Annotated in this window: 58 protein-coding genes, 1 tRNA gene and 1 pseudogene (1 of these 60 only partly in view); 34 read left to right on the top strand and 26 right to left on the bottom strand. The window is 59.0% G+C overall.

What is annotated here, in order from left to right; translation table 11 throughout:
* The coding region (locus FHK95_RS15550) for a hypothetical protein (RefSeq protein ID WP_206668590.1) at positions 1-264 on the top strand (264 nt) is incomplete at its 5' end.
* Between the two features lie 4 nt (positions 265-268).
* On the opposite strand, the gene FHK95_RS15545 is transcribed toward FHK95_RS15550, so the two are convergent.
* On the bottom strand, positions 269-1735 hold the full coding sequence (locus FHK95_RS15545; protein ID WP_150305544.1) for a spinster family MFS transporter: 1467 nt from the start codon (positions 1733-1735) through the stop codon (positions 269-271).
* 490 nt (positions 1736-2225) lie between these two features.
* On the opposite strand from FHK95_RS15545, the gene FHK95_RS15540 reads away from it, so the two are divergent.
* On the top strand, positions 2226-3011 hold the full coding sequence (locus FHK95_RS15540; protein WP_150305543.1) for an SDR family oxidoreductase: 786 nt from the start codon (positions 2226-2228) through the stop codon (positions 3009-3011).
* A gap of 36 nt (positions 3012-3047) precedes the next feature.
* On the opposite strand, the gene FHK95_RS15535 is transcribed toward FHK95_RS15540, so the two are convergent.
* From FHK95_RS15535 to FHK95_RS15525, 3 genes are all read right to left on the bottom strand, one after another.
* Complete coding sequence (locus tag FHK95_RS15535) at positions 3048-3236, bottom strand: hypothetical protein (RefSeq protein WP_150305542.1); 189 nt, start codon at positions 3234-3236, stop codon at positions 3048-3050.
* A gap of 109 nt (positions 3237-3345) precedes the next feature.
* On the bottom strand, positions 3346-4095 hold the full coding sequence (locus tag FHK95_RS15530; RefSeq protein ID WP_150305541.1) for an MBL fold metallo-hydrolase: 750 nt from the start codon (positions 4093-4095) through the stop codon (positions 3346-3348).
* 7 nt (positions 4096-4102) lie between these two features.
* Positions 4103-4540: a DUF2892 domain-containing protein gene (locus FHK95_RS15525; protein WP_150305540.1), complete on the bottom strand. Its 438-nt coding sequence runs from the start codon at positions 4538-4540 to the stop codon at positions 4103-4105.
* A gap of 252 nt (positions 4541-4792) precedes the next feature.
* On the opposite strand from FHK95_RS15525, the gene FHK95_RS15520 reads away from it, so the two are divergent.
* Together FHK95_RS15520 and FHK95_RS15515 are read left to right on the top strand one after the other, a co-directional pair.
* On the top strand, positions 4793-5224 hold the full coding sequence (locus FHK95_RS15520) for a YeeE/YedE family protein (RefSeq protein ID WP_150305539.1): 432 nt from the start codon (positions 4793-4795) through the stop codon (positions 5222-5224).
* Positions 5225-5232: 8 nt separating this feature from the next.
* Positions 5233-5655, top strand: a complete 423-nt coding sequence (locus tag FHK95_RS15515) for a YeeE/YedE family protein (protein ID WP_150305538.1) — start codon at positions 5233-5235, stop codon at positions 5653-5655.
* Positions 5656-5673: 18 nt separating this feature from the next.
* Here the strand turns inward: FHK95_RS15515 and FHK95_RS15510 are convergent, their stop codons facing one another.
* Positions 5674-7005: an ATP-binding protein gene (locus FHK95_RS15510; RefSeq protein ID WP_150305537.1), complete on the bottom strand. Its 1332-nt coding sequence runs from the start codon at positions 7003-7005 to the stop codon at positions 5674-5676.
* Entirely contained in the window at positions 7002-7697 is a 696-nt protein-coding gene (locus FHK95_RS15505) for a response regulator transcription factor (protein ID WP_150305536.1), read from the bottom strand. Before FHK95_RS15505 ends, FHK95_RS15510 begins: the two co-directional genes overlap by 4 nt.
* A gap of 160 nt (positions 7698-7857) precedes the next feature.
* Here FHK95_RS15505 and dsbD point away from each other — a divergent pair, with 160 nt between their 5' ends.
* From dsbD to dsbG, 3 genes are read left to right on the top strand one after another with little or no spacing between them, the layout of a single operon-like run.
* Positions 7858-9606 carry a protein-disulfide reductase DsbD gene (gene dsbD / locus FHK95_RS15500; RefSeq protein ID WP_150305535.1) on the top strand — a complete coding sequence of 583 codons (1749 nt, stop codon included), beginning with the start codon at positions 7858-7860 and terminating at the stop codon, positions 9604-9606.
* Positions 9606-10421: a TlpA disulfide reductase family protein gene (locus FHK95_RS15495; RefSeq protein WP_150305534.1), complete on the top strand. Its 816-nt coding sequence runs from the start codon at positions 9606-9608 to the stop codon at positions 10419-10421. Before dsbD ends, FHK95_RS15495 begins: the two co-directional genes overlap by 1 nt.
* A 14-nt stretch (positions 10422-10435) precedes the next feature.
* Positions 10436-11197 carry a thiol:disulfide interchange protein DsbG gene (gene dsbG, locus FHK95_RS15490; RefSeq protein ID WP_408003631.1) on the top strand — a complete coding sequence of 254 codons (762 nt, stop codon included), beginning with the start codon at positions 10436-10438 and terminating at the stop codon, positions 11195-11197.
* 31 nt (positions 11198-11228) lie between these two features.
* Here dsbG and FHK95_RS15485 read toward each other — a convergent pair whose 3' ends face one another.
* Together FHK95_RS15485 and FHK95_RS15480 are read right to left on the bottom strand one after the other, a co-directional pair.
* A complete protein-coding gene (locus tag FHK95_RS15485) occupies positions 11229-11891 on the bottom strand; it encodes a cytochrome c oxidase assembly protein (protein WP_150305532.1) in 663 nt (220 codons plus the stop codon).
* The gene (locus FHK95_RS15480; RefSeq protein ID WP_150305531.1) at positions 11888-12502 is read right to left on the bottom strand and encodes an SCO family protein; all 615 of its coding nucleotides are present in this window, start codon (positions 12500-12502) and stop codon (positions 11888-11890) included. Before FHK95_RS15480 ends, FHK95_RS15485 begins: the two co-directional genes overlap by 4 nt.
* A gap of 212 nt (positions 12503-12714) precedes the next feature.
* Between FHK95_RS15480 and FHK95_RS15475 the strand changes: the two genes are divergently transcribed.
* Complete coding sequence (locus FHK95_RS15475) at positions 12715-13701, top strand: phosphoribosyltransferase (protein ID WP_150305530.1); 987 nt, start codon at positions 12715-12717, stop codon at positions 13699-13701.
* A 92-nt stretch (positions 13702-13793) separates the two neighbouring features.
* Entirely contained in the window at positions 13794-14702 is a 909-nt protein-coding gene (gene ypfJ / locus FHK95_RS15470; RefSeq protein ID WP_150305529.1) for a KPN_02809 family neutral zinc metallopeptidase, read from the top strand.
* Between the two features lie 54 nt (positions 14703-14756).
* On the opposite strand, the gene FHK95_RS15465 is transcribed toward ypfJ, so the two are convergent.
* The gene (locus FHK95_RS15465; RefSeq protein ID WP_408003630.1) at positions 14757-15746 is read right to left on the bottom strand and encodes a lipid A deacylase LpxR family protein; all 990 of its coding nucleotides are present in this window, start codon (positions 15744-15746) and stop codon (positions 14757-14759) included.
* Positions 15747-15983: 237 nt separating this feature from the next.
* Here FHK95_RS15465 and FHK95_RS15460 point away from each other — a divergent pair, with 237 nt between their 5' ends.
* The gene (locus FHK95_RS15460) at positions 15984-16307 is read left to right on the top strand and encodes an antibiotic biosynthesis monooxygenase family protein (RefSeq protein ID WP_150305528.1); all 324 of its coding nucleotides are present in this window, start codon (positions 15984-15986) and stop codon (positions 16305-16307) included.
* A gap of 54 nt (positions 16308-16361) precedes the next feature.
* Positions 16362-17930, top strand: coding sequence for a class I adenylate-forming enzyme family protein (locus tag FHK95_RS15455; protein WP_150305527.1), 1569 nt, complete (start codon positions 16362-16364; stop codon positions 17928-17930).
* A gap of 25 nt (positions 17931-17955) precedes the next feature.
* Here the strand turns inward: FHK95_RS15455 and FHK95_RS15450 are convergent, their stop codons facing one another.
* The 3 genes from FHK95_RS15450 to FHK95_RS15440 all read right to left on the bottom strand — a co-directional run bounded on the left by FHK95_RS15450 (position 17956) and on the right by FHK95_RS15440 (position 22335).
* Complete coding sequence (locus FHK95_RS15450) at positions 17956-19938, bottom strand: TRAP transporter permease (RefSeq protein ID WP_150305526.1); 1983 nt, start codon at positions 19936-19938, stop codon at positions 17956-17958.
* Between the two features lie 83 nt (positions 19939-20021).
* Positions 20022-21179 carry a TAXI family TRAP transporter solute-binding subunit gene (locus FHK95_RS15445; RefSeq protein WP_150305525.1) on the bottom strand — a complete coding sequence of 386 codons (1158 nt, stop codon included), beginning with the start codon at positions 21177-21179 and terminating at the stop codon, positions 20022-20024.
* 208 nt (positions 21180-21387) lie between these two features.
* Positions 21388-22335: an endonuclease gene (locus tag FHK95_RS15440; RefSeq protein ID WP_150305524.1), complete on the bottom strand. Its 948-nt coding sequence runs from the start codon at positions 22333-22335 to the stop codon at positions 21388-21390.
* Between the two features lie 898 nt (positions 22336-23233).
* Here FHK95_RS15440 and FHK95_RS15435 point away from each other — a divergent pair.
* Entirely contained in the window at positions 23234-24457 is a 1224-nt protein-coding gene (locus FHK95_RS15435) for a 3-hydroxyacyl-CoA dehydrogenase (protein ID WP_150305523.1), read from the top strand.
* Positions 24458-24902: 445 nt separating this feature from the next.
* Here FHK95_RS15435 and FHK95_RS15430 read toward each other — a convergent pair whose 3' ends face one another.
* The 3 genes from FHK95_RS15430 to purM all read right to left on the bottom strand — a co-directional run bounded on the left by FHK95_RS15430 (position 24903) and on the right by purM (position 27477).
* Positions 24903-25664: a DUF3108 domain-containing protein gene (locus FHK95_RS15430; RefSeq protein ID WP_235906806.1), complete on the bottom strand. Its 762-nt coding sequence runs from the start codon at positions 25662-25664 to the stop codon at positions 24903-24905.
* Positions 25665-25764: 100 nt separating this feature from the next.
* Positions 25765-26409, bottom strand: a complete 645-nt coding sequence (gene purN, locus FHK95_RS15425; RefSeq protein WP_150305521.1) for a phosphoribosylglycinamide formyltransferase — start codon at positions 26407-26409, stop codon at positions 25765-25767.
* Between the two features lie 3 nt (positions 26410-26412).
* Positions 26413-27477, bottom strand: coding sequence for a phosphoribosylformylglycinamidine cyclo-ligase (gene purM, locus FHK95_RS15420; protein ID WP_150305520.1), 1065 nt, complete (start codon positions 27475-27477; stop codon positions 26413-26415).
* Positions 27478-27700: 223 nt separating this feature from the next.
* Between purM and FHK95_RS15415 the strand changes: the two genes are divergently transcribed.
* The 3 genes from FHK95_RS15415 to hda are packed head-to-tail and all read left to right on the top strand — an operon-like array spanning position 27701 to position 30750.
* Positions 27701-28909, top strand: coding sequence for a DUF2066 domain-containing protein (locus FHK95_RS15415; RefSeq protein WP_178114817.1), 1209 nt, complete (start codon positions 27701-27703; stop codon positions 28907-28909).
* Between the two features lie 30 nt (positions 28910-28939).
* The gene (locus FHK95_RS15410) at positions 28940-30037 is read left to right on the top strand and encodes an AI-2E family transporter (protein ID WP_150305518.1); all 1098 of its coding nucleotides are present in this window, start codon (positions 28940-28942) and stop codon (positions 30035-30037) included.
* Positions 30038-30054: 17 nt separating this feature from the next.
* Positions 30055-30750 (top strand): DnaA regulatory inactivator Hda, encoded by a 696-nt coding sequence (hda, locus tag FHK95_RS15405; protein WP_235906800.1) that lies wholly within the window; start codon positions 30055-30057, stop codon positions 30748-30750.
* Here hda and FHK95_RS15400 read toward each other — a convergent pair whose 3' ends face one another.
* Genes FHK95_RS15400 through arsC form a run of 3 tightly spaced genes read right to left on the bottom strand, consistent with a single transcriptional unit; the run spans position 30751 to position 32112 of the window.
* Positions 30751-31158 (bottom strand): DUF2069 domain-containing protein, encoded by a 408-nt coding sequence (locus tag FHK95_RS15400; protein ID WP_150305516.1) that lies wholly within the window; start codon positions 31156-31158, stop codon positions 30751-30753. It abuts the gene before it with no gap.
* Entirely contained in the window at positions 31145-31762 is a 618-nt protein-coding gene (gene wrbA / locus FHK95_RS15395; RefSeq protein WP_150305515.1) for an NAD(P)H:quinone oxidoreductase, read from the bottom strand. The genes FHK95_RS15400 and wrbA overlap by 14 nt, the downstream gene beginning before the upstream one ends.
* Positions 31759-32112 (bottom strand): arsenate reductase (glutaredoxin), encoded by a 354-nt coding sequence (gene arsC / locus FHK95_RS15390; RefSeq protein ID WP_150305514.1) that lies wholly within the window; start codon positions 32110-32112, stop codon positions 31759-31761. The genes wrbA and arsC overlap by 4 nt, the downstream gene beginning before the upstream one ends.
* 101 nt (positions 32113-32213) lie before the next feature.
* On the opposite strand from arsC, the gene FHK95_RS15385 reads away from it, so the two are divergent.
* From FHK95_RS15385 to FHK95_RS15375, 3 genes are read left to right on the top strand one after another with little or no spacing between them, the layout of a single operon-like run.
* Positions 32214-33485: a YihY family inner membrane protein gene (locus FHK95_RS15385; protein WP_150305513.1), complete on the top strand. Its 1272-nt coding sequence runs from the start codon at positions 32214-32216 to the stop codon at positions 33483-33485.
* On the top strand, positions 33482-33934 hold the full coding sequence (locus FHK95_RS15380) for a TlpA family protein disulfide reductase (protein ID WP_150305512.1): 453 nt from the start codon (positions 33482-33484) through the stop codon (positions 33932-33934). The genes FHK95_RS15385 and FHK95_RS15380 overlap by 4 nt, the downstream gene beginning before the upstream one ends.
* A gap of 3 nt (positions 33935-33937) precedes the next feature.
* On the top strand, positions 33938-34210 hold the full coding sequence (locus tag FHK95_RS15375; RefSeq protein ID WP_150305511.1) for an acylphosphatase: 273 nt from the start codon (positions 33938-33940) through the stop codon (positions 34208-34210).
* A 10-nt stretch (positions 34211-34220) separates the two neighbouring features.
* Here FHK95_RS15375 and FHK95_RS15370 read toward each other — a convergent pair whose 3' ends face one another.
* From FHK95_RS15370 to FHK95_RS15360, 3 genes are all read right to left on the bottom strand, one after another.
* Positions 34221-34799 carry a lytic transglycosylase domain-containing protein gene (locus FHK95_RS15370; RefSeq protein WP_150305510.1) on the bottom strand — a complete coding sequence of 193 codons (579 nt, stop codon included), beginning with the start codon at positions 34797-34799 and terminating at the stop codon, positions 34221-34223.
* Between the two features lie 8 nt (positions 34800-34807).
* On the bottom strand, positions 34808-36541 hold the full coding sequence (locus tag FHK95_RS15365) for a proline--tRNA ligase (protein WP_150305509.1): 1734 nt from the start codon (positions 36539-36541) through the stop codon (positions 34808-34810).
* Between the two features lie 157 nt (positions 36542-36698).
* Positions 36699-37988, bottom strand: a complete 1290-nt coding sequence (locus FHK95_RS15360; protein ID WP_178114816.1) for an OprD family porin — start codon at positions 37986-37988, stop codon at positions 36699-36701.
* Positions 37989-38258: 270 nt separating this feature from the next.
* Here FHK95_RS15360 and FHK95_RS15355 point away from each other — a divergent pair, with 270 nt between their 5' ends.
* Positions 38259-38684 (top strand): HIT domain-containing protein, encoded by a 426-nt coding sequence (locus tag FHK95_RS15355; protein ID WP_150305507.1) that lies wholly within the window; start codon positions 38259-38261, stop codon positions 38682-38684.
* A gap of 1 nt (position 38685) precedes the next feature.
* On the top strand, positions 38686-38901 hold the full coding sequence (locus FHK95_RS15350) for a SlyX family protein (RefSeq protein ID WP_150305506.1): 216 nt from the start codon (positions 38686-38688) through the stop codon (positions 38899-38901).
* Positions 38902-38926: 25 nt separating this feature from the next.
* Here the strand turns inward: FHK95_RS15350 and FHK95_RS20490 are convergent.
* Positions 38927-39136 (bottom strand): annotated as a pseudogene (locus tag FHK95_RS20490) (cold-shock protein); the annotation flags it as partial.
* Positions 39137-39741: 605 nt separating this feature from the next.
* Positions 39742-40212 (bottom strand): Dps family protein, encoded by a 471-nt coding sequence (locus FHK95_RS15340; RefSeq protein ID WP_150305505.1) that lies wholly within the window; start codon positions 40210-40212, stop codon positions 39742-39744.
* Between the two features lie 444 nt (positions 40213-40656).
* Here FHK95_RS15340 and aspS point away from each other — a divergent pair, with 444 nt between their 5' ends.
* From aspS to FHK95_RS15275, 13 genes are all read left to right on the top strand, one after another.
* Positions 40657-42435 carry an aspartate--tRNA ligase gene (gene aspS / locus FHK95_RS15335; protein ID WP_150305504.1) on the top strand — a complete coding sequence of 593 codons (1779 nt, stop codon included), beginning with the start codon at positions 40657-40659 and terminating at the stop codon, positions 42433-42435.
* Between the two features lie 79 nt (positions 42436-42514).
* Complete coding sequence (locus FHK95_RS15330) at positions 42515-43261, top strand: YebC/PmpR family DNA-binding transcriptional regulator (RefSeq protein ID WP_150305503.1); 747 nt, start codon at positions 42515-42517, stop codon at positions 43259-43261.
* Between the two features lie 136 nt (positions 43262-43397).
* Positions 43398-43925: a crossover junction endodeoxyribonuclease RuvC gene (gene ruvC, locus FHK95_RS15325; RefSeq protein ID WP_150305502.1), complete on the top strand. Its 528-nt coding sequence runs from the start codon at positions 43398-43400 to the stop codon at positions 43923-43925.
* Positions 43926-43940: 15 nt separating this feature from the next.
* Entirely contained in the window at positions 43941-44540 is a 600-nt protein-coding gene (gene ruvA / locus FHK95_RS15320) for a Holliday junction branch migration protein RuvA (protein WP_150305501.1), read from the top strand.
* A gap of 47 nt (positions 44541-44587) precedes the next feature.
* Complete coding sequence (gene ruvB, locus FHK95_RS15315; RefSeq protein ID WP_150305500.1) at positions 44588-45631, top strand: Holliday junction branch migration DNA helicase RuvB; 1044 nt, start codon at positions 44588-44590, stop codon at positions 45629-45631.
* 66 nt (positions 45632-45697) lie between these two features.
* The gene (gene ybgC / locus FHK95_RS15310; RefSeq protein WP_150305499.1) at positions 45698-46141 is read left to right on the top strand and encodes a tol-pal system-associated acyl-CoA thioesterase; all 444 of its coding nucleotides are present in this window, start codon (positions 45698-45700) and stop codon (positions 46139-46141) included.
* A gap of 26 nt (positions 46142-46167) precedes the next feature.
* Positions 46168-46839 (top strand): protein TolQ, encoded by a 672-nt coding sequence (tolQ, locus tag FHK95_RS15305; protein WP_150305551.1) that lies wholly within the window; start codon positions 46168-46170, stop codon positions 46837-46839.
* An 11-nt stretch (positions 46840-46850) separates the two neighbouring features.
* On the top strand, positions 46851-47297 hold the full coding sequence (gene tolR, locus FHK95_RS15300; protein ID WP_150305498.1) for a protein TolR: 447 nt from the start codon (positions 46851-46853) through the stop codon (positions 47295-47297).
* A complete protein-coding gene (gene tolA / locus FHK95_RS15295) occupies positions 47294-48385 on the top strand; it encodes a cell envelope integrity protein TolA (RefSeq protein ID WP_235906799.1) in 1092 nt (363 codons plus the stop codon). The genes tolR and tolA overlap by 4 nt, the downstream gene beginning before the upstream one ends.
* Before the next feature lie 29 nt (positions 48386-48414).
* Entirely contained in the window at positions 48415-49695 is a 1281-nt protein-coding gene (gene tolB, locus FHK95_RS15290; protein ID WP_150305497.1) for a Tol-Pal system beta propeller repeat protein TolB, read from the top strand.
* Positions 49696-49738: 43 nt separating this feature from the next.
* Positions 49739-50254: a peptidoglycan-associated lipoprotein Pal gene (gene pal / locus FHK95_RS15285; protein ID WP_150305549.1), complete on the top strand. Its 516-nt coding sequence runs from the start codon at positions 49739-49741 to the stop codon at positions 50252-50254.
* Positions 50255-50263: 9 nt separating this feature from the next.
* Positions 50264-51100, top strand: coding sequence for a tol-pal system protein YbgF (ybgF, locus tag FHK95_RS15280; protein WP_150305496.1), 837 nt, complete (start codon positions 50264-50266; stop codon positions 51098-51100).
* Between the two features lie 219 nt (positions 51101-51319).
* Positions 51320-51395: transfer RNA gene (locus tag FHK95_RS15275), tRNA-Lys, on the top strand.
* Between the two features lie 84 nt (positions 51396-51479).
* Here FHK95_RS15275 and FHK95_RS15270 read toward each other — a convergent pair.
* The 3 genes from FHK95_RS15270 to FHK95_RS15260 form a co-directional block, all read right to left on the bottom strand.
* The gene (locus FHK95_RS15270) at positions 51480-51941 is read right to left on the bottom strand and encodes a hemerythrin domain-containing protein (RefSeq protein WP_150305495.1); all 462 of its coding nucleotides are present in this window, start codon (positions 51939-51941) and stop codon (positions 51480-51482) included.
* Positions 51942-52024: 83 nt separating this feature from the next.
* Positions 52025-52756 (bottom strand): DUF892 family protein, encoded by a 732-nt coding sequence (locus FHK95_RS15265; RefSeq protein WP_150305494.1) that lies wholly within the window; start codon positions 52754-52756, stop codon positions 52025-52027.
* Between the two features lie 9 nt (positions 52757-52765).
* Entirely contained in the window at positions 52766-53935 is a 1170-nt protein-coding gene (locus FHK95_RS15260) for a hypothetical protein (protein WP_150305493.1), read from the bottom strand.
* Positions 53936-54204: 269 nt separating this feature from the next.
* On the opposite strand from FHK95_RS15260, the gene FHK95_RS15255 reads away from it, so the two are divergent.
* A protein-coding gene (locus tag FHK95_RS15255) for a ferritin-like domain-containing protein (RefSeq protein ID WP_150305492.1) crosses the window boundary here: on the top strand, positions 54205-54287 show its beginning. Its footprint extends 436 nt past the window's final position; the window shows 83 of its 519 coding nt (coding positions 1-83); it begins with the start codon at positions 54205-54207; the stop codon falls past the right edge of the window.

Below are 54287 nucleotides of genomic sequence, written 5' to 3'. Positions count from 1 at the left end.
TCCGGATTCATTAAGCCACTACAGCCGTTTGACATCAAGGGAGACGGGGAGGTGATCAACGCCGACCGGACCAAGACGTTGAAGGAGCTGCTGGCCAAGCACAACACCGGTGAAATCCGGTACTCAAACCGCCAGGACATACGCGACGAGGCTTTCAAGCACCTTGCCACCACCAAAAAGATCCGCACAAAATTGGGGACAGCTGATGACTTCAATTACTCTTCTAAGCGCAAAAAAAGAGGGCGCATTGCGCCCTCTGGTTAGCCACTTATGGAGTGACCGGTTTTATAACCTGTCTGTCCACCATATCCTTGCCCATCCGGCGCCAGGTCAACAGGAAGCACAGAGCGCTGGCGAAGTACAAGCAGGCCATGATGACCATGGAAGCTTGAAGACTCTGCGCGTAGACCTGCCCACAAACGTCCTGCAGGTTCTGGTCCAGCTGACCTAACACGGCGGGGTGACACTGATTTCGGGTCAGTTCGCCAGCGGCGACCCCGAGCTCGGCGATGCCGGACTTGAAGAAGATGTCGGAGACTGCGCCAATGAACAGTGGGCCGAAGCCGTAGCCCAGCAGGTTGACGAGAAGCAGCATCACTGCCGTGGCCATTGCGCGCACACGCATGCTCACCACGCCCTGGCCGATCGTGTACTGAGCAGCTAGATAGCCGTACTTCACAAAGCCGCCGATGATCAGGCCGATTGCAGCGTAGAGCAGATTGTCGGTGGTGAAGGCGAAGATATAAAAGGGGACCGACAGCGCCAGGCCTATCGCCGGTACCCAGGCGATGGCGCCCGGGTGCTTCTTGTACATCCTGGTTGCCAGCCAACCGGTGGCAAAGGTGCCAATGGCCGCGGACAGTGCTACCGGCGTGTTGATCCAGATCGCCGCCTGACCGGCGGTGATTTCGTAGGTGCGGACCAGAAAGAGCGACTGGAATGAGGAGATACCGTAACCGCAGAACGCGGCAATGGTGGCGCCGGCGGTCATCAGCCAGAAAGCAGGCTTGCCCATCAGCTCGTGGATAGCCTCGCTCAGGCTGGCTCGCTCCTTTTCCACAGCTTGCGGCGGATCGGTGTAGCCGCGCGGCGGCTCCTTGACCGTCAATTTGAAAACAAGGGCGACCAGCAAGCCCGGCAAACCGACGACGAAAAAGGCGGTGCGCCAGTCGAACATGTCGGTAACCCAGCCGCCGATGATGTTGGCGAACATGGTGCCGAGCGTAACGCCCATGGCGTAGAAGCCCAGGGCCTGGGACCGTTCACGCGGGATGAAATAGTCCGCGATCAGGGAGTTGGCTGGCGGCGTACAGCCGGCCTCGCCAATACCCACACCGACGCGGCACATCAGCAATATCCAGAACGCGCCGATGGTCATCGAGCCGATGGTAACTTCCGTTGCAAGGCCGCAGGCTGCGGTCATCAGCGACCACAGCGCCACGCAGATGGTCATTATCCATACGCGATTGGCGACATCGGCAAAGCGCGCTAGCGGGATGCCCACGGCGGTGTAGAGCAAGGCGAAACCGAAGCCAGTGAGAAGCCCGAACTGGGTGTCCGTAATCCCGAGGTCCGGCACCAGGTCGGGACCGACGACGGCTAGCAGGGCGCGGTCGACAAAATTCAAGATGTAGATCAGTGTCAGCGCGAAGAGCACATAATTGCGGTACGCCTTGGAGCCGTAGCCAACTAAGTGGCCTTGCGTCCCCCCATCTTTGGCAGTGATAGCACTCATGGACAACCCCTTCTAAGTATTTGTTATAGATAGATGCGGGCTGTAATCGCCCGCTGATATTACCCACTCCTGGCGGTATCTGCCTGGTCTTGAGAACAGTTGAAAGCCCTATCCGACTAGACGAACCTCGCCACTATATCGACATAGTGGGGTACGGTGGCGCGCAGAATTGTTGAGTTTTGTCGCTGATAATAATCAGCCGCGAGCAAATGCCAGGACTCAGGCTTATGCGAGTCACCTCGACGCCTGACACAACGGCGCAGCAGCGGAGCGGCTTGTCGCGCGAGCCAAACAGCACGATTTCAGCCATTCCCAGCTCGCCCTTGCAGTAATCGCACATTTTTCGGAAAGCTCAACGAGCAATAGCTTTGTTGAACCGCACCGTTCGTTGGGCCATCAATCACCCGGTGGATGGGGTATTCAGTCGCAGTGTGTTGCAGCATCATTGAGCCAATCGCACCCTCATAACGCATTCAACAAGGAGCCGATCATGGATCTAGGTATCAAAGGCCGCTGGGCGATCGTTTGCGCTGCCAGCCAAGGGCTGGGCAAAGGCTGCGCTGAGGCCCTGGCGGGCGAAGGTGTCAATCTGGTGATCAATGCCCGTACTGTCGCGACTCTGGAGCAAACGGCTGCCGAGTTGCGTGGACGGTTCCCGGAAATCGAGGTGGTCACGGTCGCCGGCGATGTTGCGGAGCCTGCGACACGTCAGGCTTTGCTTACCGCCTGTCCGCAAGTCGACATCCTGGTCAACAATGCAGGCGGGCCGCCGCCGGGGGACTTCCGTGATTGGGACCGGGACGACTGGCTCAAGGCGCTGGATGCCAACATGCTGACGCCCATCGAGCTGATCAAGGCCGTGGTGGATAAGATGGCAGAACGCGGTTTTGGCCGGGTGGTGAACATCACCTCGGGCGCGGTGAAGGCGCCGATAGATATTCTGGGCCTGTCCAATGGTGCGCGTAGCGGGCTGACCGGCTTCATCGCCGGCATTGCACGCCAGCAGCGTCTGGCCGGGCGCAACGTGACGTTGAACAACTTGCTGCCCGGCGCGTTCGACACGGCGCGCCTGCACAAAACCCTGCAGGCTGCGAGCAAGGTCAGTGGCGACCTGCAGGCGACGACTGAGGCACGTCGCAAGGCGATACCGGCGGCGCGGTTTGGTTCTCCCGAGGAGTTTGGGGCGTATTGTGCTTTTCTCTGCAGTGCCCATGGTGGCTACATCACCGGGCAGAATCTGTTGATCGATGGCGGGGCCTACCCGGGGACTTTCTGAGGCACCGCGTCATCCATTTTGCCGGACGCCGTGGTACTAACGATGCCGCGAATGACTCGACTGCCCTCGCTCCGGTTGCCGGCGCGGTTGGTGTGAACTGCCCAGATGGCGCTGGTCAATCAGCAGGATCGATGGATGCTCTCGGCGGAGCTGTTCCAGCGCCCGGCCGGAGTGTTTGCCGACCCATAGGCCGGGCAACACCTCGCGGGCGGGTTCGAGTGTCACGTTCTGGTCAGGTAGATAAAAGCAGCGCATGCCTCTCGGACCCGATGCAGGGCGCTGTGTTCGGTATACAAACGCCCGTTCGTCGGTTTGTGATGATCCCCGCGACCGCTCAACCCTGCGGGCTGTGTTCCATTTGTTCGCAGTACTGGCGCAGGTTCTGGTCGAGGTTGGCGGGGCATACGCCGCACTGTCTGTTACCGGGCACGGCGTGGTCGATAAACTTGGGATAAGGCAGATTCAGTTCGGCCATGATGGTCTTGAACTCCTCTCGCGGGATGGCCTCACCCAGGCGTGGGTTACGCTTTTTCTCCTGCGCGATCGTGGAGACGCGACGGTCGTGATAATCGTGGGCGGGGTAGACCAGCGTGTCGTCCGGCAGGGCGAAGAGTTTTTCCCGGACGCTGTGGAATAGATCATCGGCATTGCCATTCTGAAAATCGGTGCGGCCGCAGCCGTCGATCAACAGTGCGTCGCCGGTGAACAGCCGGTCGCCAAGCAGATAGGCAAAGTGCCCGTCGGTGTGGCCGGGGGTGTGAATGGGGTCCAGGCGCAGGTTGCCGACAGTGAAGGGTACGCCTTCCTCAATACCCAGATCAGTGCATGCGAGGTTGTCGATGGCCGGCGACGCTATGCGGCTGCCGGCCTTCTTTTTCAGCTCCAGTGCGGCGGTGATGTGGTCCGCATGAATATGCGTGTCCAGCGTATACGCCAGCTTCAGGCCCAGCCGGGCAATCTCGGCAAGGTCACGATCCATGGTCGGAACAACCGGATCGATGAGTACGGCCTGTCCGGTTTCTTCACAGCCCAGTAGATAGGTGTAGGTGGCGGACAGCGGCTCGAATAGCTGGCGAAATATCATAGAGACCTCATTCAATGATGGGTGGTGGCGAAACGTTATCCAGCGATTTGATAAGCGCAAATTTCTCACGGTCGATCTCGCCCCGGGTGCGGATACCCAGACGCCGGAGGATCGGCAGCGGCGGGCACCAGCCTTGTACACCATGCTGCAGCAGAAAGGGCAGTACCACGCCGGGCAGGAACAGCCATTTGCGGTTGACGGTAAGCCCAAGCACCAGGCCGGTGAGCGCCAACGTTGAGGCATTCACCTCCAGCACACGTTCCACATCCCATTCCCGGTCCAGAGCGTCAATCCGCTGCCTGATTTCACTATGGGTGCGTTGGCGGAACCGTCGAATGTTCGCGTCCGTCTGGTTGTCGATGCTGCGGTTGATGTCGGCGGAGGTCGAGCGACGGACGCGATCGGCTTGATCGTTCGACGTCAGGTTCGGGTTGCTGGGTGTCATGGGTGGCTCCTGATCGGGTTCGCCGCCGATAGGACGGCGTTCAATGAAGTGGATGTAGTCTTCAATTTTATGAAACCCCGACTGGCGCTCTGTTCCGTTTGCAAACGAAACAGTAGATGAGCGGTTACTGATCGGTCTAACGATATATTGAAAGATATATCATTAACCGATAATGTAAAGGCCTTCTTTTACTCCACAGAGTTACTTTACAGGCTTTACTGTCAGGAACAGCCAACCGGGGAGGGGGGCACTATGACGATCGATTGGGCGAATTTTACGCCTTGGGCTTCATTGGCGGGAGGCATGCTGATCGGTCTGGCGGCGGCCATGTTTATTCTGCTTAACGGCCGTATCGCCGGCATCAGCGGGATTGTCGGCGGCCTGCTGCGCCCGGCAAAGGGCGATGTGTTCTGGCGGGTGGCCTTCGTGGCCGGGTTGGTGCTGGCGCCGCTGCTGTACCAGAGCGCTTTCACGCTGCCAGCGGTCGAGGTCAATGCCGGCGTGGGGATGCTCATCGTGGCCGGCTTGCTGGTCGGTGTCGGCACCCGCTATGGCTCGGGTTGTACCAGTGGCCATGGGGTCTGCGGGCTGGGGCGCCGTTCGCCACGTTCGCTGGTGGCGACGGTGGCGTTCATGGCCAGCGGCTTCCTTACCGTGTTCGTAATGCGTCATTTGCTTAGCTGAGGCCCGACATGAATATTCTGAGCGCGTTTGTTGTGGGACTGGTGTTCGGCCTCGGGCTGATCCTGTCGGGTATGACCGATCCATCCAAGGTCCAGGCGTTTCTCGACATCGCCGGTGTCTGGGATCCTTCGCTGGGCCTGGTCATGGGCGGTGCCATTCTGGTGTCGAGTGTGGCGTTCTTCTTTGCTTCCAAGCGCACCAGAGCTGTGCTCGGTGAGGAGATGCGCATTCCGACTGCCACTCAGATCGACAAGCGTCTGGTGTTGGGCGGTCTGGCGTTCGGCGCAGGGTGGGGGTTGGCGGGTTACTGCCCGGGCCCGGCGGTGGCCTCGCTGTTCACCGGGATGATTGAACCGGTGATTTTTGTGGCGGCGATGTTGGTGGGTATGGCGGTGTATGAGCTGCATTCGCGGATGACCGCGAATGCCTAGCCGTTCATAACGGGCCGATCAGCCGGCTGGCTGCAGTCCGACGACGAAGTCCACTTGCAGGCCATCCTCGAGCGAGACGAAGCGCAGCTCACAGTCGCAGCGTTCGGCGATGGCCTTGACGATGGATAAGCCGAGCCCGCTGCCGTCGCCGTCGGTATTGCGCCAGAAGCGCTCGGTGATCTGATCAAGCTTTTCGGCGGGAATGCCGGGTCCGTAGTCCCGGACCCTGAAACAGACCTGGTCGGTACCCTGGGGTGTCAGCGTCAGTTCAACGCTGGTGCCAACGCGGGTATGGCGGCGGGCGTTCTCCAGCAGGTTGCGCAGCGCGGCAATGGCCAGCACCGGCGGCATGGCGATAAATCTGTCCGGAACATCATCCGCAATGGTGAGCTCCACAGGCGCGCCCTGTTGCTGATTGGCATCGTCCAGCGCGGTCTGGGCCACATTGGTCGGCAGGCAACGCAGGCCGTCATCGAAGGATACGCGCCCCTCAACCCGTGCCAGCATCAGCAGTTGCTCAAGGGTGCGGTGCATGCGGTCAGCGCCAACTTCGGCCTGAATCAGTGCCTGTCTGGAGCGCTCGCCAGTGGTCATCGAGGCGACCTGCAGGTGGGTCTTGATCGCCGTGAGCGGGCTGCGCAGCTCGTGCGCCGCGTCATCGGTGAGGCGACGTTCGCGTTCGATAGTCTGTGCAATGCGCTGGAACAACTGGTTCTGCGTCTCCACCAGCGGTGCCAACTCAGCGGGTAGCCGTTCGATCCGCAGTGGCTCGACTGAATCGGCGCTGCGCTCGGCGAGTGCGGTGCGAATCCGGCGCAAGGGTACGAGCCCGTTACTCACGCCAAACCACAGCACAATCAGACTCCCCAGCAAGGCAAACAGCACCGGGACGGCCGCGGCGAGCAACACCGAGCGTTGGAGAATGTCGCGCTCGTCGAGACGATCGGCCGTGGTGATGCGCATGCCGTTCTGCACCAGAGTGAAACTGCGCCAGGCGGTATCGCTGACCATCTGGTCGCTAAAACCGACCTGCTGCGCATCGAGCACAGCGTCAGGTGTGGAATGGCTGCGTGCAATCACCTCGCCGCGCATGGAGCTGACCTGGCAGGCGAGGCCGTTCTCGATGCCCAGTTGCTCGGCGCGCAGCCGCGTTACGCCGCCTTCGGTCAGCTCGGGCTGCGGCAGCTGAATCAATAATCCAGCCACCATGCGCGCTGAAGCCGCCAGGCGCTGATCGAGGGATTGCATCAGCTGATTGCGCACATCGAATAGCATCCAGGTCGCTGCCAGCGACCACAGCAGCACAAAAGCCGAGCCCAGAGTGATGATCAAGCGCAGGCGCAAACTCATGAGTCGGGCTGGTCCAGTGATGGGGTTGCCTGCCCCGCTGGGCCCAGACGGTAGCCGAGCCCGCGCACGGTCTCGACAATGCCGGCGCCCAGCTTGCGACGCAAATGATGGATATGCACGTTCAAGGCGTTGCTCTCGACGTCATCATTCAGCCCGTATACCGCGTCTTTGAGCTGATCGGCCGACAGCACGCGGCCCGGGTGCTGCAGCAAGGCCTGAAGCAGAGCCTGCTCGCGTCGCGATAGTTCGATGGCTTCGCCGTTAAAGGTGGCAGTGCAGGCCGCCGGATCATAGGTCAGTGGGCCGTGCTCGATCAGATGGCTGCTGCGCCCGGCGGTGCGACGCAGCAGGGTGTGCAGCCGCGCAGCCAGTTCGCGCAGGTCGAAGGGTTTTATCAGGTAGTCGTCGGCGCCCGCCTGCAGGCCAGCGACGCGCTCGGTCACCGCGTCACGTGCAGTCAGAATCAACACAGGCAGTTCAACGCCGCGTCGGCGCAGGCGCTGCAGAAGCTGCAGGCCATCCTCATCGGGCAAGCCGAGATCCAGAATCATCACGTCGACCTCGGTATTGCGCAGCGTGGCGTCAGCATGGGCGGCCGTGGCGGCGTGCGTCACCACAAATCCCTGAGCTTCCAGCCCAGCGATCACGCCGCTGGCGATGAGTGCGTTGTCTTCAGTGAGCAGTACGTGCATGGGTTGGGTTCGTCAGGGATATGCATGAATCATCCTCCGCCAGGATTAACGGAGCGTTATGAGCATAGTACGCGGCCGGGTGGCCTTTGCCAGCCGGGGTTAATCGTCCGTTAATCCCGGGTCGCCATGCTCCGCTGGACTATTTATAGGATTGAGATGTATGCGAGCAATTGTCTTTTTACTGGTTTCCTGTGTCTGGTTGCTGCAGACGGCGAATGCCTCGTTATTTTCCAGCGGGGCAGGACAGGAGGATTTTCTGCCTGTGGATCAGGCCTTTGAGCTGCACATCGAGCCGCAGGATGATGGCGGGACGCTGGTGCGCTGGGATATCGCACCGGGCTATTACCTGTATCAGGAGCGCCTGAGTTTCGGCGGTCTGGATCCCGAGCAGCAGCCAACGCTGCCGCCGGGCGAGCCCTACACCGATGAGTTCTTCGGTGATTCGCAGATCTACCGCGGCAGCCTGGAAGTGCTCATTCCCCAGACGGACGCTGGCGCTATTGAACTGGGCTGGCAGGGCTGTGCGGATGCCGGCTTGTGCTATCCGCCTCAATCCAGGCAGGTCAGTCTGGACGGCGCCGGACCAGGCGCGCCGGCGGAGGCCGTACAGGCGGATGACGAAGCGCTGGTCAGCGGCCTGCAACAGCAAACGTTGGCTGTGAGTCTGTTGATCTTCTTCGGGCTGGGTTTGCTGCTGGCCTTTGCGCCGTGCTCGCTGCCGATGCTGCCGATTCTCGCGGGGATTGTCGTCGGCAGTGGGGCAACACCGCGCCGCGGCTTTGCCCTGGCGATTGCCTATGTGGTCAGCATGGCGCTGGTCTACGCCGCACTCGGCGTCGTGGCAGCGCTGCTTGGCGCCAATCTCCAGGGCGTGTTGATGCAGCCCTGGTTGATCGCGAGCTTCGCCGGCCTGTTCATATTGCTGTCGCTGCCCATGTTCGGATTTTTCGAGCTGCAATTACCGGCCGGTCTGCGTGACCGGCTGGAAAATGCCGGGCGCAAACGCAAGGGCGGCAGCCTGACCGGCGCCAGCGTGCTGGGCGTGTTGTCCGGTCTATTGGTTGGCCCCTGCATGACCGCACCCTTGGCCGCGGCCTTGTTGTATATCGCGCAAAGCGGCAACGCCGTGCACGGTGGCCTGGTGTTGTTCGTGCTGGGGCTGGGCATAGGCACGCCGCTGGTGCTGCTGGTGACGCTGGGCAACCGCTTTCTGCCCAAGCCGGGCGCCTGGATGGATCGCGTAAAAGTATCCTTCGGCTTTCTGTTTCTGATCGCCGCACTCTATGTACTCAGGCCGCTGCTGTCGGATGCGCTCTGGGTCGGTCTGTGGGGTGCGCTGTTGGTGGTTGTTGCCAGCGGGCTGCTGCAGCTGGCGCGTCAGCAGCAAAAGCATCAGGCGTTGAGCAAGGCCGTTGCCTCGCTGGCGGGTATCTGGGGCGTGGCGATGCTGCTGGGTGCAGCAGGCGGCGCGCATGATCCCTTCCGTCCGCTGGCCGTATTTACCGGCGGTGTTGCGACAGTCCAGGCCGGTGAGGTGAAAGACGGGTATGTCGGCTTTAGCGAGCCCGCCGTGCTCGATAGTGAGCTCGCCGCCGCCAAAGCGGCCGGCCAGTGGGTGCTGGTCGACTACTACGCTGACTGGTGCGTGTCCTGCAAGGTGATGGAGAAAGAGGTGTTCGGTAACGCAGAAGTACAAGCGGCTCTGGAGAATGTGCGCATCTTGCGGCCCGACGTCACAGTCACCAACGCGGCCTCTCGCGAGCTGCTGAGTCGGTATAAGGTAATGGGGCCGCCGACGTTGCTGTGGATCGGCCCGGACGGCGTCGAACGGCGCTCGCAGCGCATCACCGGTGAGGTGGATGCCAAACAATTTCTGAGTAACTGGAATACGACAATGGAGCGCGGCTGATGTTGACGATGAATGTAGGTCCGCTCGCATTGGCGGTGCCGCACATCATATTGATGGTGAGCCTATTGCTCGCGACTTTGACCGGCTGGTGGGTCGGTCGGCGCAGCAAGCTCAACCCTGAAGCGCAACTGTTCAAGTTGCTGCTGGTCGCAGTGCTGGTGGCGCGCCTGGCATTTGTGGTCGTGTATTTTGATCATTTTCGAGACGACCTCTGGGGCGTAATCGACATTCGCGATGGCGGCTTCATCGCCTGGCCGGGCGTCGTGGCAGCGGTGTTGCTAGGTGCCTGGATGGCCTGGCGTGAAGTGACGCTGCGCACACCGCTGGGGGCAGCGATGGCTGTGGGCGTGCTGGTCTGGGGATTCAGCAGCTTCGTGCTGAACGCCTTCGAACAGGGCACCCGCCTGCCGGAACTGGCGCTGCGCGACAATCAGGGCGCCCCGGTTGCGCTGCATGACTATGTCGGCAAGCCGCTAGTGATCAACCTCTGGGCAACCTGGTGTCCGCCGTGCCGCCGGGAAATGCCGGTTCTGGCCGAAGCGCAGCGCAACGAATCGGATTTGACGTTCCTGTTCGTCAATCAGGGTGAGGGGGAGGGGATCATTGCCGAATTTCTCGCCTCCCAACACCTGGGTCTGGACAACGTACTGCTGGATACCGGCGGTCAGCTGGGCCAGAAGATCGGCTCGGCCGCGCTGCCTACCACGCTTTTTTATGATGCCGAGGGTCGCCAGGTGAGTAGCCACCTCGGTGAGCTGTCGCGGGCCAGCCTGGCGCGCGAAATGGAAAAACTCAAGATGGATACCCAACCATGAAACACCTATACCCGATGTCCCTGATTGTCTCCGCTGTTGCCATGCTAGCCGCGCCGCTGGCGACCGCCGAGGAGCTGCCCGCTGCGGTCAAGGCAGTTGAAGCCCGAGGCGCTGAAATAGTCGGCAGCTTTGACGCCCCCGGCGGGCTTAAAGGTTATGCCGCCCGCTATAACGGTCAGGGTATTTCTCTGTACCTGACCCCGGACGGCGAGCATGTGCTGGTGGGCACCTTGATCAATGCCCAGGGCGACGACCTGAGCCGTCCACAGCTGGAACAACTGGTGTACGAGCCACTTGGCAAGGAAATGTGGCAGCGCCTGGAAGACAGCACCTGGATCGCCGATGGTTCGGCCGATGCGCCGCGCATCGTCTACATGTTCTCCGACCCGAATTGCCCGTTCTGCAACATGTTCTGGGAGCAGGCGCGCCCCTGGGTAGAAGCGGGCGATGTTCAGATCCGTCACGTCATGGTGGGCATGTTGCGCCCCGATAGCGCTGGCAAGTCGGCAGCCTTGTTGGCCGCCGATGATCCCGAGGCGGCGCTGAATGAGCATGAAGCGGCCGGCAAGGCCAGTAAACTGAAACCGACCAAGGAGATTCCCGCTGAGCTGGACAAGCAGTTGCAAGCCAACCTGGCGCTGATGGGCGAAATGGGTGCCTCGGCCACGCCGGCTATCTATTTCCTGGATGAGAATAACCGGCTGCAACAGCAGCAGGGCGCGCCGCAGCCCGATATGCTGAAACAGATCATGGGGCCATTGTCGGCCACACCTTGATCGCTGCCGGGTTCAACAATACAGGGGTTGCCTAGAGCTGCTGCCGCTCAAGCGGCGGCGCGCTGCTGTCTTCCGGCTCTTCGCGCAGTAACAGGCGGGCGCCGAGCACCACGCCGCCCGCCATATAGACCAGGCCACCCCAGGCAGCCATCAGCACACCGCCGAATCGCTGATCCTCCAGCTGCTCGAAGCCAAAGGCGCCGAGACACAGGTCGGCCGGGTAGATGAGTTTGGGCGCGAGAATCAGCAACATGCCGAGCATGGTCATGTGCATGAAGCTGAAGAAGAACCCCACGACGGCGGCGCCCACCGCTGCCTTCGAACGGGACGCGAAGCCCAGAAACCACACGGCCAGGCCGGCGACCAGAAAACTGATCTGCTGAACGACGAAGACCGACACGTGGCGAGCCGCGGCTTCATGTAGCGCGGGTGCGTGCCAGCCCCAGACCACGATCATCTCCACCGAGAAGGCCAGAATCGCCCAGCCGCGGAGGTTGCGTGCGCCGTCCAGACAGACCCCGCTACGTGCCAGTCCCAGAGCCAGCAGCGGTGCGACCAGGGCGACGATGCCCAGATGCAGCAACATGTGTGCGGAGAACGCCGTGCGGCTCATGGCCGGCAAAGGGCCGAACCAGAGCGCGGCCAGCAGCACGAAGCCCAGGACTAGAGGCCATCGCTCGCGGAAAGCTTTCATTGGGCATCACCCGCGGAACGCGGCAGGGCGTCCGCGATGTCACGCGCCAGGGCATCCGCATCCATTTGCTGACTGAAGTGGCTGACCAGTTGCCCGTCCGGCCCCATGAGATAGATCACGGCGCTGTGGTCCAGCGTATAGGAATCACCCTGTGGCACTTGCTTGGCATAGACGCGGTAGACCTCGGACATTGATTCGATCTGCTCTTGTGTGCCGGTCAAGCCCAGGATGCGTTCATCGAAGTGCCCGGTGTAGTCAGCCAATATCTCAGGCGTGTCACGCTCCGGGTCCAGGGTCACGAACAATGGCTGCAGATGTTTTGCCTGATCACCGAGTGTTTCAAGAATAGCTGCTACGGTTGATAGGGTGGTCGGACACACATCGGGGCAATGCGTGTAACCAAAGAATATCAGCGTCCATTGCCCGGGGAACGACTGTTCGGTGACGGTCCGGCCGGCGGTGTCCTGCAATGTGAAGGGGCCGCCGACCGAGGGCGCCTGGGCAATGGCGACCGAGGCGGGCGTGCGGGCAGGCCATGACAGGTAGGCAACCGGTAAGCCGGCGACCAGAACGAGGATGCCGATGCACAAGGCGATCAGTGTTTTATTCACTGGGAAATCTAGGCTCCGTCCAGGGCGTGTGACTGATAGAGGCACGTGGCTGACATGTCAGTTGAACCTGATACAAAGAGAAAGTTTGTTCATTGTGGCGTTTGCGCGGTTTCGTTCCATATAACGGAACCCTTCTCGCCAGAGCCGGTCGCATGGAGAACGCGCATATAGGGTGATTTCGCAATGCCATTAGTCGAGCAAAGGAGTGACCGGTGAATTACAAAAGTATAAGCGACGTAACCACGCTCATGAATCACGGGGCCGGCAAGCTGCCTGCGGGTCTGGATCTGATTGTCGGTAGCTCCCGCTATGGAATGCTTCTGGCGAACATCATTTCGCTGAAGCTGAACCTGCCGCATACCAGTGTGGAGGCTTTTCTGCGCAATGAAGAATTGCAGGAAAATGCCTCAGGTCAAAGATCACTGGGGCGGTGCTGGGACGCTAAACACATCCTCATCGTCGATGACATATACAGACAGACGAGCCCGATTCGAGCGGCCGCTGCCAAGGTGCGAGAGCTATATTCTGGAAAGGTGATCACCCTGGTCGCCTTTCCCGAGAATGCTGAAACACACCAGGCAGACCGATATCTTGAGGTCGTCGACAGCCCACGGGTGTTCGAGTGGAACATGATGCATGATCCGCTCATCGCCAATGCCTGCCTGGATATCGATGGCGTGCTCTGCGTCGATCCGACTGCGGCAGAGAATGATGACGGTGAAAACTATCTCAGATTTCTGCAGAGCACCCAGGCGCTGCATCTGCCGTCTCGGCCGGTTGCTCACCTGGTGACCAGTCGCCTGGAAAAGTATCGTCAGGAAACCGAGCGGTGGTTGAAGCGCCAGGGCGTTCGTTACGGTCAATTACACATGCTCGACCTGCCCACGGCGGCGGAACGGCAGCGCCTGCGAATCCACTATCGATTCAAGGCGCAAGTGTATAACGCACTACCGGAGTCGACGCTGTTCATCGAGAGTGAGAAGGCGCAGGCGGTGGGTATCATGCAAGAAACCGGCAAACCGGTGTTCTGCATAGAAACCAACCGTATGTACGTGCCTGGTATGACGCTCCATCCTGATGAAGTGCCAGCGAGGGGCGGGCTTCTGACCAAGGCCCGGCAGTTCAAATATCGAGTCGGCGTGCTGCTTAGAAAACAACCATCGCCTGCTGCTGCGCAAACGGTCGAGACCTCGGAATAATGCGTTCGAAATAGGGCCGTCACCCGTGTCTGTTCCGTACTAATATGGATTCGGGCGTTCTGCGACTGACGATGTTCACGTAAGGGGGCTGGATGGACTGGCGAGGCAGGCGACGCAGTAGCAATATCGAAGATCGACGCGGCCAACCGCTTCGCGGCGGGGCAGGCGGAGGCGGGTTGCTTCTGCTGCTGCGTTTTCTGCCAATGATGCTGCGCAGCAAGATCGGCAGGATCGTTCTGGTACTGGGCGTTGTCGCCTTCGTCGGCGCGCGCATGCTGGGCATCGATCTGCTGCAGGTCGTTGATGGCGGCGCCTCCAACGTCGCGCAAACGCCGCGCGAACTGTCCCCTCAGGAACAGGAACTCACCGAGTTTGTGTCCGTGGTGCTGGCAGATACCGAGGAAACCTGGAACGGTATCTTCTCGGCTGCAGGTCAAACCTATCAGGAACCTACGCTGGTGCTGTTCTCCGATCGCGTGAATTCCGCGTGTGGTACGGCGAGCTCGGCGGTAGGGCCTTTCTACTGTCCCGGTGACAATCAGCTCTATCTGGATCTCACCTTTTTCCGTGACCTCAAGCAGCAACTTGGCGCGCCCGGCGATTTTGCCCAGGCTTATGTGGTTGCCCATGAGGTCGGTCATCATGTGCAGAATCTGCTGGGCATCAGTGCCAAGGTCAGATCCGCCGGCCAGGGCCGAAGCCAGGCAGAGGTGAATGAATTGTCGGTTCGTCAGGAACTGCAGGCCGATTGCTTCGCCGGTGTGTGGGGCTTCAGTGCTAACGAAGAACGTCAGCTACTCGATGAAGGCGATCTGGAGGAAGCCCTGACGGCCGCGTCGGCAATCGGCGATGACAGGTTGCAGAAGCAGGCAGGGCAGGATGTGGTACCGGACAGTTTCACTCACGGAACATCCGCGCAACGGATGGCCTGGTTTCGCCGGGGCTTCGAGAGCGGCGATATCTCCCAGTGCGATGCCTTCTCGGCGGAACTGGGCGGCTGATCAAACCTGAACAGGGCAAATGCTGGCGCGCACGCGTGCGCACCAGCTGATTGATCAGAAGGCCTTGGAGAGGGTGATCGAGCCGAACTGGTCGTGCTCATGCTGCTCGGTGAATTCCTTGGTGCGCCAGACCTGCGCCACAGCCAGCTGCCAGGAACTCAGGGTGAAGGCCAGCCCAACCTTGGCATCGCCCACCCATTCCTCACGGTCGACCGAGTGGCTGTCTTCCCAGGTGTTTCCATCCAGCAGCATGTTCTGCGCCATATAGCGCCCTTCGATATCGGCAAACAAATACCAGCTCATACCGTTCCCGGCGGTGAAATACTGGCTACCACTGCGCCCGGGTGTGACCGAGGGCACGCTGAAGCTGCGGTCCAGCCGGTGGCCAAAGCGCAGGCCAAGTCCGGTAGAGATGTAGCTGTACAGGTTGCCGAGCGTGAACCCGGCACTGGGGCCGTACTCGATATCCAACAGTCCCAGTAGATTATTCTGTTTCCACCAACGCTGGTCGTAGCCAACGTTGATGAAGGGTTCGTTCTCCAACTGGTGTTCCCAGCCCATCGGCTCGTCGCTATCGGTCACCTTGTGTACGGCGCGCTGAATCTTTTCAGCGCCGGCCGCCGGGCCAACCATGCCCACGTCCAGATGCAAGCCGCGGGCCTTGCGCCAGCCGTCCAGCTGTTCATTGGAAAATATCGAGGTGCCGAGAAAGAATAGCCCGGCATAGGGGCGGTCATTGATGATCCGCCGCTGGTAGTTGATATTGTAGGGCGTGTAGATCTGGTGGCCGCCGCGGTAAGACACATTGGCTACATCACTTCCAGACCAGCCGGGTACGGCGTTGGTCAGGCGACGTGACCAGTGTTGCTGCGGCGGCTCGAATGACCAGAAGAGCTCGAAGCCGTTGCTGTAGTGCCCGTCACTATTGCGCGAAAAGGTATCGTTCTCCACCTTGAGTGATAGCGTGGAAGCCATGGCAGTCGTCTGCAACACACTGCAAGCAAGACCGAGCATCAGGCACTTCCGGGCAGTCGTCACTGGCATATACAACTCCTGAAACTAAGGAAGACGTCGTAGTAGGAAGCTGCGAATAGGGCGGACCCGAAAGTCCAGCGGGGCGACTGCGCCAATCTGAACCCTCTTGGCCGCTGCGCTGCGTCCATTTCATGGACCACTAGCGCAGCGTCTTGTTCAGCTGGAACTCCCAGGCTGCACACGGCGTCCCACTTCATGTAATGGCGGAGCCAGCAGGTCCACTGACATGTCTTCAGGAGCATAGCGATGAAGTTCATCTTTGAAGTACGCATGAAGCCCGGCTACACGGTCGAGGAATATGCCGACGCCTGGATCCGCGCCAGTGAGGTCATTCAGCGCACGCCCGGAGCGCTGGGGACGCGCTTGCATCGCAAGATAGGGGAGCCGGACACGTTGCTGGCCATCGCCAGTTGGGAATCCAAGGCGGCGCGCGACGCCAAGGACGATCGGCGCGATGAGCTGGTGCGCGGCATATTGGAAAAGCATGCCAGAAACTGCGAAATAACCATTATTGGCGAGTTCGAGGAGCCCGAGTGGGAAGTTCTGCCGGAGCCGGTCCGCGTCGATTGACGGTCACTTCGGTTCGTGCCAGTTTCTCATCTCAAATACAACGAGGAGCGCCCTATGCAGGCCCCTGATGAATTGATCGAAGGCCGTCTCGCAAGCGAGATTCTGTCAGCGTTGCCTGCCCGCATCAGTCACCGCCCTTTGCAATGGGCCGAAGAGACGCCCGATGCTGTAGCGATTGTTGATTCCGAGGCCCGCTGGACCTACGCCGAATTAGGTCGAGCCGTCGCCTCCACACGCCAGCTCCTGCTCGATCAGGGGATCCGCCCCGGCGATCGCATCATGGTGGTTAACGAGAACTGCAGAGCCCTGGTCGCGCTGGTCTTCGCGGCCAGCGAGATGGATGTCTGGTGCGCTGTCGTCAGCTCGCGACTGTCCGACAACGAAATTGATGCGATCGCCGCCAGTTGTGATCCCAGGCGTCTGATCTATACCACCGCCACGTCGCCTGATGCACGGCAGCATGCCGACCGTCATGGGGCTCGTTATCTTGACCGCGACGACATCGGCGAGATTGCCCTGGGCCCGTTGCATGCAGACGCCGAACCCGAGCCCGTGGTCGCGGACCCCGCAGCCCAGGTGGCCACCATGATATTTACCTCGGGTACCACCGGAACGCCCAAGGGCGTCATGCTGACGCACCGTAATATGTTGTCCATTGCGGCCATTGCCAGCGGCTTGCGCGGGTTTTCGCCCGCCGACCGGGTGTATGCGGTCCTGCCCATCTCCCATGTTTTCGGGCTGAACTCTGTTTTCTTGGGCTCGCTGTATGCGGGCGCCACCTTATACCTGACTGAACGCTTTGATCCGTCGCGCATGAGAGACGCGTTATTGCGGGAGCAGATCTCGGTACTGCAGGGCGTACCGGCGATGTTTCAGCGTTTCCTGGAGCATCTGAACGCCAATGAGCTGGAGCTGGTAGCGCCGAAACTGCGCTACATTTCGGTCGGTGGCGCGCCGCTGGATCCGGGTGTCAAGCACCAGATCGAGGCCGCTTTCGGCTTGCCGCTGCACAATGGCTACGGGCTGACGGAAGCATCCCCGACCATCTCGCAGACGCGTATGGATGAGCCGCTGGATGACACCTCCTGCGGCCGGTTATTGCCGCTGCTGGAGTACCGGTTACAAGACACCGAAGGCGCCGAGGTTGCAGCGGGCGAGGTCGGTGAACTCTGGGTCCGCGGACCTAACGTGATGAAGGGGTATTACCGTCGCCCGGAGGAAACCGCTCAAGTCTTGCACGCGGACGGCTGGCTCAATACCGGCGATCTCGCGCGCGTGGACGATAGAAACCATCTGCATATCGTCGGCCGGACCAAGGAACTGATCATCCGCTCCGGGTTTAATGTCTACCCGCCGGATGTCGAGGCGGTGCTTACGCAGCATCCGGATGTGACGCTTTCGGCCGTCGTGGGGCGGGCGGTGCCGGGCAACGAAGAGGTGATTGCCTATGTCCAACTGGTCCCGGGCAGTGCCACCAGCGCGGACGAGATCAAGGCGTTTGCCGCCGAGCGACTGGCTCCCTACAAGCGCCCGGCCAGGGTGATCATCATGGACGTGCTCCCGGCCACGCCCTCCGGCAAGATTCTGAAGGGGCTGCTGCGGCAGCGGCTCGCGTCCGAATAACCACCGGTTCGCGCTTGCTGGCCGGTCATGCCTCAGAACGCCTCAGGCGGGCGTTCTGCCACCAGGCTAATGCCACCGCCGGCAGCCCCGTTGCGACGCTGATCAGCGCCAACTCCATGTTCTCCAGCGGCACGGCTCCACCCCCCGGGATCGCCATGGTGATGCCGGCGACGATCAACATGAGCCGTATCGGCCATTGCAACACTGTGTTGAGCGTCAGATCGCCTACCCAGACCAGATAGCCCTGCATGGCGCTGGCAATCAGCACGACACCAACGAGTGCCTGCACCAACACCACGGAGATCTCCGCCCAGCCTCCCTGGAGAATCAGGGCTGGATTGAGCACGAACAGGAACGGAATCACGTAGATGACGCTGCCCAGACGCATGGCCTGCAGCCCGGTTTCCATGGGCCTGGCACCCGCTACTGTGGCGGCCGCGAATGCCCCCAGAGCCACCGGAGGGGTGATAAAACTCAGCATTCCCCAATACAGAATAAACATATGCACTGCGAGAGGATCCATCCCGCCGCCTTGTATCAGTGCCGGGGCCAAGGCGACGGCGAGGAAAATATACGCCGCCGTAACCGTCATGCCGATACCCAGAAGGAAGCTGGTGGCCGCTCCCATCGCAAGCAGAATCAGCGTGTTGCCGCCGGCCAGGAAGATCAGATCATTGGCGATGGTGCCTGATAGGCCGGTTACCGAGAGTGCGCCCACCAACAGACCGACACCTGCCAGAATGGCAATCAGTTCGGCGAACAGTTTGGCCGCGCCGGAGAGAAATTCCTTCACATCAGCCCAACCCCAGCGCTGGTAGGGGAGTATCTGGTTGATAACCAGCAGCAGGGCCGTGGCATAAAACGGCGCGATCGCTTCCCGGCGCAATATAAAGAGCATCCAGATGAGCAGAACGAAAACGAAGATGAAATACCAACCCTCCTTGATGGTCTGCTTTAGCGATGGCAATTCCTCCTGGGGGAGCCCGCTCAGCTTGTACTTGGCCGCGTAGGCGTCGATCTGAATGAAGAGCCCGAGGAAATACAAGGCCGATGGAACCACTGCCGCCAACGCTATCTCGCTGTAGGGGATGTTCAGGAAACTGGCCATAACGAAGGCCGTTGCGCCCATGACCGGTGGCATCAACACGCCGCCGGTAGAGGCACAGGCCTCCACACCGGCGGCGTATGACCGGCTGAACCCGACCCGACGCATTGCCGGTATTGAGAGCACGCCCGTGGTGAGCACGTTGGTAATAACGCTGCCGCTCATCGAACCCATGAGCCCGCTGGAGAAAATCGATACCTTGGCAGGTCCGCCGCGTACATGCCCCAGCAGCGCAAATGCCAGATTGATGAAAAACTTTCCCCCGCCGGTCTTCTGAAGTGCAACGCCGAACAGAAGGAAGCCAATGACCAGGTTGGCAAAGGACTGCAACGGAATCCCCATGATGCTTTCCCGGCTCATGGTGTGGTAAATCGCGGTCTGATCAGGGGTCGAGGGAAAGCCCTGGATGGGTCCGGGCATGAGGTCGGCAAAGATGGGATAGAGGCTCGCCAGTCCGACGATAATCGCAATCGGGGTGCCGCCGGCGCGCCGTACGGCTTCCAGAACGACCGCCCACATCAGAAAGCTCATCACTATGGCGTGGTCGGGCGCTGAAAACGCCCAGCCACGGTCGAGAATACGTTCGCCGTGATAGACAAAGTAGCCGCAGACCACCAGTGCGATGAGATAGAACAGGACGTCGTACCAGGGCACTCTGTCGCGTGTAGCCCGTGCGCTTATCGGCCACAACAGGTAAACCTGCGGAAGCATCAGGGCCACCACCGCGTAGAAAAACTGGCTCTCAACCGAGGTGATGAAGGAGAAGAAGCCCAGATTAAGCAGATAATCCAGAGCAGTGACAGTCAGTACCAGCGTGCTGAGCCGCGGTAGCCACGCCCATTTCTCCGGAAGGTGCCGGATGCCAGCGATGGCGCCCGCTTCGGTTTCCCGTTGCTCTTGCATAGTGGTTTGGTATCCGGTTGGAATGAATGTTGGCTACTGGCCTTCGCGTCGAGCTCCGGCCAGCAGCGCAAGCAAGAGCGTATCTAACGAAAAACCGGGTTCATTCCTGCCGATTCCAGCGCCGTGGCGCGTGCATTCATCCAGCCTTGCTTAAACTCATCCTCATCGCGTGGGGGCGTTGCGTCGGTGTAGTCTTTCCATGCAGTCATCAAGACCTCCTGGCGCTTCACCAGACCGTCCTGATGGCTCTGCATCTCGTCGGTCCAATGGCCGATCTCTTTGTAATACTCCACAACTTCGTCATGAAACGGGATCACCCACGACATGTTCTGGTTCTCGAGCGAGTACCCGGCATTGCCCGGCGCCGCGTCCTTGTACTTGTCTATGTCTTCAATCAGAACACGCACCAGATTGCGCGCCACGCCTTTTTCGAGTGTTTCGTTGGCAACATAGATCGGGTAAGGGTAACTCGCTCCGATCCAGGGATTTTCCTCGCTATAGTTGCCGGCGGCGGCGGTCACTCTGTGAGGTTGAAAATAAGGCGCAACGGCCTGCAGCCGCTGCCAGCCTTCCTTGTCATCGGGGTCCAGGGTCGGCCAGGTTATGCCCCGTGGGCTGGCTGCCAACTGCTGGGCGGGAGGGGCAACGCTCATGGTGAAGGCCGTATCAGACTGATGGCCGACGATTCCTTCAAAGGCGCGGCTATAACCTGGAAACTCCACGCGCTCTACGTCATCCCAGGTGAGACCGCCGAAGGCGAGGAAGGCCTCGGTCCCGATGTTCAGCGCATCATCACCGCGCACATATGAGACCCGCTTACCCTTGAGGTCGGCGGGTGTTTTGACGTCGATATCACCCGCTACAGCGACTCCGAGGCCAAAGTTGGCCGTTGAGGTGATGATCACGCGGATCGGCTGGGGCCCCCAATCAGGACCGGCGAACATCAGTACGCCTTCGAATCCATAGTAGCTGGCGACACCACAGGCGCAGATCGGAACCCGACCGGTTCGAAGGGGCGTCATGCGCGAGACGTCGTTCTCCCCCGGCAGGATTCGAATGGAGGTTCCGTATTCATTTTGCAGCAGGTTGCCAATGGACACCGCCTGAGTGTATCCGGCGGAGCCGGTCCCATAAGCGGTCATGACGAGGGTTTTGGGTAAGGTGATATTGTCGGCACCGTTAGCCATACCCGTAGCGGCCGCCAGCAATCCAACAAGTAGTCCTCTAGACATCGCACGCATGGTGTATCCCCTGATTTTAAGCCTTTACGTTATTGTTTTAATCTCGAAACGGGGTCGCGCAGCTTTCTCATTAAAAGTAGTTGAGCCTTGTCTCTGGTGTCAATTGGATGGGCGCACCTGCGAGCGAGGCTTTGACGCGGTAGCGGCGTGCTGTCAATGCGCAAACAGAGCCTGGCAGCCGCATGCAGCACCAGGCTCAGCAAGCTCCTCAGCGGCAGTTGCCGGCCTTGCGATAACCGCCGCTTATGGCCTGGGATTCACTGGCAAAGATGACCTGATTTTTGTCGCTGACACGATCATAGCTAGGGCATCCCGCGGGCAGGTGATAGACCTTGCTGCGACTGTTGCCGATGATCGGCAGATTAGCTTCGGTGGGTTTCTTGTTGGTTTTTATGGCAACGCGAACGCCATCGGCGATATTTTTATGTCCTTCATTCCAGACCCGTTGGCCGGTAACGAATTCATTGTGGTGACCCATGAGCCGGGCGATCCGTCGATTACGCTCTTCCTCCCAGCGCGTCGGTGGGAACTGGCGGTTCCAGACCATCATCAGGCGTTGCTGCTGGGCGGACATGCGCAGGTCGTAACGGTCGTGCATATAGAAATAGGTCCGCGCGATCTGGCCTTTTATTTCATCGCGCGGCTGAACCACACGTTGCGGGAAATCTACCTTGTAGTCGCAGGCACCGTGTTGATAAGGCGCATCGGGCAACATGCCGAAGCGGTAGTTGCTGCGGTCGGCATTCGTCTCGCCGATCGATGGCGCCAGGTTGTGCAGATCGGCCTCCATCACATTGAACACCGGATCGCTGCGCTTGCAGTTGGAGCGTCCGCCCTGCTGCCAGCACTGGCGCTGTTGGCCGAACAGCGATGCAGGAACGATATGCTCCCACTCGATGCGAATCGCCCGGGTGTCCTGGGCACGAATGCTGTATCCGCAGCTCTCAAGGTCAACCCGGCCACCGGAGCGCCCGGTCCATTCCCACTCACAGCCGCAGTAGAAAGTGCCTTGCTTGTTCTGATCCTGATAGACCTGCTGGCGGGTCAGCGTTTTGGCTGCTTCGAAGGATACGGGCGCAGCGAGGGCGGGGAGCGATACACAAAGGAAACCCGCCACCAGGGTGGCGAAGAAAGACAGGCGAGAGTGTTTGATCATGAGACTGCTTGTACAAGAGGTGAGCGAGCGCTAGTGGTGCGGTAGACGGAACTAGCGAAACGGTAAGTGCGCTATTTTAAAGGAGTTTTTCGGATAGTGCGCAAGAGTTTGCGCACTATTATGGGCCGGATAAATTTGGTGTAGAGTCCGAACGTGACCGGAGGTGCTCTATCCCCAGCGAAAGCTCTCGCTCTCAGAGGCTGGTTTTCCTGGGGGTGTAGAGCGCCTGCTCTACGCCGAATTCGCAGTCCACCGAAGGGGTGCAACCGGACCTGTCGGCGCGTCCGAACGCGGCCCGAGATTCACCCCAACCCCAGGGGAAACTCTCGCTTCCAGAGATTGGTTTTCCTGAGGGTGTAGAGCGCCTGCTCTACGCCGAATTCGCAGTCCACCGAAGGGGTGCAACCGGACCTGTCGGCGCGTCCGAACGCGGCCCGAGATTCCCCCCAACCCCAGGGGAAACACTCGCTTCCAGAGATTGGTTTTCCTGCGGGTGTAGAGCGCCTGCTCTACGCCGAATTCGCAGTCCACCGAAGGGNCCCAGGGGAAACTCTCGCTTCCAGAGATTGGTTTTCCTGAGGGTGTAGAGCGCCTGCTCTACGCCGAATTCGCAGTCCACCGAAGGGGTGCAACCGGACCTGTCGGCGCGCAGGCGCACGCCAACCCCAGGGAAACCACCCCGTTCTATGCAGAAGTCAACTTTTCTGGGGGCGCAGAGCGCCTCGCGCCGCCTTCGAACGCGCCCACAGGTCGGCCCAACCCGCATTCACATTGTGAATGCCGCCAATCAGGGGGATTCGTTTCAAATCCGCCCGGATTTTGCGTAATGTATCGGTCCTCAGTGGGCAGACCGACCGGTCACCCGCGCCCTAATTTTCCAATCTGGAGGTGAGCTGCGATGGCATCATTCGAGAGTATCAAACAGGTAGGTGTTATCGGTGCCGGGACCATGGGTCGCGGGATCGTGATGAACTTCGTCAATGCGGGCTATCCAGTCGTGTGGCTGGACGTGAATGCCGAGATGCTGGAAAAGGGTCTCGACGACATCCGCAACACCTACAAGCGTTCGGTCGCTCAGCAGCGCTTTGACGAGAACGAAGCGAATGCACGTGTCGAGCGTATCCGCACCACCCAGAACTACGCTGATCTGGCCGACATGGATCTGGTCGTCGAAGCGGTCTATGAAAACATGGACCTGAAGAAGCAGATCTTCGGTGAGTTGGATAATGCGGTTAAGGCCTCGGCGATTCTGGCGACCAATACCTCGTACCTGGATATCGACGAAATTGCCTCCGCGACGCAGCGTCCGGCTCAGGTGCTGGGCCTGCATTTCTTCAGTCCTGCACACATCATGAAGCTGCTTGAAGTCGTGCGCGGCAAGGCTACCGCTCAGGACGTGCTTGACGCCTGTCTGGCAGTCGGCAAGAAGATTGGCAAGGAAGCGGTGCTGGCGGGCAACTGCCACGGCTTCATCGGTAACCGTATGCTCTCCATGTATTCGCGTCAGTCCCGCGAAGTGGTATTGGAAGGGGCTACGCCATGGCAGGTTGACCAGGCGCTGCAGGGCTTCGGCATGGCCATGGGGCCGTACCGTATGTATGACGTGGTCGGTATTGATCTGGGCTGGCGCTCACGTCAGCTGGCAGGTGCGGGCCGCGGCGAGCCGATCGTGTGGCTGGATAACAAGCTGTGCGAAATGGAGCGCTTTGGCCAGAAGAGCGGCCATGGTTTCTACAAATACGAGCCGGGCAGCCGTCAGGCAATCCACGATCCGGAAACCGACATGCTGGCCCGTGAAGTAGCCGAAGAAGCCGGCTATACCCAGCGCGACGTGGACGATGAGGAGATTGTTCGTCGCTGCATTCTGGCACTGGTCAACGAAGGTGCCCGGATTCTCGACGAAGGCTTTGCCGAGTCTGCTGAAGATATCGATCGGGTGTATCTGTACGGCTACGGCTTCCCGAAAGAGCGTGGCGGTCCGATGAGCTATGCCGACAACCTTGGACTGGATGTCGTGCTGGAACAGATTCGCGAGCTGGAAGCCAGCAGCGGTGAGTTCTGGAAGCCGGCGGCAGGGCTGGTCAAGCGTGCAGAGGCAGGTGAGCGTTTTACCAAGGGTTGATCCGCTGACTGGGCTAAGCAGCCGCGTATTCAAGCTGCTTGGCTGAGCTAAAAAAACCGCGTATGGGTTCGCCTGCGCGGTTTTTTTGTGGGTTTTTGGCTGGCCTGGCGGCCAGCATCGCCGCGGCGGTTCAGCGATTCGATCGCGCCTTTCACGAGGTATACCGAGCTACCGTTTAAGATTGGTGCTGGGTTCGCGTGCGCGGTTTTTTGTGGGTTTTTGGCTGGCCTGATGGCCAGCGTCGTGCCGTGGGCGACACTCCTACGGGGGGAGTGTGGTTTGCGGTTGTCGTGACGCGGCCTAGACTTATCTGTCAGCCAGATCGGGGTTGGGTTTCGTAGGAGGGTCGCCCCCGGCGCGACGGCGTCCGCAGGACGCCCGGGCTGAAGCTGTGACTAGCGCAGGCCTGCACCGCCGCGAGAAGGGGCTCGATACGTCGGCGCTTTTACTCGGCAGTCTGAGCTTTCTTGGTGGGCTTCTTCTTGGCCGGCGGCAGTCCCTGTACCGGCTCGCCGTCGAGCGTGGCCTCTTTGAGCACGATCTGATAGTGCTGGCCGTCGGTCTCGATCTGGTTCAGGCGCACCAGTAGATACTGCCAGTCCTTGGCAAACCAGATGGTGGTTTCCCGGTCGGCGTCGGGTTCGCGAACGCGCTCAACCTCAACCGCGTCGAACTGGCCAACACGGGTCGTGACGCGCTCTTCACCCACCACGCGGAACTGATATTCCTCGATATCGTCGCCATCCACCACGCGATACCGCAGGTCGGTCTTGCCGGCCATCAGGTCGCGCTGCAAGGCAAGCTGGTAGGTCGTCTTGTCGAGCAGGCCGGGTTCGGTCGGAAGGGTAAAGCGCTCTTTCTTGTGATCGCCCGTCACCACACCGGATTCCCAGTCAAAGTGCTGGGTGGTGGTGCGGCTACGGCCTAGTCCGCGACGCTTGTATTCGTACTCGATGGGCAGGATGCCGTCTTCCTGTAACAGGAAGGTGCTTTGTTCGGATAGCCGGGCAACGAACATGCCGGCGTCAAATGCGAGTGTCCAGGTACCATTCTCATTAGCGGTAAGCGAATGATTGGCTTCGCCATTCAGCGGCACGTTGCGCATGTCGGCGGCGTAACTGGCAGTGAAGGGGGCAATTTCCTGTGCATTAGCGATGCTGCTGCCGATTACCAGAGTCAGAGCCGTCAGCCAGCTGGCCCGGCGCAAACCGCGTGTGTGCCACTGTCGATCATGCATATTTATCCCTCGTGTTCAGAGACTGCTGGATGTCTACGGCAGATGGCCACAAAACAGACGGCAACAGACCCTAGTCAATTCGTTCCGGTTCGATACCACTGGCCCCAAGGGGCTTGTTGTCCAGACACGCACGACCATCGATCAGTCGGAGCCGGCCGCTTGCGAACAGGTTCATCGTTAGAGGATATAGCACATGTTCCTGGTGCTGGACTCGCTCGGCCAGGGATTCGGGCGTGTCGCCTGGGATAACCGGAACCCGTGCCTGTACGACCAACGGTCCGCCATCAAGTTCTTCGGTGACGAAATGCACCGTCGCGCCATGCTCGCTGTCGCCAGCTTCCAGGGCGCGTTTATGCGTATGCAAGCCTTTGTATTTGGGCAGCAGCGACGGGTGAATATTGAGGAGCCGTCCCTGAAAGTGACTGACGAATTCGGTGGTGAGAATGCGCATGAAGCCGGCGAGGATCAGCAGGTCGGGCGCGACTTCATCCAGCCTGGCGATCATCGCACGCTCAAAACTTTCGCGGTCGGCGTAGTCCTTGTGATCAAGCACCAGGGTGTTGATACCAGCGCGTCTGGCCCGTTCCAGCCCGTAGGCGTCGGGCCGGTTGCTCAGTACCGCAACGATCTCGCCGTATTGCCGGTCCAGCTTGTCGATCAAAGCCTGCAGATTGCTGCCCGATCCGGAGATCAGTACGACGATACGGCAGACCACAGATCAGCGACCGTTACGCAGAACGACGGCTTCGTCATTCTCTGCGCCGGCTTCGATCTGGCCGATCACCCAAGGCTGTTCGCCGGATTGCTGCAGATTCTGCAGGACAGCGTCGACCTGATCGGCTCCGACACAGATCACCATGCCCACACCGCAGTTCAATACACGATGCATTTCAGTCTCATCCACGTTGCCCTGTTCCTGCAGCCAGTTGAACACTGCCGGGCGCTGCCAGCTGGACAAGTCGATGCTGGCGCCAGCGCCGGAGGGCAGGACGCGCGGGATATTTTCCAGCAAGCCGCCGCCGGTGATATGCGCCATGGCCTTGACTGCGCCGGTCTGCTTGATCAGCTGCAGCAGGGCTTTGACGTAGATGCGGGTCGGTGCCATGAGCAGTTCGCCCAGCGGTTTGCCGTCGAGGGTGATGTCGGCGATGTTCACGTTGGCTGTTTCGATGATCTTGCGAATCAGTGAGTAGCCATTGGAATGGGGGCCGGAGGAGGGCAGCGCAATGAGTACGTCGCCAGCCTGAACCTTGCTGCCATCGATGATCTCGGATTTCTCCACCACGCCGACACAGAAGCCAGCCAGGTCGTAGTCATCGCCTTCATACATGCCGGGCATTTCCGCCGTCTCGCCGCCTACCAGTGCGCAGCCAGCGAGCTCACAGCCTGCACCGATACCGGTTACCACCTGCGCGGCGATGTCGATATTCAGCTTGCCGGTGGCGTAGTAATCCAGAAAGAACAAGGGCTCAGCACCGCACACGATCAGATCGTTAACGCACATGGCCACCAGGTCGATGCCGATGGTGTCATGCTTGCCCAGGTCCATTGCTACGCGAAGCTTGGTGCCGACGCCGTCGGTACCGGACACCAGTACCGGCTTCTTATACCCTTCAGGGATCTCGCAGAGCGCGCCAAAGCCACCCAGTCCGCCCATGACCTCGGGGCGGGTCGTGCGCTTGGCGACATGCTTGATGCGGTCTACCAGCGCGTTCCCAGCGTCGATGTCGACTCCGGCATCCTTGTAGCTGATCGAAGGTTTGGTAGGGTTCTGGCTGCTCATGCGTCGGTCTCGATGGTCGAAAAGGGGCGAGCGGCCAGTGCTCGGAACGGCCGCGGGATAGCGCGCTAGTGTAACAATACAACCGCATCAGGACCATGCTCGCCGATCTGTTCGCCGCACCTTGGTTGCCGCCGCTCCGGCGCTTGTTTAATGTATGCGCTTTAATACAGCTGCAGTCTCGTGTCAGCGAGACAAAACCAGCACCAGCCGAGCGGAATCGCCCATGTTTTCTTTGCGCATTATTGTTGTCACCTTGCTGTCCCTGGTGGTGATGGCGCCTCTTACTTTGTCTGCGGCAGTCCTCCAGGGGCTTTATCGGGTCGAACAGCCAGAGGCCGAAGATGCATCACAGGACGAGACGCTGAGCGAGGCTGCGCAGGTCATGTTCATGCGTGTGGGTGGCGCAAGGATAAACACCAAAAGCGGGCCGGTCGCCGACGCCCTGAATGAGCCGCGTGAACTGGTACGTCGTATCAGCAGGCGGGAGGGTTCGATGGTCGTCGAATTTGAACCGGCCGCCGTGCGCCAGGTGATGGTCCGCGGCGGTATGCCCATGCTTGGCCGCAGTCGGCCGGGGATGCTGGTCTGGGCGGTCGAGGCGCGCACCCTGGGCGATGAATTGATTGGCGCCGGAAGTACCTGGGGTGAGCTTTTGCAAACGGCCGCGGCCTATCGCGGCGTCGCTTTGAGCTACCCGATGGGCGATCTGGAAGATAGAAGCCGTGTCACCGAGGAGATTGTCCGTCAGGGCAATCGTGGGGACCTGCTGGAAGCCAGTGAGCGCTATGCCAGTGAGGGCGTATTGGCTATTGCTTTTACCGCCAATGGAGAGAGTACTCGTGCTGATTGGCATATGTGGTTGAATGATAAGGGGTATTCCGGCAAAGCCAGCGGCGATGATCCTGCCGTAGCCGCCGATCAGGTAATGCGCGAAGTGGCAGCGGCCGCCTTCGAGCAGTACGCGGTCCCTGCGGTAGCAGCCGATGAGCTGGCCCGCTGGACGCTGGTGGTGCAGGACGTGAACAGCATCGAGGATTACGCAAGCCTGCAGGCCATGCTGCAGCAGCTCGGTGGACAGAGCACGCCGCAGATGCTCTCGGTCGATACGGATAAGGTCACGGTTCGAGTGGATTTTCCTGGTAGCGAATCGCAGCTTGAGCGCATGCTGAGTCTTGATCAGCGCCTTGTGCGGATCCCCGCCCCGGAGCCTGAACCGGTCGATCAAGGGCCCATACTGCTTCCCGTACCTGTGGAGCAGCAGAGGTCCATGGACGCAATCACCGATGAACAGGACAACTCAATTGCCACTTCCATGGATGACAGCCACAGCACGACGAATGACCGATTGATGGAGTCCGAACAGGCCCCAGTGAATGTAATACCGGAGCCCGTCGAGCCGGATCCTAATACGCTGTATTACCGGTGGCGTTGATCGCAACGCGATGGCCACGAGGGCAACACAATGATCTCTGATGTTCGATGGCTGTGGCTTGCAGGGTTTCTCGCTGCAGTAGCCATGGTGTACCTGCTTAGCCCGATACTCTCGCCTTTTCTGATCGGAATGCTGCTTGCCTATCTGGGCGACCCGCTCGTGGACCGGCTGGAAGGCTACGGTTTGTCCCGGGTACTGGGTGTGCTGGTGGTCTTCGCTGCGGGCACGGGGCTTTTTGCGCTGGCGCTGGTGGTGCTGATTCCGCTACTGGGCAACCAGGTCTCGGCGCTGCGTGAACAGATTCCGGACATGCTGCAGTGGATAACCGAAGTCGCGCTTCCCTGGGTTCAGGCCAGAACGGGTGTGCCGATCACGGAAATCAGGCTGTCGGATGTGGGCGAGCGCATTCGCGAGAACCTCGGTGAAAATTCCGGCGTGGTCGGCTCAGTACTGGCGCAGGCAACCCGTTCGACCATGGGTCTGCTGACCTGGGTGGTCAATCTGGTGATGATTCCGGTGGTTGGCTTCTATCTGCTCAGGGACTGGGACATGATAGTCGAGCGCATCAGGCGCCTGCTGCCGCGTGACCATGAGCCCTTGGTGGTCAAGCTCAGCCGCGATTGTGACGAGGTGCTGGGCGCCTTCATCCGCGGACAATTGCTGGTGATGCTGGGCCTGGGCATTCTCTATTCGCTGGGCCTGTGGGCGGTCGGATTGGAGCTTGCGCTGCTGATCGGCATGGTCGCCGGTCTGGCGAGCATCGTGCCCTACCTCGGTTTCGCTGTGGGCATGACAGCGGCGCTGATCGCTGCAATTTTCCAGTTCGGTGACGTAGCGCATCTGGTGGCAGTGGTGGCGGTGTTCACGGTAGCGCAAACCATTGAAGGCACAGTGCTGACGCCCTGGCTGGTGGGCGATCGCATCGGTCTGCATCCAGTAGCGGTCATTTTTGCGGTGCTTGCCGGCGGACACCTGTTCGGCTTCGTCGGTATACTCCTGGCCTTGCCGGTGGCGGCAGTGATTATGGTGCTGGTGCGACATGCGCATCAAAGCTATTTGGCGTCCCAGGCCTACCAGAAATCTGACGATGAAGGGGTTATCGAACTGGACGAGTTGAGAGAAGAGTGATGCAACCGGGCCAACCGATGCAATTGCCCCTTGGCGTCAAGCTCCGGGACGAGGCGACCTTTGCCAACTATTTTGCGGGCCCCAACGCGGTCGTTGTCGCGGCTGTAGAGGAGCTCGCTGATCTGGCTTCATCAAAGGCCGAGCAGTGTGTTTATCTTTGGGGCGCAGCGGGGAGCGGCCGCTCGCATCTGTTGCAGGCCGCCTGTCACCGTATCGCGGATAACAGCGGGCTGGGCATGTATCTGCCGCTGGATGACGTGATGGATCACGGCCCGGCTATCCTCGAAGGGATGGAGCAATTCGATCTGCTGTGCCTCGACGGGCTGGATGCGCTTGCCGGTCGACATGATTGGGAAGAAGCGCTCTTTCATCTCTACAACCGGTTGCGCGAACAGGGCGGACGGCTTCTGGTCGCGGCATCGGCGCCTCCTCGGGAGTTGGATCTTGAGCTGCCGGATCTGGCGTCGCGCCTGAGCTGGGGGGTGGTCTACCAGCTGCAGGCGTTGGGTGACGAGGACAAGCAGCGGATGCTCAAGCTCCGTGCGGAACTGCGCGGGCTGCAACTCCCGGATGAAGTGGCTCGTTACATCCTCAGCCGTGGTTCACGCGGCATGACCGATATCTTCGCGGCGCTGGAGCAGCTTGACCAGGCTTCACTCCAGGCCCAGCATCGATTGACCATTCCCTTCGTAAAGCGCGTGATGGGTTGGTAGTCAGACCTCGCCAGCGCGCACGCGTTGCGCCTGAAAAGTCCAGCGAATAAAGCCCAGTGCGGCGATGAAGTACAACAGCGTGAACGCTACCAGCAGCCCGCCATACACTTCACGTCCGGGCTGAAGGCACACCAGTACGCCGAGAATGAAGTACAGGTTGATCACGAAACACAGGAAAGCGTACACCCGGGGCCAGCCCAGCAGCACGCCAGGCAGGAAGATCAACAGGGGCACCAGTTGTACGCCGACAATTATCAGCGGATTGGCACCGTGCAGATCGGCGAAAAAGCCGTTGTAGATCGTTATCGTCAGCAACACCCCCAAATAACCTGCCGTTGCCAGAAACCGGGCGATCTTCACCCGCGGCTCGAGAAAGTCCAGACCGGGTAATGGCTTATTTCTCGACATGCACGGCTCCGGCCACGAGTTGACGGGAAATGACCGCGACGCGCCGGCCAAGTGCCTGGCAGAGCGTAGCTTCATGTTGGTCGATCTTGCGTGAGCCGTCGGCACCGGCATGGTGGCTGGCGCCATAGGGCGTGCCGCCACCCTGGGTTTCGGTCAATGCGGCTTCGGTATAAGGCAGGCCCAGGATCAGCATGCCGTGGTGCAGCAAGGGCAGCTGCATCGATAGCAGGGTCGTTTCCTGGCCGCCATGCAGGCTTGCAGTGGACGTAAAGGCTGCGGCGGGTTTGCCGGCCAGTGCGCCAGTCAGCCACAGGCTGCTGGTGCCATCGATGAAGTATTTGAGCGGGGCAGCCATGTTGCCGAACCGCGTGGGGCTGCCGATGATCAGCGCCGCGCATTCACGCAGATCGTCTTCAGTGCAGTACACCGCACCGCTTTCCGGTATCTCCGGCGCGCTCTGGCGGTTATCCGCAGACACAGTCGGAACGGTGCGCAGCCGCGCTTCCATACCACCGCGCTCAACACCCTCGGCAATCAGCCGCGCCATCTTCGCTGTAGCGCCGTGTCGGCTGTAATAGAGCACCAGTACATAGGGCGCGCTCATGCGAACAGCTCCAGTACCCGTTCCGGTGGCCGTGCCACGATGACGGTATCGCCTTTTACGACGATGGGCCGCTCGATCAATCTGGGATAATCGACCATGGCTTGAACCAGTTGTGCTTCGCTCAGGTCAGAGTCGTCGAGTTGCAATTCCTTATAGACATCCTCGCCCTTGCGCATCAAATCGCGCGCGCTCATGTTCAGCTTTAACAGCAGTTCGCTGAGTGTGGCGTCGTCCGGCGGCGTTTCCAGATACAGAATCACCTCCGGCTCGGCGCCCTGATTCTTGAGCAGTTCGAGCGCCTGGCGTGATTTGGAACAGCGCGGATTGTGATAGATACGCACGTCTGCCATGAGATTCTCCGATTCGGTCAGCGATGGCCGGCGCCTGAGTGGCTCGCGGCAGGTATGATGGCTATTCTAAGCGTTATAAACCGAGCTGTCAGGGAGCCGTGATGCAGCCTCGATTGGAACAATCGGTGCATTTCTTTCGTTATCTGGTGAAACGATTCCTCGTCGATAACTGCATGGAGACCGCCGCAGCACTGACTTACACCACCCTGTTCGCGGTGGTGCCTATCATGACAGTGACCTACGCCATGTTGGCGGTTATTCCGCAGTTTACCGACGTGGGCGGGCAGATCGAGGATTTCATTTTTCAGAACTTCGTACCTTCAACCGGCGAAGCGCTGCGCCAGTACCTGTTCAGGTTCTCGGAGCAGGCGCGTCAGTTGACCGGCGTGGGCATCGCCACCCTGATGATTACCGCGTTCATCATGATGTTGAAGATTGAAAGCTCATTCAACGACATCTGGCATGTGCGCCAGCGTCGCCGGGGCATATCGAGCTTTCTGCTGTACTGGGCCCTGCTGAGTCTGGGTCCGTTATTGCTTGGGGCGGGCTTCGCGGTGAGCACCTATATAGCCTCCGTAACAGTGCTGCGTGAAGGCGCGGCCTTTGCCGAGGCGAGCCGGTGGGTACTGAGATGGGTGCCGTTGCTGTTGAGCATGACGGCGTTCACGCTGAGCTATATGGCCGTGCCGAATACCCGGGTTCCTTTCAAGCACGCGCTGGCCGGGGGCGTGCTGGTGGCGCTGTTGTTCGAGAGTGCCAAGGCTATCTTCGGTTTGTACCTGCGGCTGTTTCCGGGCTATGAGCTCGTCTATGGCGCCTTCTCGGCGTTCCCGGTATTCCTTCTGTGGATTTTCATCAGCTGGGTGATCATTCTGTTTGGTGCCGAGCTGGTCGCTAACCTGGCCAATAGTCAGGCGTGGAAGCGCCCGGTGTACCCGCGTCTGGTTTATCTGCTGGGTTTGCTGCGGATCTTCCTCGACGCGCACAGCCGCGGACAATTCGTCGACCTGGACCGTGCAAAAGCCGCCGGCTGGGAGTTTCGAGAAGACGTCTGGCTGGAGATGACGGACTGGCTGGAATCCGAAAGCATCATCACCCGGGTTCAGCAGGGTGGTTTTGTGCTGAGTCGCGATCTGGGAGAGGTTGATCTGGCCGATTTTCTGGCCAAGGTGCCCGAAGCAATTCCGGGTCCAGGCAAGCTGCCACGCCAGTTGGCGGGTGATCCTGTCTGGTATCCACCGTTCGTTGCCGCCGTCACCGAGCTGGAAGCCCAGCGCCGGGAAATCATGGGTGGTAGCCTGAAAAGCTGGTTATGTGGTGCTGGCCATGCCGAGCCCACGGCACACTCTGGTTCTGAAAAGGAGACCAAATGATCCGATCTATTCGCAGATTCTGGCCACTCAGCGTCATGCTTGTATTGAGCGCCTGCGGTGGCAACAGTTGGCAGGATCAGCATGGCAACAGCATCACTGAAAGTGAGCTATCCGGGCGGCCTGTGTTGGTCAACTATTGGGCAGAATGGTGCGGGCCTTGCCGTGACGAACTGCCTGAGCTGAACGCACTGGCGGAGGCGCGGCCGGATGTTGCCGTGCTTGGTATCAATTTCGACGGCATAGAAGGGGAGGCTCTGGCGCAGCTCAGCGACGAGATAGGAATTCGTTTTCCCGTGTTGGGCAAGGATTTCGCCCAGGCCATGGAGCTGGTCCATCCGCAGGTGTTACCCACCACCTATCTGCTGGATAAAGAGGGGAATGTGATCCGTACGCTGCAGGGCCCTCAGGATGAGGCTGCACTGCTGGCGGCGTTGAACGAGGAGAGGTGAGCCATGAGCCGCTTTACTATGCATGCCTGCGTCAGAGGCCGGGTACAGGGCGTGTTTTTTCGGCAGTCTACGGTGCGGCAAGCACGTGCGCTGGGCGTTGTCGGTTGGGTTCGCAATCAGCCGGACGGCTCGGTGGAATGCATGTTGACCGGGCCGCAACAGGCCATTGATGACATGACCGACTGGTTGCGCGTTGGGCCGGAGCGCGCGCGCGTGGACTCGCTCGAGCTGACGGCCTGCGATCTGGAAGAGTTCGAGGCATTCGAGCAACGCTAGGACTGGAAGGTCAGTCTTTTACGTACCAGAAGCGGTACCAGTAATCCTGCACTTTATCCGGGTATTTGTGACTGCCCAAGCTGCCGTTGTAGCGCCCCAGCGCCCGCCGCAAATTGCCTTTCTCCTTGTCCAGGTAGTACTTGAGGATGGTGCAGCCATAGCGCAGATTGGTCGCCAGATCGACCAGATTGTCCTCCGGACGCCCCAGCTCCTTCTTCCAGAATGGCATAACCTGCATGACGCCCTGCGCACCGACGCGCGACAGCGCATAGCGGTCGAACAGGCTTTCCACATGGATGACGGCCAACACCAGGTCCGGTTTGAGGCCGGCACGGGTGGCCTGACTATGCACCTGACGCAGAAAATGTAGCCGCTCCCTTTCATCGGGGAGGTAGTGGCGCATGCGCGTAGACATATCCAGCAACCAGACTTCCGCATCGAAGCGATCATCGAAGCTGTCGGCTTCGGCAATCGCTTCAATGAGCGCAGCCTTTAGCGCTGGGTCAACCGTGGCCGGCGCGTTGGCAAAAGCGCCGGACCAGGGCCCGAGAAGCAGGACGGTCACTATCCATGTGGCCAGTCGGATCATCGGTGTGATCAGGCCTTGGCGATCTGCCCGAGCAGAAAGTCGAGCATCTCGGCAACCGGCAGGCTTTGCGCATCCTTGTTCCGACGGTATTTGTATTCCAGTTCACCTTCGGCCAGACCGCGATCACTGATGACCACGCGGTGCGGGATGCCAATCAGATCCATGTCGGCAAACTTGACGCCGGGGCTGACCTTCTTGTCGCGATCATCCATCAGCACGTCAATACCCGCTTGCTGCAGGGCGGCGTACAGCTCTCCAGTCTTCTCGCGCACGGCTTCTGAGCTTTCCATCTTCATGGGGATCAGTGCCACCTGGAAGGGCGCCAGGGCATCCGGCCAGAGGATGCCGCGGTCGTCATAGTTCTGCTCGATAGCGGACGCCACCACGCGGGACACGCCAATCCCATAGCAACCCATGGTCAAGGTGCTGGTCTTGCCCTGTTCGTTGAGCACCTGACAATTCATTGCTTCGCTGTATTTACGGCCGAGCTGGAATATGTGGCCCACTTCGATGCCGCGCTTGATAACCAGCGTGCCATTGCCGTCGGGGCTGGTATCGCCTTCCACCACGTTGCGCAGATCGGCGACTTCGCTGAACTGAGCATCGCGGTCCCAGTTCACGCCGGTGAAGTGCTTGCCGTCTTCATTTGCGCCACACACGAAATCCGCCAGCCAGGCTGCGCTATGGTCGGCAATCACCTTGATGTTCAGGCCGACCGGGCCAATCGAACCGGGTTTGCAGCCGATTATCTGCTGGATCTGCTGCTCGCTGGCAAAGGTCAGTGGCGCATGGACAGCAGGATGATTCTCGGCCTTGATCTCATTGAGCTCGTGATCGCCGCGCAGAATCAAGGCAACCAGCGGCTGCGGCTTATCTTTCTCGGCAGCGCCCAGAACAATAAGCGTCTTCACCGACTGCTGCGGCGGGACCTTGAGGAACTGGCTGACCGCCTCAATGGTGTGCTGATCAGGGGTATCCACGGTTGCGCGCTCCTGGCTGGCGGCAGGCCGATCGCCCGCCGGCAGCAGCGCAGTGGCCTTTTCCATATTGGCGGCGTAGGAACCAGAATCCGAGAACACGATGGCGTCCTCACCGGATTCGGCCAATACGTGGAACTCGTGCGAGCCTTCGCCGCCGATCGAGCCGTTATCGGCCACTACTGGCCGGAAATCCAGGCCGAGACGGCTGAAGATGTTGCAGTAGGCCTGATACATCACGTCGTAGGTCTGCTGCAGCGAAGCCTGATCCATGTGGAAGGAATAAGCGTCCTTCATGGTGAATTCACGGGCGCGCATCAGACCGAAACGGGGCCGGATCTCGTCGCGGAATTTGGTCTGTATCTGGTACAGGTTGAGTGGCAACTGCTTGTAGCTGCTGATTTCGTTGCGCGCCAGCTCGGTGACGATCTCTTCGTGGGTCGGACCCACGCAGAATTCACGGTTGTGGCGATCTTTCAGACGCAGCAGCTCGGGACCATACTGCTCCCAGCGACCCGATTCCTGCCAGAGTTCGGCGGGTTGAATCGCCGGCATCAGGACTTCCAGCGCGCCAGCGTTATCCATCTCTTCGCGAACGACTTTCTCGACTTTGCGCAAGACTCTCAGACCCATCGGCAGCCAGGTATAGAGGCCGGATGCGATCTTGCGAATCATGCCGGCGCGCAGCATCAGCTGATGGCTAATGACCGTAGCGTCCGCGGGTGTTTCCTTGAGGGTCGAGATCAGATATTTGCTGGTACGCATGGGGAAGGAGAGTCCTGAGGTCATGGTCAGATTTATCGGCGGTATTGTACGGCTGTGACCGCCCGGCGTATAGCCTGACCCCGGCACCTGCGCGCGCGGCGTCCAGGCAATAAAAAACCCGGCCGAAGCCGGGTTTTTCAGTTAACTACAGCCTGGATTACAGCAGATCCCAGGAGTAGGAAACGATCAGACGGTTTTCGTCGATGTCGCCATCGAACGCAGCGGCCTGACGTACAGTCGCGTTGCGCCACAGGAGGTTAACACCTTCAAGCGCACCGTTTTGTACGGTGTAGCTGATGTTGGTATCACGTTCCCAGCGGCTGTCACGGCTGCTATCAGCGATGCCTTCGTGCGCGGTGTCGATGTCGCTACTGGTGACATAACGAGTCATGAAGGTCAGACCGGGAATGCCCAGGCCGGCGAAGTCATAGTCATAACGGGCCTGCCAGGAGCGCTCGTCCTTGGCATTGAAGTCGGAATACTGAACCGAGTTCGCCAAGAAGACTGCGCCGTCCAGGTACGCATAGCCATTGTTGCCGTTCATGCGCTGATAGGCCACTGTGAAGCCATGATTGCCAGCACCCAGCGTCAGGGCAAGTGAGGTGGCGTCGTTGTCGAAATCTGCCTCTGCACCGCTGTCATCGGAAGTGTTGTAATGCGCCAGCTCGGAGGTCAGGCTTAGTCCGTCAGTCAGCTCAGCGGTATGAGCGAGCCCCAGGAAGTGGCGCTTCCATAGTTCGTCGGCCTTGGACGTGTAGAGTGTAGCTGCCAATGCGTCGTTGAAGGTGTAGCTACCGCCTAAATAGCTAACATCTCCGCCGTAGCTGTAGTCATCCGTAGTTATGCGGTAGCCATCATCAGTTTGCGATGAGCCAGCCATCTCGCCGCGATCGGTCATGCGACCGGCTTCGACGAACAATCCCTCGATGGTTTCGTTGGTTACGCTATAACCGAAGTAATGGTTAGGCAGCAAACGCGCATCTTCATAGGCAACAACCGGGTTTTCTACGAAGTGGGTGCCGTAACGCAGCACAGTGTCTTCTGCGATCCGGCCTTTCACAGTACCGCGAATTTCAGCGTATTCGTTGGGAGCGCTGCCGTCAGGATCGACTGGAAGCAGAGCGGTTCCAGTGCGGCCAGACCCGCTGTCCAGTTTCAGGCCACCCATAGCAGTCACGTCAAAACCAAGACCGATCAGGCCTTCGCTGAAACCGGACTGAAAGTCGAGGACCATGCCAGTCGCGGCTTCTTCCCGCTTGCCATCGTCGTTGCCATCAGGACGGAAGTCGCGGTTGAAATAGACGGAACGGCTGCTGAGGGTCGCAGTAGCGCCTTCAACAATGCCTTCACCTGGAGTGGATTCTTGTGCCAGCGCATTTGATGCAATCAGCCCATTGCCCATAGCCACGGCTAGAGCGAGGGAACTCCATTTGACAGCGTTTTTCATTGTGTACTCCTTGAGTAAAAAAGCTTTGCGGTTCAACTGAACCATTTTTCTTTTTTATTATCCGGTAACATTAAAGCACTAAAGAGGTAGGTGTGAAAGAACGACCTTTCGGCATGCTTTCTTGACTTTTCATGGGGAACGCTTGTCGTAGTATAAAGCGTCAATAATGGGCTTTCAGCGAGTGCGGTTGCCGCTTTGACATCCCGCTCCGTTGCACAGCTAAACTTGCGGAATCGGTTCGTTTGTCTAATGGCTTTATTGGGGGCGCATATGTTCATACTTCATCCGCAACTCGCGAATGATGGCATTTTAATAGGGGACTATCCGCTCAGCCGACTGCTGATGATCAACGATGCCAACTATCCCTGGTTTGTATTGGTTCCCCGGCGGGAAGAAGTGCACGAGTTGTTTCAGCTGGACAAGGCGGACAGGATGCAACTGCTGGATGAGTCCTGTCTGTTAGCCGAAGCGATAAAGGATGCTTTTGCTGCGCACAAACTGAATATTGCCGCTCTGGGTAATATGGTCAGTCAGCTACATATTCACCATATTGCGCGGTATCGTGATGATGTGGCTTGGCCGGACCCGATTTGGGGCAAACATCCGGCGAAGCCTTATCAGGAGGCGGAGCGCCAGGAACGTATCGGCAGGCTGCAAGCTGTCCTGTCAACCGACTTTGTATTTGCGGAGGTATGACATGAACACGCAAGTGGAAGACCGCATCGACGACCTGGAAGCCAAGATGGCCTTTCAGGATGACACTATCCAGGCCCTGAATGACATGGTGGGCAAGCAGCAGCTGGAGCTCGATACGTTGCACAGAGCGGTTGAGTTATTGGCAAGGCGCCAGGCGGACCTGGCGGCTACCATGCCGGGAGAGACAGACGACGACGAGCCGCCGCCGCATTATTGATGAGCCCGGAATGCGGGCGGAGGAATCAGTCGATTATGGTGACGTCTTCCGCCTGCAACCCTTTTTCTCTGCGGGCTACGACGAACTCAACGCGTTGACCTTCCACCAGGACGCGATGCCCGTCGCCGCGAATAGCGCGAAAATGTACGAACACATCTTCACCCTGATCCCGCGAAATGAAACCAAAGCCCTTGCTGGTGTTGAACCATTTCACTGTACCGGCTTCCCGGTCGTCCTCGTCACCAAATTCCTCATCGTCATAGCCGTGGTCTGAACCATGGCGGGCCAGTTGCTTGGTCAAAACGAGGATAGTGCTGATGCAGACGCCAGCGATCGCCAGAGCGAGCGCGTAAATCATCAAAGGCCCTGCAGCGGGTGCTCCGAACAATACTGCCAGGGGCGTCAGGGTAGCAATGATCAGCAGAAACCCAGCAATAACCGATGCGATGCGTCGTCCAGCTGTAGCAGGCATCAGAGCATTATTGAACTGTTGCATGTTGATCAGGCCCAGGAACAGGACGGCGAGGGCAGTGAGGTTGATCGGGCCAACCTGGGAAAAGAGCGGGACGCTGAAAAACAGCCCGGTGAGCAGCGCCACCAGGCCGATGATGAGATGCAGATAACGAATACTGTTCAAAGTTGTTCATCCTTAGTTTCATGACAATAAAATAAGCCGGCGAACAGCGATTTATCGCCGGGTGCGAACTCTAACCTGAAACACCCGGTGTCACAAAATGGACGAAGGTCGTCCCTGGCTGAAAGCGGGATCAGGCCCGGTTTCAGCCAGGAATTTGCTGTCGTTTCATCGGCGCGCGATCAAACGCCAGCAGGCCCTGACGCTCAGCTCTCCAGCAAGCTGCGCAGCATCCATGCAGTCTTCTCGTGGAACTGCATACGTTGGGTCAGCAGGTCGGCGGTGGGTTCATCGTTGGTTGCATCGCAGGAGGGGAAGATGCCCCGAGCAGTGCGCACGCAGGCCTCGTGACCTTCGACCAGCAGACGGATCATGTCCTTGGCCTCGGGCACGCCTTCTTCTTCCTTTATTGAACTCAGTTCCACGAACTGCTTGTAGGTGCCCGGCGCAGGAAAGCCCAGGGTCCGGATGCGCTCAGCGATGTCGTCTACTGCCAGTGCCAGCTCGGTGTAATGCGTCTCGAACATCAGGTGCAGGGTCTGGAACATCGGACCTTTAACGTTCCAGTGAAAGTTATGCGTCTTCAGGTACAGGGTGTAGGTGTCAGCCAGCAAATGCGACAAACCGTCGGCAATGGTCGAGCGGTCTTGTTCGGAAATACCAATATCAATTTTCATGGGGACTCCTTGGTTGATGAAACTAGGAGCCTCTCAAAACGGATTCGCCCGGTCATCCCGTGAAATCCCGCGGAAAGACCTGAGCGCGAGCGTTAGCCCGGTCCGCTTTCATTCGATTTCGATAGGTTCGGCCTGCGCTGACTACGTTTCTCAGAGGCTCCATTGCTGCATCCAGTATAGGGAGTGTGCTGTAGCGCTCAACCCTTCTTTACCGTCAGAACGAGGATCCGAGGATATCTGGGCAAAAATCAGTGTGTGGCGTCCTGGATGTGGAGGCTTTTCACCAGGACCAGCGTGTACCGGCGCGGGAATCGATTCGCTAGAGCTCTCCCCGCGGCGGCACGAATTCGGGTATATTATGGCGCTTTTATGCGAGCGGACTGGCGGCCATTGTGCGGCACCGCCCAACTCAGCCCGATTCGTCGACAACAGGAACACCACACCATGATGCGTACCCATTATTGCGGCCAGCTGAACGAAACGCTGGCGGACCAGGAAGTCACACTCTGCGGCTGGGTCCACCGCCGCCGCGACCATGGCGGGGTGATCTTTCTCGACATACGTGACCGCGAAGGTCTGGCGCAGGTTGTTTTCGATCCTGATCGCGAAGAAACCTTTGCTGCCGCCGACCGGGTGCGCAGTGAATACGTAGTCAAGGTGCGCGGCAAGGTACGTGCGCGCCCCGCTGGCGCGGTGAACCCAAACATGGCCTCCGGCGCGATTGAAGTGCTGGGCTATGATCTCGAAGTCCTCAACCAGGCGGAAACGCCACCGTTCCCGCTGGATGAATATTCTGACGTGGGTGAAGAAACCCGTCTGCGCTATCGCTTTATCGATCTGCGCCGTCCGGAAATGGCCGAGAAGCTGAAGTTGCGCTCACGCATTACCAGCAGCATTCGCCGTTATATGGACGAGAACGGCTTTCTGGATGTGGAAACGCCGATCCTGACCCGCGCTACCCCTGAGGGCGCCCGCGACTATCTGGTACCCAGCCGCACCCATCCTGGCAGTTTCTTTGCGCTGCCGCAGTCGCCCCAGCTGTTCAAGCAGCTGCTGATGGTGGCCGGATTCGACCGCTATTATCAGATCGCCAAGTGCTTCCGCGATGAAGACCTGCGCGCTGACCGTCAGCCCGAATTCACCCAGATCGACATCGAAACCAGCTTCCTCGACGAAGCGGACATCATGGGTCTGACTGAAGGCATGATTCGCGGACTGTTCAAGGAAGTGCTTGGGCTCGACCTCGACACTTTCCCGCACATGACCTTTGCCGAAGCCATGCGCCGGTATGGTTCGGACAAGCCGGACCTGCGCAACCCGCTGGAACTGGTAGATGTGGCTGATCAGCTGGATCAGGTTGAATTCAAGGTGTTCAGTGGCCCGGCTACTGATCCCAAGGGCCGCGTTGCGGCATTGCGTGTACCTGGCGGGGCGAGCATGCCGCGCAAGCAGATTGACGAGTACACCAAGTTTGTCGGCATCTACGGCGCCAAGGGCCTGGCGTATATCAAGGTCAATGAGCGCGCCAAAGGCCTGGAAGGTCTGCAGTCGCCGATCGTCAAGTTCATCCCCGAGGAGAACCTCAACGTCATTCTCGATCGGGTGGGCGCAGTGGACGGCGATATCGTCTTTTTCGGCGCCGACAAGGCCAAGATCGTTTCCGAAGCCCTGGGCGCGCTGCGCATCAAGCTCGGCCATGACCTGAACTTGCTGACCTGTGAATGGGCGCCATTGTGGGTGGTCGACTTCCCGATGTTCGAGGAGAACGACGACGGCAGCCTGAGCGCGTTGCACCATCCGTTTACAGCACCAGCGTGCGCGCCGGAAGAGCTGGCGGCGAATCCGGCCAGTGCGCTATCGCGTGCCTATGACATGGTCATCAACGGTACCGAGCTGGGCGGCGGTTCGATTCGTATTCACCGCAAGGACATGCAGCAGACCGTGTTTGGCATCCTCGGCATCAGCGCTGAAGAACAGCAGGAGAAGTTCGGCTTCCTGCTCGACGCACTGAAATACGGTGCGCCGCCGCATGGTGGTCTGGCATTCGGCCTGGATCGTCTGGTCATGCTGATGACCGGTGCTGCGTCGATCCGTGAAGTCATTGCTTTCCCGAAAACCCAGAGCGCTGCGGACGTCATGACCCAGGCGCCGGGTATGGTCGACGCCAAGCAGCTGCGTGAACTGCATATTCGTCTGCGCGAGCAGCCGAAGGTTGAAGGTTAAAGTAGAGCTCAGGAGTCTCTGAAGAACGTCGCGAGCACAGTAGTATTCAGAGACTCCCTAATTACGTACGGAGTTTTTTATGGCCGGACATTCGAAATGGGCCAATATCAAGCACCGCAAGGCGTCGCAGGACGCCAAGCGGGGCAAGGTGTTTACCAAACTGATTCGTGAGCTGACCGTGTCTGCCAAGCTTGGCGGCCCCATGCCAGCGGACAATCCGCGCCTGCGTTCGGCGGTGGACAAGGCGCTGACCGCAAATATGACGCGTGACACTATCGATCGCGCCATTGCCCGCGGTGCCGGCAATAACGACGCCGACAACATGGAAGAACTCACCTATGAAGGCTACGGCGCCGGTGGGGTGGCGATTCTGGTGGAGGTGATGACGGACAATCGCAATCGTACCGTCAGTGAGGTGCGCCACGCATTCAGCAAGTGCGGTGGCAATCTGGGTACTGACGGGTCAGTCGCGTACCTGTTTACCCGTCGGGGGCAGATCAGCTACGCCGCCGGGGTTGATGAAGAGGCGTTGCTGGAAGCCTCCCTCGAAGCCGGTGCCGATGATGTCGTCACCAACGCCGATGGCTCGGTGGATGTATTCACCACCTTCGAAGAGTTTGGCGCGGTCAAGGATGCGCTGGATGCGGGCGGATTCGTCAGCGAGTCGGCGGACGTGGCGATGATCCCCTCAACCACGACGACGCTGGATCTGGATACCGCAGAAAAGGTGATCCGTCTGGTCGATATGCTGGAAGATCTGGATGATGTGCAAAACGTGTACAGCAATGCCGAAATCCCGGACGAGATACTTGAGCAGATGAGCTGACGCGGCAGCGATGCCAGGGTGTGTTCCGAGAACATCATGGGAGGCGTTGCCTCCCATTTTCATATAGGGCATCTTGCCTGTAGTGCAACGCAGGCACGCCGAATCGGTGGTGCTGGCGACTTCAAGGAAACGAAAAATGGCCCTGATACTGGGTATCGATCCCGGCTCGCGTATTACCGGCTTCGGCATCGTTCGCGAGCGGGCAGGGCAGTGCGAGTATGTCACATCAGGGTGCATTCGCCTGGGCGATGGGCCCTTTCCAGGCCGGTTACAGCAGATATTCGAGCATCTATCCGCGCTAATCGTCAATTACCAGCCGACCATCCTCAGCATTGAACAGGTGTTTCTTGCGCGTAATCCCGATTCCGCGCTCAAGCTGGGGCAAGCGCGCGGTGCGGCCATCGTTGCGGCTGTGAATGCGGGCCTGGATGTCCATGAATACACCGCCAGACAGGTAAAGCAATCGGTGGTGGGTACCGGCGCGGCGGACAAGGCTCAGGTGCAGCACATGGTTACCCAGCTGCTGGGCTTGTCCGGCACGCCGCAGGCCGATGCCGCGGATGCGCTAGCTATTGCGCTGTGTCATGCCCATTCTGCCGCGCTGCACGCGCAGTTGGGTGGTGGGTCAATCGGGCTGCGCTCAGGGCGAGTGCGTCGTCGTTAACAGAGAGGATGACCAGTGATTGGCAGGCTGACAGGTATTTTGCTGGAAAAACAACCGCCGTATATCCTGCTGGACGTACAGGGGGTGGGCTACGAGCTGGACGCGCCCATGAGCACCTTTTATCAGTTACCTGTTCTGGGCGAGCAGGTGACCCTGCACACCCATATGGTCGTGCGTGAAGATGCCCAGTTGCTGTATGCCTTTTGCGCCAAGCGGGACCGGGCGCTGTTCCGGGAGCTGATACGGCTCAACGGTGTCGGGCCCAAGCTGGCTCTGGCATTGATGTCGGGCATGGAAGTTGATGAGCTGGTGCGTGCGGTGCAGTCCCAGGATACCAGTGTGCTGGTCAAGGTGCCGGGCGTGGGCAAGAAGACCGCCGAGCGGTTGTTGGTCGAACTCAAGGACAGATTCAAGGCCTGGGAAACCATCCCCGGATCGTTCAAGCCATTAGTGACCGGCGTTGCTACGCCGCCGTCGATGACTGCAGATGCGGTCAGCGCCTTGATCACCCTCGGCTACAAGCCGCAGGAAGCGAGCAAGGCGGTGGCTGCGGTCGATGAAGAAGGACTCAGTAGCGAGGAGTTGATTCGCCGTGCGCTCAAAGGCATGGTGTAGCAGCTGCAGCGCTACTGAACAATTATTGCGTTAACCACGGACACCGCATGCTGGAAGAAGACCGTTTGATCGCTGCCGGACCTCGGCAGCAGGAAGAAGTGATAGATCGGGCGATTCGTCCGTACCGACTAGCCGATTACATCGGTCAGCCAACCGTGCGCGAGCAGATGGAATTGTTTATCAAGGCGGCCAAGGGTCGTGGCGAGGCGCTGGACCATGTATTGATTTTCGGTCCGCCCGGCCTGGGCAAGACCACGCTGGCCAATATCATTGCCCAGGAAATGGGCGTCAAGATCAAGAGCACCTCAGGACCCGTTCTCGAGCGGGCCGGGGATCTGGCCGCCATGCTGACCAATCTTGAAGCGGGCGATGTGTTGTTTGTAGACGAGATTCACCGCTTGTCGCCGGTGGTAGAGGAAATACTCTACCCAGCGATGGAAGATTACCAGCTCGATATCATGATCGGCGAAGGGCCTGCGGCGCGCTCGATCAAGCTTGATCTGCCGCCGTTCACCCTGGTTGGAGCCACCACCCGCGCCGGGATGCTGACCAATCCGCTGCGTGACCGCTTCGGTATCGTCCAGCGGCTCGAGTTTTATGCGGTGGATGACCTGGCCATCATCGTGGGCCGTTCCGCCGGGATTCTGGGCCTGGACCTGCATCCAGACGGCGCTCGGGAGATTGCACGCCGTTCGCGTGGCACGCCGCGTATCGCCAATCGCCTGTTGCGCCGCGTGCGCGATTTCGCGGAGGTACGCAGTCAGGGGCAGATAACCAAGGATGTTGCCGACAGAGCCTTGAATCTGCTGGATGTGGATGAGCAGGGGCTTGATCACATGGACCGCCGACTGCTGTTGACCATGATCGATAAGTTCGACGGTGGCCCGGTCGGGGTTGATAGCCTGGCCGCCGCTATCAGCGAGGAACGCCACACGATCGAAGATGTGCTTGAGCCGTATCTGATCCAGAAGGGCTTGATCATGCGCACCCCGCGGGGGCGGGTTGTTACCCGGCACACCTATCTGTATTTTGGCCTCGATCTTCCCGCAAAAATGGAGGAGATGTCTCGGGACCTGTTCGATCCCGGTTGATGCAGAATAAATATTTTCGATTCCCGGGGAATTTCTATATGCAAGAGCTTCGGTTATATCTACATTATGCGCGCTGACTATTCAGGGACGCCGTTCTCCATACGGGCCCGGGTCTACTTCGAGGACACCGATGCCGGGGGCATCGTCTACTACGTCAACTATCTCAAGTTTATGGAACGGGCGCGAACCGAGCTGGTGCGCAGCCTGGGGTTTGACCAGAGCAGGTTGCAGGACGACAACGTCATATTCGTCGTGCACTCTGTAGCCGCCCGTTATCATGCGCCGGCTCGGTTGGATGATGAACTTGTCATCAGTGCGGAGGTCTTGGAACTCAAGCGCACGAGCGTCCGCTTCCGCCAGCAGGTGAGGCGAGCAGATGAGTTGCTGTTATGTGAGGGCGAAGTTCTCGTAGCCTGTGTTAATGCAGACCACTACAAGCCCATAAAAATTCCGGCTGCCTTGAGCGAAGCCTTTCTGGCTTGCAAGGCAGCACCTGTACGGCCGAGTTAGGAGAGGCAAGAGTGCAAGCTGATCAAATGTCGATGTGGCACCTGATATCCAGTGCGAGTCTGTTGGTACAGCTGGTTATGTTGTTACTGGTTGCCGCATCCGTGGTGTCCTGGGTAATGATTTTCCAGCGCAGCACCACTATTCGCTCGGCCAAGGCCGCGCTGGACGATTTCGAGGACCGGTTCTGGTCTGGCATAGACCTGTCCAAACTGTATCGTCAGGTCACCACCGACCCGGATACCAACTCTGGGCTTGAGCAGATATTTCGTGCCGGGTTCAAGGAATTCTCCAGGATGCGTCAGCAGGCCGGCGTCGATCCTGAAGCGGTAATGGACGCGGTTCAACGTTCCATGCGCGTAGCTATCTCCCGCGAGGAAGAAAAGCTCGAGCTGCATCTGTCGTTTCTGGCCACGGTCGGCTCAACCAGCCCCTATGTGGGATTGTTTGGTACGGTCTGGGGGATCATGAACTCATTTCGTGGGCTGGCGACGGTTCAGCAAGCTACCCTCGCAACGGTGGCACCGGGCATCGCCGAGGCACTCATCGCGACGGCCATGGGTCTGTTCGCGGCGATCCCTGCGGTCATTGCCTACAACCGGTTCTCTGCGCGCTCGGAGTCATTGATCAGCCGTTATTACACCTTCGCTGACGAGTTCTCGAGCATTCTGCACCGCCGTGTGCACAGCCGAGACGAATAACAGGAGTCACGATGCAGGTGCAAGGCAGACGCCGTAAACGCAAGCCGGTAGCCGAGATGAACGTCGTGCCCTATATCGACGTCATGCTGGTGCTGCTGGTAATTTTCATGGTGACCGCGCCCATGCTCAACCAGGGCGTCAAGGTCGACCTGCCTCAGGTGTCCAGTGAAGTGCTTCCATCGGACAGCAATCAGCAGGTGCTGACGTTGTCGGTACTGGCGGACGGTACCTATTACTGGAATCTGGGTGAAGCAGTGGATACCGAGAACCAGACAGAGAGCGCTGTGTCGCTGGAAGAGATGTCAGAGAAGGTGACCAAGATTATCACTGCCCGTCCGGATACGCTGGTATATATACGAGGCGATGAGACGGCCAATTACGGCATCGTGGTAACCGCTATGGCAACGCTCCAGCAAGCTGGCGTTCCCAATGTCGGATTGATTACCGAGGCACCGTGAATACGCGCGACGACCGGTTTCCGGAGGAAGAATCAGCAGGCTACGCTGCGCCATTAATAAAGGCGCTGGCGGTGCACCTGGTGGTGGCGATGCTGTTGTTCGTTTCGTTTTCGTCGGCACCCGAATTCGAGCCGGCCAAACCGATCGTGCAGGCGACTCTGGTGCAACTCGATTCGAAAAGTCCGGCAACCAACCAGACCGACCAGAAGATTGCTGGCGAATCGGCACGCACGGCGGCGCCACGCCACGAGGCGGAAGAACTCGAACAGCAACAACAGGAACAGCAACAGGAGCAGGAAGCCGCGCAGCGCGCCGCCGCAGCGGAAAAGCAGGCCGCGGCCGCGGCCGCGGCTGCGGCAGCTGAAGCCGCCCAGGCAGAGCAGGAGCAAAAGGCTGTTGCGGCACGTACCGAGGCCGAACAGAAGGCCAAGCAGCAGGCTGAAGAAGAGATAAAACGCAAGGCGGATGCTGCACGTAAGGCAGCCGAGGAAGAGGCGCGCAAGAAAGCCGCGGAGGCCGAAGCCGCCAAGAAGAAGGCTGCAGAAGACGCCAAGCGCAAAGCCGAAGAAGACGCCAAAAAGAAAGCGGCTGAAGCGGCCAAGACTAAAGCTGCCGAGGACGCCAAGAAGAAGGCTGCCGAGGACGCAAGGAAAAAAGCGGAAGCTGATCGCGTCGCAAAACAGAAGCGTGAACAGGAAGACGCCCGCGCCAAGGCGTTGGCGGAGCTGCTGGCAGATGAAACGCAATATCAGCAGGCCCAGGCCAATAACGTAGGCGATGAGGTGGCGGCCAGTTATGAAGACGTTATCAGGCGCTACGTCAGCGCCCAATGGCGCCGGCCGCCGACCGCGCGAAACGGTATGGTAGTGGAAGTAAAAATCAGCATGCTGCCTACCGGGCAAATTACCGATGCGGTAGTCTCACGTTCGAGCGGTGATGCGGGCTTTGACCAATCGGCAGTGCAGGCGGTACGTAATGTGGGACGGATCCCGGAAATGCAGCAATTATCGCGGGAAGATCCAACCACGTTCGATCGCAGGTTCCGCAACCTAACCCTGCGATTCAGGCCAGAGGATTTGTCATTTTGAGAAATGCAGCGAAATTAACCCGGTTATGGATGGCGGCTGTGGCCGTATTGTTCATTGCCCAAACGGCAGTGGCGCAGAATGCCATTGAAATCACCCGCGGTACCGACAAGGCAACCCCAATTGCCGTGGTTCCCTTCGGCACGCAGGGCTCAGACCCGTTGCCGGAAGATGTTGCCCAGATTGTCGGGAATGACATGGGCAACACGGGCATGTTTGCCGCCTTTGATCGCGGGAATATGCTCAGCTATCCGACCCAGGCCAGCGAAATATTTCCCCGGGACTGGAATGCCTTGGGCGTGCAGTACGTTGTGGCTGGTCGAGTGACCAGCGCGGCGGCCGATCGCTTCGAAATCAAATATGTGTTGTATGGCGTGGCCCGCGAAGAAGTGCTGTTGTCCAAGACGGTCAGCGGTACCCGGAGCCAGCTGCGCGATATGGCGCACCGCGTGAGTGACGAGGTTTTCGAGGAGCTGACCGGCATCAAGGGTGCGTTCAATACCAAACTGCTCTATGTCGCAGCAGAACGTCATTCGGCCGATAATACGCGCTTCACCTTGCAGCGCTCGGACTATGACGGGGCGCGTGCGGTGACCCTGCTGCAGTCGAAGGAGCCGATCCTGACGCCGTCCTACGCACCGGATGGTCAGCGGATTGCCTATGTATCTTTTGAATCTCGCCGGCCCGAGATCTATGTGCACTACGTACAGACCGGACGGCGCGAGCGTATCACCAGTTTCGAAGGCCTCAACGGTGCGCCGGCGTGGTCGCCTGACGGAAAGCGGTTGGCTTTCGTGCTATCGCGTGATGGCAATCCCGAGATATACGTCATGAACCTTGCTACCAAGGATATGCGGCGAGTCACCAATCATTACGGGATCGATACCGAGCCGAGCTGGATGGACAACAACACCATCGCGTTCACATCGGATCGAGGCGGGCGTCCGCAGATCTACAAGCAGAATATCAATGGCGGCTCGTCAGAGCGCTTAACTTTTGTTGGCAACTATAATGCCAACGCCAAGCTATCGGTGGACGGCCAGACCATGGTCATGGTTCACCGGCAGCAGGGCTACCGTAATTTTCATATTGCCACTCAGGATCTGAAGAGCGGCAATCTGAGGATTTTGACAGAAACGTCGCTGGATGAGTCTCCTACTGTCTCTCCCAACGGCACTATGTTAATTTATGCCACCCGTCAACAGGGAAAAGGCGTACTCATGCTGGTCTCGACTAATGGTCGTGCGCGGTCGGTCATACCGACCCAGTTCACCGACCTGCGCGTGCCTTCATGGTCACCGTACCTGCCTTAGGGTGCACCAACACAAACCGTATGGGGTTTTCAGGAGTTTTATGATGGAAGTTATCAAGTTCGGCAAGTTCGCAGCTCTGGTTGTAGCGTTTGGTCTGGTTGTAGGTTGTTCCTCCAAGGGCGGTGATGCCTCTGGCACTGGCGCTGGCACCGGGGCAACTGACCCGAACGCCGGTTACACCAGCACCTCTCCTTCCTCGATGGATGACGGTGTGAGCAGCGAAGAAGCCGCTCTGCGCGCAATCACTACTTTCTACTTCGAATTCGACAGCGCTGATCTGAAACAGGAAGCCATGCAGGCCCTGGACGTTCACGCCAAGGATCTCAAGTCCGAAGGTAATCGCGTAGTGCTTGAAGGGCATACCGACGAGCGCGGTACTCGCGAGTACAACATGGCTCTGGGCGAGCGTCGTGCCGGTGCGGTTCAGCGCTATCTGGTACTGCAGGGCGTTTCTCCTGCACAGCTGGAGCTGGTTTCCTACGGTGAAGAGAAGCCTGATGCACTGGGTTCCAGCGAAGAAGACTGGGCTCAGAACCGTCGCGTAGAACTGCGTAAGTAAAGAGGTCGCATGAAAGGGTTCAGGAGTGTTGCGTTTATCTGTCTGTTGTCGCCGTTAACGGCTTTGGCACAGGCACCGATTATCGATGGTAGCTCGGGCGGAGCTCGCCCCAGCCAGCCAGCCACTCCTGCGCCTGCGACGTCTGGGGGCCGGCTCTCGCTTGAGGGCCAGCTCATGCAGCAGCTGGATCAGCTGCAGCAGGAAGTATCGATGTTGCGAGGCCTGCTTGAAGAGCAGGAACATAGACTGAAGCAGCTGGAACAGAATCAGCTGGATCAGTACGAAGATCTTGATCGCCGGTTATCATCTTTGACGGGCGGTACCACAGCACCACTGCGGAACGGGACGGGCAATGGCTCGCCCGATGATCCGCTTGCAACCGTTCAGCCCCCGGCCGAACAGGCACCACGGGCGAACGCCCCAGCTGCGTCGCCATCCAACGGCGGTACTCAGCAGGCCCCGGCAGATCCCGAACGGGAAAAGCTGCTTTACGAAGCCGCCTTTGATCTGGTCAAAGCGCGCGACTTCGAGAAAGCAGCCATGGCGTTCAATGCGTTTTTGCGTCGCTATCCCGATAGCAGCTATGCGGGTAACGCGCAGTATTGGCTGGGTGAGGTGTATCTGGCAGAGTCGGACCTGGAGTCAGCCGGTCGCGCATTCGCACAGGTCATCAGTAATTTTGCGGGGCATCGTAAAGAGGCGGATGCCTTGTACAAGCTGGCAGATGTCGAACGCCGTTTAGGTAATGCGGACAAGGCGCGGCAGCTGTATCAGGAGGTGCTGTCCAAGCACCCGAGTTCGTCCGCGGCCCAATTAGCGCGGCGCGATCTGGATAACCTCAGTTAGGCTATCTCCCTCGGCAGGGCGTTCGCTCTGCCGTTTCCCTGAATCTTCGGATCAGCCCTGACCGATACCCAAGGTTGGGCCTGTGGCCGTTGCGACAGTTGTATATCGTGGGTCGCCGAGTTTGCTGTGACAGTCGTGCAGACGACTCTGTACGTATAAAAATCTGCAAAAAAATTCTTGAGTTTCTGTGTTAAATCAGTAATATACCGCGCATCAAAAGGGTCGTTAGCTCAGTTGGTAGAGCAGTTGGCTTTTAACCAATTGGTCGTAGGTTCGAATCCTACACGACCCACCACTTTCTTGATGTCCTTCGCTTTACAATCCCGCTTGAGCCGATTGTGCTTGCCGGGGCAGCCGATCGCCAACCCCGACAGCGTTGTTACTTCTTCATCTCGGCCTTGATGGTTTTCTTCATTGCTTCCATTTCCTGTCCCAGTCTGACCAGCTCCTCGGGCTTGAGAACCTCTTTGGCCTCAGGAAACATTTCGCTTTCTTCCTCCTCCATGTGATGTTCCAGTAGTTCTTTGAGCACCTTGATACGTCCGGAGAACTGCACGGAGTCGGGCTTTGTTTTCAGCAAATCCGGTAATACCAGTTCGCTGACAGCGCGGTGTTCTTCGACTGCCTCGTGATACATCTTCACCCCTTCCTTGTCGCTCGCGTCGCGGTAGGCGGGATAGAAAATCTTTTCTTCAATCTGAGTATGGCTCAGCACTTCGGCTTCGATCTGCGCCAGAACGTCAGCACGTGTCTTGGCCGCTCGGTCGGTAGTGGAACTGATCTGTTCAAGTAGCTTCTTGAGCTTTTCATGATCCTGGACCAGTAGCTCTATGGCATTCATGGTATTTCCTCATATGGGCTCCGCAACGGAATGCGGATAGGCTAGCCGACCGAGTCGGCCCTGAGCCTGTGTCGGGCTTTTTATCAGGACAACTGGGTTAGCTGGTCCTGTCTGAGTAGTGCTTTGATATTGGCAACGTGTTGCTGTTCCTGGGTAAGGGCTTTTCCGAAACTTTTGGCGATGCTCTTCTGGCCCGCACTCTCGGCCATCTCAATCAATAGCTCCCACGCCGCGTTATCAGCCAGCTCAATCGTCAGCAGTGCATTGAGCGCGTGGGAAATGTTTGTGCGGGGGTCGGTGAGAACCTGCATCACGCCAAGGGCGATGACGCCAGCGACGTCCGCTGATGGGGTCATCGCTGTTGGATCTGCGCCGAGCTTTTCCACCGCGGCAACCAGTAGATGGAAATGCTCTTCTTCTTCGTTGCGTATGGTCTGCAGCGTCTTCAGCAGGTCCGGTGGGGCACCGGCGCCGGTATCCAGAGCTTGAACCTTGGCGATGGCGGCTTCATAGAGGCGCACGCCGGTGCGCTCGTAAGCAAGCCGTTCCCCGAGCTTGTCGATCAGCACCTCAGGGTTCTTGCCCATCATCTTTTCAAAGGTCGACTTTAGCTTCCCCTTGGCGGAACCCGGCACAGGTACCGAGCCGATGCGGTCGGATTCGCTGGTTTCATTACGACGGGCAATCAACAGGTCTGATGCGTTGCCTGGGACGTCCGCCGGGTAGCGCTTGATCAGATCGACCATCTTTTCCGTGTCCTTGGGGGACATCTGGGCGCCGGTCAGGTTATGGCCCATTTTTGCTGAGCTTGCCATGGAAGCCTCCTAGGATTTTTTCTCTGCCAATTCGGTGCCCGGTCGCCATTCGTAGCCTGCAGAGGCAATGTTCGACGGGATAATGGGGGTGTTCATCTGGGTCCGGTAAGCCAGCGACAACGGACTTTCTTCCTGCTTCTGGACATAATTGCTGCCCGAGGTACGCAGGTTGACTTCTTCGGCAACCACCTTGCGGACGAACTCGCGCTGACTCTTGAACTCGATCATGGCGGGCACAGAACCACCGAGGATTTCCGCTGGGTCACGGCGCTCGTACTGCTTGAACAGGTCACAGACCAGGTTCAGGTGCCCCAGCTCGTAGTCCAGGAAGCGTTCCCACATGGCCTTGATACGGGGGTTATCCTCCTGTTTGGCGCAGGCCTCGTAGTTGTAGACCTCCATGGCTTCGTGAATCAGCCATTTTTCGAGGAATGATTCATCGGGGTCCATCAATGAACCGTACTGCGTCACATGCTGCTCCTCCACCGACGCGATCTCGGCATAGAGCTGACGGGCGACGGGGTCGGCAAACAGTGGGCCGATGTTCATGTAGTAGTCGTGGGTCTGATATTCAGCAGCCGTAATCATGGCGGCGTGAATCTTGGTAATCAGCGCTGCGCTATCTTTCTCATAATTGTCGCGTAAATCACTTTCCGGCGCGCGGTGGTGCTCGGAGGTGGGTCGGGCGGGGATGATGTCGGTGTACCCCTGCAGGATGTTGTTTGCATCCTTGCCTTCCAGTCGGTCGAGCATGGCGGAGTAACGATATAAGTGATCAAAATCTTCCAGCAGACCAAAGCGGTAGGTCTGCGCCTGATAGGGGTCAGGTTCGTTTTGCGCAACTGCCGCAGTCACCTCGATCGCTACCTGCTCATACGCAACAGTGGTTTCCAGAGGCGAGTGGTCGGAGGAAAGGAGCCAGTTGATCGAGGTCATCTGGTGCTGTTCTACTCGCCGCACCTGAGCCAGAGGCAGCCGTAGCGATTTATTCATCCGTGCACCGATATGCTTCAGTCTCAAGGCGTCTTGCTCGATACCATTCATAAGTATCACGCGCACCCGGGTAAAAGCATCATCGTCCAGTTTACTGATCGGCTTGCTGGCAATTTCCTTCCAGGAGAATTCCTGCTTTTCAAGCGGAACGCCCTGGTTGTCGAATATTCCCGTAAGTCCGTGCATGAAATGCCTCCAGCGGTTAGTGGCATGTTGACGTAGTAGTACAAAGTAGAAGTTTGATCTGCCAGAACGTTCAGAGTTTTTATATATTAAATAGTTATTAATGGGACGCTTGAATCTATGGAGGAATCATATCCCGGCGGGGGATAAAGATAAGCGCAGGAGCGGAGAGCGTGTAATCCAGCTGCGTATATTCTTTGTTTGCATTGGGCGGAACTTCGTTCGCTTTGCCCTTTCTGAAGTAACAGGCTCATTCACAAGGGGGCATCCAGATGGCCGGTAAAGAGGCGAAAGTCGATAATCTGGTTGATTGGCTACGGGATGCGCATGCGATGGAGCAGCAGGCTGAATCAAT

Source organism: Pseudomonas saliphila, assembly GCF_008638345.1.
GTDB classification, from domain to species: Bacteria; Pseudomonadota; Gammaproteobacteria; order Pseudomonadales; family Pseudomonadaceae; genus Halopseudomonas; species Halopseudomonas saliphila.
This window is presented reverse-complemented; position numbering and strand designations above follow the sequence as displayed.

What these genes read in the sequence shown, in the direction of transcription:
- FHK95_RS15545 (WP_150305544.1), bottom strand. Translation starts at nt 1,735, where the DNA reads ATGAGTGCTATCACTGCCAAAGATGGGGGGACGCAAGGCCACTTAGTT.
- FHK95_RS15540 (WP_150305543.1), top strand. Translation starts at nt 2,226, where the DNA reads ATGGATCTAGGTATCAAAGGCCGCTGGGCGATCGTTTGCGCTGCCAGC.
- FHK95_RS15530 (WP_150305541.1), bottom strand. Translation starts at nt 4,095, where the DNA reads ATGATATTTCGCCAGCTATTCGAGCCGCTGTCCGCCACCTACACCTAT.
- FHK95_RS15525 (WP_150305540.1), bottom strand. Translation starts at nt 4,540, where the DNA reads ATGACACCCAGCAACCCGAACCTGACGTCGAACGATCAAGCCGATCGC.
- FHK95_RS15520 (WP_150305539.1), top strand. Translation starts at nt 4,793, where the DNA reads ATGACGATCGATTGGGCGAATTTTACGCCTTGGGCTTCATTGGCGGGA.
- FHK95_RS15515 (WP_150305538.1), top strand. Translation starts at nt 5,233, where the DNA reads ATGAATATTCTGAGCGCGTTTGTTGTGGGACTGGTGTTCGGCCTCGGG.
- FHK95_RS15510 (WP_150305537.1), bottom strand. Translation starts at nt 7,005, where the DNA reads ATGAGTTTGCGCCTGCGCTTGATCATCACTCTGGGCTCGGCTTTTGTG.
- FHK95_RS15505 (WP_150305536.1), bottom strand. Translation starts at nt 7,697, where the DNA reads ATGCACGTACTGCTCACTGAAGACAACGCACTCATCGCCAGCGGCGTG.
- dsbD (WP_150305535.1), top strand. Translation starts at nt 7,858, where the DNA reads ATGCGAGCAATTGTCTTTTTACTGGTTTCCTGTGTCTGGTTGCTGCAG.
- FHK95_RS15495 (WP_150305534.1), top strand. Translation starts at nt 9,606, where the DNA reads ATGTTGACGATGAATGTAGGTCCGCTCGCATTGGCGGTGCCGCACATC.
- dsbG (WP_408003631.1), top strand. Translation starts at nt 10,436, where the DNA reads ATGTCCCTGATTGTCTCCGCTGTTGCCATGCTAGCCGCGCCGCTGGCG.
- FHK95_RS15485 (WP_150305532.1), bottom strand. Translation starts at nt 11,891, where the DNA reads ATGAAAGCTTTCCGCGAGCGATGGCCTCTAGTCCTGGGCTTCGTGCTG.
- ypfJ (WP_150305529.1), top strand. Translation starts at nt 13,794, where the DNA reads ATGGACTGGCGAGGCAGGCGACGCAGTAGCAATATCGAAGATCGACGC.
- FHK95_RS15465 (WP_408003630.1), bottom strand. Translation starts at nt 15,746, where the DNA reads ATGCCAGTGACGACTGCCCGGAAGTGCCTGATGCTCGGTCTTGCTTGC.
- FHK95_RS15460 (WP_150305528.1), top strand. Translation starts at nt 15,984, where the DNA reads ATGAAGTTCATCTTTGAAGTACGCATGAAGCCCGGCTACACGGTCGAG.
- FHK95_RS15455 (WP_150305527.1), top strand. Translation starts at nt 16,362, where the DNA reads ATGCAGGCCCCTGATGAATTGATCGAAGGCCGTCTCGCAAGCGAGATT.
- FHK95_RS15450 (WP_150305526.1), bottom strand. Translation starts at nt 19,938, where the DNA reads ATGCAAGAGCAACGGGAAACCGAAGCGGGCGCCATCGCTGGCATCCGG.
- FHK95_RS15445 (WP_150305525.1), bottom strand. Translation starts at nt 21,179, where the DNA reads ATGCGTGCGATGTCTAGAGGACTACTTGTTGGATTGCTGGCGGCCGCT.
- FHK95_RS15440 (WP_150305524.1), bottom strand. Translation starts at nt 22,335, where the DNA reads ATGATCAAACACTCTCGCCTGTCTTTCTTCGCCACCCTGGTGGCGGGT.
- FHK95_RS15435 (WP_150305523.1), top strand. Translation starts at nt 23,234, where the DNA reads ATGGCATCATTCGAGAGTATCAAACAGGTAGGTGTTATCGGTGCCGGG.
- purM (WP_150305520.1), bottom strand. Translation starts at nt 27,477, where the DNA reads ATGAGCAGCCAGAACCCTACCAAACCTTCGATCAGCTACAAGGATGCC.
- FHK95_RS15415 (WP_178114817.1), top strand. Translation starts at nt 27,701, where the DNA reads ATGTTTTCTTTGCGCATTATTGTTGTCACCTTGCTGTCCCTGGTGGTG.
- FHK95_RS15410 (WP_150305518.1), top strand. Translation starts at nt 28,940, where the DNA reads ATGATCTCTGATGTTCGATGGCTGTGGCTTGCAGGGTTTCTCGCTGCA.
- hda (WP_235906800.1), top strand. Translation starts at nt 30,055, where the DNA reads ATGCAATTGCCCCTTGGCGTCAAGCTCCGGGACGAGGCGACCTTTGCC.
- FHK95_RS15400 (WP_150305516.1), bottom strand. Translation starts at nt 31,158, where the DNA reads ATGTCGAGAAATAAGCCATTACCCGGTCTGGACTTTCTCGAGCCGCGG.
- wrbA (WP_150305515.1), bottom strand. Translation starts at nt 31,762, where the DNA reads ATGAGCGCGCCCTATGTACTGGTGCTCTATTACAGCCGACACGGCGCT.
- arsC (WP_150305514.1), bottom strand. Translation starts at nt 32,112, where the DNA reads ATGGCAGACGTGCGTATCTATCACAATCCGCGCTGTTCCAAATCACGC.
- FHK95_RS15385 (WP_150305513.1), top strand. Translation starts at nt 32,214, where the DNA reads ATGCAGCCTCGATTGGAACAATCGGTGCATTTCTTTCGTTATCTGGTG.
- FHK95_RS15380 (WP_150305512.1), top strand. Translation starts at nt 33,482, where the DNA reads ATGATCCGATCTATTCGCAGATTCTGGCCACTCAGCGTCATGCTTGTA.
- FHK95_RS15375 (WP_150305511.1), top strand. Translation starts at nt 33,938, where the DNA reads ATGAGCCGCTTTACTATGCATGCCTGCGTCAGAGGCCGGGTACAGGGC.
- FHK95_RS15370 (WP_150305510.1), bottom strand. Translation starts at nt 34,799, where the DNA reads ATGATCCGACTGGCCACATGGATAGTGACCGTCCTGCTTCTCGGGCCC.
- FHK95_RS15365 (WP_150305509.1), bottom strand. Translation starts at nt 36,541, where the DNA reads ATGCGTACCAGCAAATATCTGATCTCGACCCTCAAGGAAACACCCGCG.
- FHK95_RS15360 (WP_178114816.1), bottom strand. Translation starts at nt 37,988, where the DNA reads ATGAAAAACGCTGTCAAATGGAGTTCCCTCGCTCTAGCCGTGGCTATG.
- FHK95_RS15355 (WP_150305507.1), top strand. Translation starts at nt 38,259, where the DNA reads ATGTTCATACTTCATCCGCAACTCGCGAATGATGGCATTTTAATAGGG.
- FHK95_RS15350 (WP_150305506.1), top strand. Translation starts at nt 38,686, where the DNA reads ATGAACACGCAAGTGGAAGACCGCATCGACGACCTGGAAGCCAAGATG.
- FHK95_RS15340 (WP_150305505.1), bottom strand. Translation starts at nt 40,212, where the DNA reads ATGAAAATTGATATTGGTATTTCCGAACAAGACCGCTCGACCATTGCC.
- aspS (WP_150305504.1), top strand. Translation starts at nt 40,657, where the DNA reads ATGATGCGTACCCATTATTGCGGCCAGCTGAACGAAACGCTGGCGGAC.
- FHK95_RS15330 (WP_150305503.1), top strand. Translation starts at nt 42,515, where the DNA reads ATGGCCGGACATTCGAAATGGGCCAATATCAAGCACCGCAAGGCGTCG.
- ruvC (WP_150305502.1), top strand. Translation starts at nt 43,398, where the DNA reads ATGGCCCTGATACTGGGTATCGATCCCGGCTCGCGTATTACCGGCTTC.
- ruvB (WP_150305500.1), top strand. Translation starts at nt 44,588, where the DNA reads ATGCTGGAAGAAGACCGTTTGATCGCTGCCGGACCTCGGCAGCAGGAA.
- ybgC (WP_150305499.1), top strand. Translation starts at nt 45,698, where the DNA reads ATGCGCGCTGACTATTCAGGGACGCCGTTCTCCATACGGGCCCGGGTC.
- tolQ (WP_150305551.1), top strand. Translation starts at nt 46,168, where the DNA reads ATGTCGATGTGGCACCTGATATCCAGTGCGAGTCTGTTGGTACAGCTG.
- tolR (WP_150305498.1), top strand. Translation starts at nt 46,851, where the DNA reads ATGCAGGTGCAAGGCAGACGCCGTAAACGCAAGCCGGTAGCCGAGATG.
- tolB (WP_150305497.1), top strand. Translation starts at nt 48,415, where the DNA reads ATGGCGGCTGTGGCCGTATTGTTCATTGCCCAAACGGCAGTGGCGCAG.
- pal (WP_150305549.1), top strand. Translation starts at nt 49,739, where the DNA reads ATGGAAGTTATCAAGTTCGGCAAGTTCGCAGCTCTGGTTGTAGCGTTT.
- ybgF (WP_150305496.1), top strand. Translation starts at nt 50,264, where the DNA reads ATGAAAGGGTTCAGGAGTGTTGCGTTTATCTGTCTGTTGTCGCCGTTA.
- FHK95_RS15270 (WP_150305495.1), bottom strand. Translation starts at nt 51,941, where the DNA reads ATGAATGCCATAGAGCTACTGGTCCAGGATCATGAAAAGCTCAAGAAG.
- FHK95_RS15265 (WP_150305494.1), bottom strand. Translation starts at nt 52,756, where the DNA reads ATGGCAAGCTCAGCAAAAATGGGCCATAACCTGACCGGCGCCCAGATG.
- FHK95_RS15260 (WP_150305493.1), bottom strand. Translation starts at nt 53,935, where the DNA reads ATGCACGGACTTACGGGAATATTCGACAACCAGGGCGTTCCGCTTGAA.